Origin of the sequence: Chelatococcus sp. HY11 (genome assembly GCF_018398335.1) — a bacterium.
Taxonomy (GTDB): domain Bacteria; phylum Pseudomonadota; class Alphaproteobacteria; order Rhizobiales; family Beijerinckiaceae; genus Chelatococcus.
Map to the genome: position 1 here is coordinate 3100851 of NZ_JAHBRX010000001.1, position 56926 is coordinate 3157776.

General features: G+C 64.4%; 55 protein-coding genes (2 of these 55 only partly in view). 42 read left to right on the forward strand and 13 right to left on the reverse strand.

Annotated features, from left to right (window positions below):
- The 7 genes in view from KIO74_RS14205 to KIO74_RS32230 are tightly spaced (at most 13 nt apart) and all read right to left on the reverse strand, a layout consistent with a single transcriptional unit that may run on beyond the window.
- A protein-coding gene (locus KIO74_RS14205) for a molybdopterin molybdotransferase MoeA (RefSeq protein WP_029075240.1) crosses the window boundary here: on the reverse strand, positions 1-332 show its 5' portion. The gene continues 952 nt to the left of window position 1, outside the view; 332 of the gene's 1284 nt are visible here — the first part of the coding sequence; its start codon is at positions 330-332; its stop codon lies beyond the left edge, outside the window.
- Positions 329-1165 (reverse strand): peptidylprolyl isomerase, encoded by an 837-nt coding sequence (locus KIO74_RS14210; RefSeq protein WP_051231289.1) that lies wholly within the window; start codon positions 1163-1165, stop codon positions 329-331. The genes KIO74_RS14205 and KIO74_RS14210 overlap by 4 nt, the downstream gene beginning before the upstream one ends.
- A complete protein-coding gene (gene narI / locus KIO74_RS14215; protein WP_029075239.1) occupies positions 1162-1899 on the reverse strand; it encodes a respiratory nitrate reductase subunit gamma in 738 nt (245 codons plus the stop codon). Before narI ends, KIO74_RS14210 begins: the two co-directional genes overlap by 4 nt.
- A gap of 13 nt (positions 1900-1912) precedes the next feature.
- Positions 1913-2599 carry a nitrate reductase molybdenum cofactor assembly chaperone gene (narJ, locus tag KIO74_RS14220; protein WP_029075238.1) on the reverse strand — a complete coding sequence of 229 codons (687 nt, stop codon included), beginning with the start codon at positions 2597-2599 and terminating at the stop codon, positions 1913-1915.
- The gene (gene narH, locus KIO74_RS14225) at positions 2596-4116 is read right to left on the reverse strand and encodes a nitrate reductase subunit beta (protein WP_029075237.1); all 1521 of its coding nucleotides are present in this window, start codon (positions 4114-4116) and stop codon (positions 2596-2598) included. Before narH ends, narJ begins: the two co-directional genes overlap by 4 nt.
- Positions 4113-7862 (reverse strand): nitrate reductase subunit alpha, encoded by a 3750-nt coding sequence (locus tag KIO74_RS14230; protein ID WP_213332550.1) that lies wholly within the window; start codon positions 7860-7862, stop codon positions 4113-4115. The genes narH and KIO74_RS14230 overlap by 4 nt, the downstream gene beginning before the upstream one ends.
- Positions 7863-7872: 10 nt before the next feature.
- Entirely contained in the window at positions 7873-10596 is a 2724-nt protein-coding gene (locus KIO74_RS32230; protein WP_213332551.1) for a nitrate/nitrite transporter, read from the reverse strand.
- A 236-nt stretch (positions 10597-10832) separates the two neighbouring features.
- Between KIO74_RS32230 and KIO74_RS14240 the strand changes: the two genes are divergently transcribed.
- Positions 10833-11567 carry a helix-turn-helix domain-containing protein gene (locus KIO74_RS14240; RefSeq protein WP_213332552.1) on the forward strand — a complete coding sequence of 245 codons (735 nt, stop codon included), beginning with the start codon at positions 10833-10835 and terminating at the stop codon, positions 11565-11567.
- Between the two features lie 731 nt (positions 11568-12298).
- On the opposite strand, the gene KIO74_RS14245 is transcribed toward KIO74_RS14240, so the two are convergent.
- A complete protein-coding gene (locus KIO74_RS14245) occupies positions 12299-12616 on the reverse strand; it encodes a PepSY domain-containing protein (RefSeq protein ID WP_084639934.1) in 318 nt (105 codons plus the stop codon).
- Between the two features lie 354 nt (positions 12617-12970).
- Between KIO74_RS14245 and KIO74_RS14250 the strand changes: the two genes are divergently transcribed.
- The 14 genes from KIO74_RS14250 to KIO74_RS14310 all read left to right on the forward strand — a co-directional run bounded on the left by KIO74_RS14250 (position 12971) and on the right by KIO74_RS14310 (position 26701).
- The gene (locus tag KIO74_RS14250; protein ID WP_029075234.1) at positions 12971-13576 is read left to right on the forward strand and encodes a TetR/AcrR family transcriptional regulator; all 606 of its coding nucleotides are present in this window, start codon (positions 12971-12973) and stop codon (positions 13574-13576) included.
- 25 nt (positions 13577-13601) lie between these two features.
- The gene (locus KIO74_RS14255; protein ID WP_029075233.1) at positions 13602-14054 is read left to right on the forward strand and encodes a cupin domain-containing protein; all 453 of its coding nucleotides are present in this window, start codon (positions 13602-13604) and stop codon (positions 14052-14054) included.
- Between the two features lie 184 nt (positions 14055-14238).
- A complete protein-coding gene (locus tag KIO74_RS14260; RefSeq protein WP_029075232.1) occupies positions 14239-18585 on the forward strand; it encodes a strawberry notch-like NTP hydrolase domain-containing protein in 4347 nt (1448 codons plus the stop codon).
- Entirely contained in the window at positions 18586-19647 is a 1062-nt protein-coding gene (locus KIO74_RS14265) for a DUF7146 domain-containing protein (protein ID WP_213332553.1), read from the forward strand.
- Between the two features lie 328 nt (positions 19648-19975).
- Positions 19976-20905 carry a DUF2493 domain-containing protein gene (locus KIO74_RS14270; protein WP_213335272.1) on the forward strand — a complete coding sequence of 310 codons (930 nt, stop codon included), beginning with the start codon at positions 19976-19978 and terminating at the stop codon, positions 20903-20905.
- A gap of 165 nt (positions 20906-21070) precedes the next feature.
- Positions 21071-21487, forward strand: a complete 417-nt coding sequence (locus KIO74_RS14275; RefSeq protein ID WP_029075229.1) for a hypothetical protein — start codon at positions 21071-21073, stop codon at positions 21485-21487.
- Positions 21488-22313: 826 nt separating this feature from the next.
- Positions 22314-22718, forward strand: a complete 405-nt coding sequence (locus KIO74_RS14280; RefSeq protein ID WP_029075228.1) for a single-stranded DNA-binding protein — start codon at positions 22314-22316, stop codon at positions 22716-22718.
- A 455-nt stretch (positions 22719-23173) separates the two neighbouring features.
- Positions 23174-23338 (forward strand): hypothetical protein, encoded by a 165-nt coding sequence (locus KIO74_RS14285; protein ID WP_169516635.1) that lies wholly within the window; start codon positions 23174-23176, stop codon positions 23336-23338.
- Positions 23339-23585: 247 nt separating this feature from the next.
- Complete coding sequence (locus tag KIO74_RS14290) at positions 23586-23852, forward strand: helix-turn-helix domain-containing protein (RefSeq protein WP_029075227.1); 267 nt, start codon at positions 23586-23588, stop codon at positions 23850-23852.
- A 93-nt stretch (positions 23853-23945) separates the two neighbouring features.
- Positions 23946-24206, forward strand: coding sequence for a DUF2285 domain-containing protein (locus KIO74_RS14295; RefSeq protein WP_029075226.1), 261 nt, complete (start codon positions 23946-23948; stop codon positions 24204-24206).
- 125 nt (positions 24207-24331) lie between these two features.
- Positions 24332-24673 carry a transcriptional regulator domain-containing protein gene (locus KIO74_RS31790; protein WP_245576856.1) on the forward strand — a complete coding sequence of 114 codons (342 nt, stop codon included), beginning with the start codon at positions 24332-24334 and terminating at the stop codon, positions 24671-24673.
- Positions 24600-25094, forward strand: a complete 495-nt coding sequence (locus tag KIO74_RS14300) for a DUF2285 domain-containing protein (RefSeq protein ID WP_245576855.1) — start codon at positions 24600-24602, stop codon at positions 25092-25094. Before KIO74_RS31790 ends, KIO74_RS14300 begins: the two co-directional genes overlap by 74 nt.
- Before the next feature lie 143 nt (positions 25095-25237).
- The gene (locus KIO74_RS14305) at positions 25238-25519 is read left to right on the forward strand and encodes a helix-turn-helix transcriptional regulator (protein ID WP_029075224.1); all 282 of its coding nucleotides are present in this window, start codon (positions 25238-25240) and stop codon (positions 25517-25519) included.
- Positions 25520-25537: 18 nt separating this feature from the next.
- Positions 25538-26701: a replication initiator protein A gene (locus KIO74_RS14310; RefSeq protein WP_249730990.1), complete on the forward strand. Its 1164-nt coding sequence runs from the start codon at positions 25538-25540 to the stop codon at positions 26699-26701.
- A gap of 244 nt (positions 26702-26945) precedes the next feature.
- On the opposite strand, the gene KIO74_RS14315 is transcribed toward KIO74_RS14310, so the two are convergent.
- A complete protein-coding gene (locus KIO74_RS14315; protein WP_029075223.1) occupies positions 26946-27992 on the reverse strand; it encodes an IS110 family RNA-guided transposase in 1047 nt (348 codons plus the stop codon).
- 281 nt (positions 27993-28273) lie between these two features.
- Here KIO74_RS14315 and parA point away from each other — a divergent pair, with 281 nt between their 5' ends.
- The 20 genes from parA to KIO74_RS14415 all read left to right on the forward strand — a co-directional run bounded on the left by parA (position 28274) and on the right by KIO74_RS14415 (position 45581).
- Positions 28274-28930, forward strand: a complete 657-nt coding sequence (parA, locus tag KIO74_RS14320) for a ParA family partition ATPase (protein WP_213332554.1) — start codon at positions 28274-28276, stop codon at positions 28928-28930.
- The gene (locus KIO74_RS14325; protein ID WP_029075221.1) at positions 28927-29178 is read left to right on the forward strand and encodes a ribbon-helix-helix protein; all 252 of its coding nucleotides are present in this window, start codon (positions 28927-28929) and stop codon (positions 29176-29178) included. The genes parA and KIO74_RS14325 overlap by 4 nt, the downstream gene beginning before the upstream one ends.
- Entirely contained in the window at positions 29175-29696 is a 522-nt protein-coding gene (locus tag KIO74_RS14330) for a DUF2840 domain-containing protein (RefSeq protein WP_029075220.1), read from the forward strand. Before KIO74_RS14325 ends, KIO74_RS14330 begins: the two co-directional genes overlap by 4 nt.
- Positions 29693-30238 carry a S26 family signal peptidase gene (locus KIO74_RS14335; protein ID WP_029075219.1) on the forward strand — a complete coding sequence of 182 codons (546 nt, stop codon included), beginning with the start codon at positions 29693-29695 and terminating at the stop codon, positions 30236-30238. The genes KIO74_RS14330 and KIO74_RS14335 overlap by 4 nt, the downstream gene beginning before the upstream one ends.
- Before the next feature lie 69 nt (positions 30239-30307).
- Positions 30308-30655 (forward strand): DUF736 domain-containing protein, encoded by a 348-nt coding sequence (locus KIO74_RS14340; protein WP_029075218.1) that lies wholly within the window; start codon positions 30308-30310, stop codon positions 30653-30655.
- Between the two features lie 3 nt (positions 30656-30658).
- A complete protein-coding gene (locus KIO74_RS14345) occupies positions 30659-31438 on the forward strand; it encodes a lytic transglycosylase domain-containing protein (RefSeq protein WP_051231286.1) in 780 nt (259 codons plus the stop codon).
- A 243-nt stretch (positions 31439-31681) separates the two neighbouring features.
- A complete protein-coding gene (locus KIO74_RS14350; RefSeq protein WP_029075216.1) occupies positions 31682-33421 on the forward strand; it encodes a relaxase/mobilization nuclease domain-containing protein in 1740 nt (579 codons plus the stop codon).
- 24 nt (positions 33422-33445) lie between these two features.
- The gene (locus KIO74_RS14355; protein WP_029075215.1) at positions 33446-35431 is read left to right on the forward strand and encodes a conjugal transfer protein TraG; all 1986 of its coding nucleotides are present in this window, start codon (positions 33446-33448) and stop codon (positions 35429-35431) included.
- 5 nt (positions 35432-35436) lie between these two features.
- Positions 35437-35865, forward strand: coding sequence for a CopG family transcriptional regulator (locus KIO74_RS14360; protein WP_029075214.1), 429 nt, complete (start codon positions 35437-35439; stop codon positions 35863-35865).
- Between the two features lie 187 nt (positions 35866-36052).
- Positions 36053-37048: a P-type conjugative transfer ATPase TrbB gene (trbB, locus tag KIO74_RS14365; RefSeq protein ID WP_029075213.1), complete on the forward strand. Its 996-nt coding sequence runs from the start codon at positions 36053-36055 to the stop codon at positions 37046-37048.
- A 98-nt stretch (positions 37049-37146) separates the two neighbouring features.
- A complete protein-coding gene (locus KIO74_RS14370) occupies positions 37147-37413 on the forward strand; it encodes a TrbC/VirB2 family type IV secretion system protein (RefSeq protein WP_245576868.1) in 267 nt (88 codons plus the stop codon).
- The gene (locus KIO74_RS14375; RefSeq protein ID WP_029075211.1) at positions 37413-37691 is read left to right on the forward strand and encodes a VirB3 family type IV secretion system protein; all 279 of its coding nucleotides are present in this window, start codon (positions 37413-37415) and stop codon (positions 37689-37691) included. The genes KIO74_RS14370 and KIO74_RS14375 overlap by 1 nt, the downstream gene beginning before the upstream one ends.
- 13 nt (positions 37692-37704) lie before the next feature.
- On the forward strand, positions 37705-40149 hold the full coding sequence (trbE, locus tag KIO74_RS14380; protein WP_029075210.1) for a conjugal transfer protein TrbE: 2445 nt from the start codon (positions 37705-37707) through the stop codon (positions 40147-40149).
- The gene (gene trbJ, locus KIO74_RS14385) at positions 40146-40913 is read left to right on the forward strand and encodes a P-type conjugative transfer protein TrbJ (RefSeq protein WP_029075209.1); all 768 of its coding nucleotides are present in this window, start codon (positions 40146-40148) and stop codon (positions 40911-40913) included. Before trbE ends, trbJ begins: the two co-directional genes overlap by 4 nt.
- 19 nt (positions 40914-40932) lie before the next feature.
- On the forward strand, positions 40933-41211 hold the full coding sequence (trbK-alt, locus tag KIO74_RS14390) for a putative entry exclusion protein TrbK-alt (protein WP_213332555.1): 279 nt from the start codon (positions 40933-40935) through the stop codon (positions 41209-41211).
- Positions 41212-41214: 3 nt separating this feature from the next.
- On the forward strand, positions 41215-42570 hold the full coding sequence (gene trbL / locus KIO74_RS14395) for a P-type conjugative transfer protein TrbL (protein ID WP_213332556.1): 1356 nt from the start codon (positions 41215-41217) through the stop codon (positions 42568-42570).
- On the forward strand, positions 42567-43256 hold the full coding sequence (gene trbF / locus KIO74_RS14400; RefSeq protein ID WP_029075206.1) for a conjugal transfer protein TrbF: 690 nt from the start codon (positions 42567-42569) through the stop codon (positions 43254-43256). Before trbL ends, trbF begins: the two co-directional genes overlap by 4 nt.
- Entirely contained in the window at positions 43253-44212 is a 960-nt protein-coding gene (gene trbG / locus KIO74_RS14405; RefSeq protein WP_029075205.1) for a P-type conjugative transfer protein TrbG, read from the forward strand. Before trbF ends, trbG begins: the two co-directional genes overlap by 4 nt.
- Positions 44209-45351, forward strand: a complete 1143-nt coding sequence (locus KIO74_RS14410) for a TraB/TrbI/VirB10 family type IV secretion system protein (protein ID WP_029075204.1) — start codon at positions 44209-44211, stop codon at positions 45349-45351. The genes trbG and KIO74_RS14410 overlap by 4 nt, the downstream gene beginning before the upstream one ends.
- 2 nt (positions 45352-45353) lie before the next feature.
- Positions 45354-45581, forward strand: a complete 228-nt coding sequence (locus KIO74_RS14415; RefSeq protein WP_029075203.1) for a DUF2274 domain-containing protein — start codon at positions 45354-45356, stop codon at positions 45579-45581.
- On the opposite strand, the gene KIO74_RS14420 is transcribed toward KIO74_RS14415, so the two are convergent.
- Positions 45526-46473 (reverse strand): LysR family transcriptional regulator, encoded by a 948-nt coding sequence (locus KIO74_RS14420; protein ID WP_084639933.1) that lies wholly within the window; start codon positions 46471-46473, stop codon positions 45526-45528. The genes KIO74_RS14415 and KIO74_RS14420 overlap by 56 nt on opposite strands.
- A 211-nt stretch (positions 46474-46684) precedes the next feature.
- Between KIO74_RS14420 and KIO74_RS14425 the strand changes: the two genes are divergently transcribed.
- From KIO74_RS14425 to KIO74_RS14450, 6 genes are all read left to right on the forward strand, one after another.
- Entirely contained in the window at positions 46685-47293 is a 609-nt protein-coding gene (locus KIO74_RS14425) for a TetR/AcrR family transcriptional regulator (protein ID WP_029075201.1), read from the forward strand.
- Positions 47290-48321, forward strand: a complete 1032-nt coding sequence (hlyD, locus tag KIO74_RS14430) for a secretion protein HlyD (RefSeq protein ID WP_029075200.1) — start codon at positions 47290-47292, stop codon at positions 48319-48321. The genes KIO74_RS14425 and hlyD overlap by 4 nt, the downstream gene beginning before the upstream one ends.
- Positions 48281-50104 carry an ATP-binding cassette domain-containing protein gene (locus KIO74_RS14435; RefSeq protein WP_213332557.1) on the forward strand — a complete coding sequence of 608 codons (1824 nt, stop codon included), beginning with the start codon at positions 48281-48283 and terminating at the stop codon, positions 50102-50104. The genes hlyD and KIO74_RS14435 overlap by 41 nt, the downstream gene beginning before the upstream one ends.
- A gap of 47 nt (positions 50105-50151) precedes the next feature.
- The gene (locus tag KIO74_RS14440; protein ID WP_245407713.1) at positions 50152-51270 is read left to right on the forward strand and encodes an ABC transporter permease; all 1119 of its coding nucleotides are present in this window, start codon (positions 50152-50154) and stop codon (positions 51268-51270) included.
- Between the two features lie 99 nt (positions 51271-51369).
- Positions 51370-52401, forward strand: coding sequence for an ABC transporter permease (locus tag KIO74_RS14445; RefSeq protein WP_502762063.1), 1032 nt, complete (start codon positions 51370-51372; stop codon positions 52399-52401).
- A gap of 98 nt (positions 52402-52499) precedes the next feature.
- On the forward strand, positions 52500-53897 hold the full coding sequence (locus KIO74_RS14450) for an efflux transporter outer membrane subunit (protein ID WP_035831100.1): 1398 nt from the start codon (positions 52500-52502) through the stop codon (positions 53895-53897).
- Positions 53898-53946: 49 nt separating this feature from the next.
- Here KIO74_RS14450 and KIO74_RS14455 read toward each other — a convergent pair whose 3' ends face one another.
- From KIO74_RS14455 to KIO74_RS14465, 3 genes are all read right to left on the reverse strand, one after another.
- The gene (locus tag KIO74_RS14455; RefSeq protein WP_210162806.1) at positions 53947-54435 is read right to left on the reverse strand and encodes a hypothetical protein; all 489 of its coding nucleotides are present in this window, start codon (positions 54433-54435) and stop codon (positions 53947-53949) included.
- A gap of 34 nt (positions 54436-54469) precedes the next feature.
- Complete coding sequence (locus KIO74_RS14460) at positions 54470-54859, reverse strand: hypothetical protein (RefSeq protein ID WP_029075196.1); 390 nt, start codon at positions 54857-54859, stop codon at positions 54470-54472.
- 442 nt (positions 54860-55301) lie between these two features.
- Positions 55302-55910: a TetR/AcrR family transcriptional regulator gene (locus tag KIO74_RS14465; protein WP_029075195.1), complete on the reverse strand. Its 609-nt coding sequence runs from the start codon at positions 55908-55910 to the stop codon at positions 55302-55304.
- Between the two features lie 311 nt (positions 55911-56221).
- Between KIO74_RS14465 and KIO74_RS14470 the strand changes: the two genes are divergently transcribed.
- Positions 56222-56926 carry the 5' end (the start) of a PHA/PHB synthase family protein gene (locus KIO74_RS14470; RefSeq protein ID WP_029075194.1) on the forward strand. It continues 1056 nt past the right edge of the window, so 705 of the gene's 1761 nt are visible here — the first part of the coding sequence; the start codon lies at positions 56222-56224; its stop codon lies beyond the right edge, outside the window.

The window sequence follows — 56926 nt, forward strand, 5'->3', positions numbered from 1 at the left end:
GCCGGAAGCGGCCCGCTGTCGGTATCGCCGGCCGCCACTCGCCCTGACACCCGCAGCCGCCACGGCCCCTCGCCAGCAAGGTCGGCAAGCCGGACGGCGTAACCATCCATGGCGGAACTGTCGAACAGTGGGAGCGAGACGCCCGACCGCACAGCCTCGCCCAGTACCCTGCCATGCGCCCTTTCCAGCGGCAGCCGTTCCACCTGCGCGACTGGCTTGACCAGCGCCAAAGCCCGGCGAAGAGCTGCGTCGACGGAAATCAGCGCGCCCATCTCAGGCTTGATTTCGCAGCCGCAAAGGAAGGGATCGGACAGGGCGGGGGCGTCGTTCATTTCGAAAATTTCACCTCCCCGGCGGGGTGGCCTGCAAAATCGACGCCCGCCACCTGGTACCGTGCCGCGAGCTCCTCGACATAGGCGCGGCTCGCCCGCACCCAATCTGCCTTTTCCTGCGCTTGGCGCAGATGTGGCAGAACGGTCGTGAACGGCAAGACCTCGCCACGCACACGCGCGTCAAGCCGGATCAGGTGGAACCCATAGCGGCTTTCTACTGGCGCGTCGGAGATGCTTTGTTCCTCCATGGAACACAGCGCTGCTTCGAATTCCGGCACCGTATCGCCTGAGGCGAGTTGGCCCAGCATCCCGCCATTGGCGCGGGAAGAGCAGGCGCTGAACTCGCCCGCCAGCTCAGCGAAGCGGCGGGGGTCGCGCTGCAGGTTCGCCAGCACGGCTTCCGCTTGCTGGCGCGCCGACGCCCTGCCGGCGGCGTCGCCGGGCGCAGCGGCGAAGAGGATATGCGCGGCCTCGAACAGCGATGGCCCGCGGAACCGGTCGGGCGCCGCATCGTAGAGCGCGCGCAGCGGCGCCTCGTTGACCGGAGCCGGGGCAATCGTGCGCTCGAACAGCTGGCGGATTAGTGCTTCCTCTTCGGTCTCCCACTTCCCTTCTTCCAGCTCGATCGGCTCGGGCGCGATGTCGTGCGCGCGCGCCTCCTGCAGGAGCGTCTCGCGTAGCGCCAGCGCCCGCGCCGCCGCCCGCCAGGCAAAGCCGGGCTGACCTTTGGGCGCCGGATGGTTCTGCGCCTCGGCGGCAATGGCTTCGGGGGCGATGGTCACGCCGTTGACCGTGACCGGCTCCGGCCGGGCGGTGCGATCCAGGATAATCATTCGCCCGGCTCCATGCGCGGCCCCGGCAGTGGCGTAAGCCCGGTCGGCGCGGGTTTGGCGCCGCGCCGCGAGCGCACGATCTGGTAGCCCGGCCGCCACAAATAGCGCACCGGCGCCGAGAACATGTGAACGAGCCGGGTGAAGGGGAACAGCAGGAAGATGGTCAGCCCGAGGGCGATATGCGCCTTGAACAGCGGATTGACGTCGACGATAAAGTTCGCAGCGCCAGCGCGCATATAGATGATCGCCTGCGCCCAGTTCATGAACTTCACCATCTCCGTGCCATCGAGATGGCCGAGCGAAACGATGATGGTGGCAAGCCCAAGCAGGAGTTGGGCCATCAAAAGCACCATGATGCCGGTATCGGCGAGCGTGGAATTGGCGCGGATGCGCGGATCGAACAGCCTGCGATGTAACAGCAGCGTGCCGCCGACAAGGGTCATGATTCCAGCGATGCCGCCGGCGGAGATGGCGAGAATCTGCTTGGCCTCGTGGCTGACGCCGAGAAAATCGAACACCTGGATCGGCGTGAGCAGCCCAACGAGATGGCCTCCGAAGATCGTCAGGATGCCGACATGGAACAGCACCGAACCGGCGATGAACTGGCGCTTGCGCAGCAGCTGGCTCGACTTGGACTTCCAGGTGAAGGGGTCGCGCTCATAGCGGGCGATGCTGGCCATCACCATCACCGTGATGGCGATATAGGGATAGATGCCGAAGACGAAATTATGCATGGCGGTCTCCTGTTCACCGAGCGGCCCGCGCCGGTGCGGGCTCCATGCGGGCAAGAATGTCGCGGCTGACCGGGCAGCCGGCGTTCGGGTCCGGGCCGAAGGTCACCTGCGCTTCTTCCCAGACCGCGTCGAGGGCGGCGAGATCCTCCGGGTTGTCGTCCTGTTGCGCCAGCAGGGCCTGTGCCTCCTCGGCCGCTGGATCGGCGGAGGAAAGCTTGACCAGCCCCTCGAAAACGGCGGCATAGACGCTCTCCCGCCGCGCCAGCCGCTCGGCGAGCGCGATCAGGATATGACCCGCATCGGCCAAGATTTCGCGCGCCTCGGCCAGCGGCCGCATCGAGAGAAACTCCAGCAACACCGGCAGGTGGTCGGGCAGCTCCGGTCCCGCCAGATCGAAGCCGCCGGCGCGGTAGGTTTCCAGCAGGTCGACCATCGCCCCGCCCCGGTCGCGGCTTTCGCCATGGATATGCTCGAACAGGTTGAGCGACAGGGTGCGGGAACGGTCGAACAGCAGTACGTAGCGCTCCTGCAGATCGTAGAGATCGCCGTTTTCCAGTGAAGCGAGCAGCGGCTCCAGGGCGGTGGCAGCGGCTGGCGTCACGACACCTTCGGCGAGGATCGCCCGGATCACCGGAATCGCCTCCTGAAGATCGTGACTCGGATAGCTGAGCAGGGCCGACAGCGCCTTGAAGGTCTTCATGCGATGAACTCCTGCGGGCTGCGAAACTTCTTGGCCCCGAACAGCGACTGACCCGAATGGCCCGCCGAGCAGCCGTTGCCGTCGGTGAAACCGCAGCCGCTCCTGAGGTCGTAGGCATCCTCGACCAGCTCGCGATGCGTGGTCGGGATGACGAAGCGGTCCTCGTAATTGGCGATCGCCAGCAACTGGTACATCTCGTCAATCTGCTGCGGCACCATGCCGACCCGCTTGGCGACACCGAGATTGACGACGCCGTCCACGGTCTTGGAGCGCATGTAGGAGCGCATGGCCAGCATTCGCTCCAGTGCCGAGACGATCGGCGCCTCGTCTCCGGCCGTCAGCATATTGGCGAGATAGCGCACCGGAATGCGCAAGGAGCGCACGTCCGGCATGTCGTCCTGCGCGGCGATCCGTCCCGCCTCGGCCGCATTCTGGATCGGCGACAGCGGTGGCACGTACCAGACCATCGGCAGGGTGCGGTATTCGGGATGCAGCGGGAAGGCGATCTTCCACTCCATCGCCATTTTCCAGATCGGCGAGTTCTGCGCGCTCTTGATCCAATCCTCGGGGATGCCCTCGGCGCGCGCTGCCGCGATCACTTGGGGGTCGTTCGGATCGAGGAAGACGCCGAGCTGCGCGTCGTAGAGGTCCTTCTCATTCTCCACGCTCGCGGCATCGGCGATGCGGTCTGCATCGTAGAGCATGACACCCAGATAGCGGATGCGGCCGACGCAGGTTTCCGAGCAGACGGTTGGCAGACCGCTTTCCAGCCGCGGATAGCACAGCGTGCATTTCTCGGATTTGCCGGTCGACCAGTTGTAGTAGATTTTCTTGTAGGGGCAGCCCGACACGCACATGCGCCAGCCCCGGCATTTCTCCTGGTCGATCAGCACGACGCCGTCATCCTCGCGCTTGTAGATCGCGCCGGACGGGCAGGAGGCGACGCAGGCCGGGTTGAGGCAATGCTCGCACAGCCTGGGCAGATACATCATGAAGGTGTTCTCGTACTGGCCGTAGATCTCCTTCTGGATGCCTTCGAAATTATAGTCCTTCGAGCGCTTCTCGAACTCGCCGCCGAGGATTTCCTCCCAGTTCGGCCCCCACTCGATCTTTTCCATGCGCTCGCCGGAAATCTTCGAGCGCGGGCGTGCGGTCGGGAACGCCTTCATTTCCGGCGCGGATTTCAAGTGGTCGTAGTCGAAATCGAACGGCTCGTAGAAATCGTCGATCTCGGGCAGGTCGGGATTGGCAAAGATATTGGCAAGAATGCGCCATTTTCCGCCCTGCTTCGGTTGCAGAGCGCCGCTTTTTGTTCGCCTCCAGCCACCGTTCCAGCGCTTCTGGTTCTCCCAGTCCTTGGGATAGCCGATACCCGGCTTGGTTTCGACATTGTTGAACCAGGCGTATTCCACGCCTTCACGGCTGGTCCAGACGTTCTTGCAGGTGACGGAGCAGGTGTGACAGCCGATGCATTTATCGAGGTTCAGCACCATTCCGATTTGAGCACGTACCTTCATTCCGCGGCCTCCGTCGTCTGGATTGCGGGCTGGTCGAGCCAATCGACCTTGGACAATTTGCGCACGATCACGAACTCGTCGCGGTTGGAGCCGACCGTGCCGTAATAGTTGAAGCCATACGCAAGCTGGGCATAGCCGCCGATCATGTGGGTGGGCTTCAGTACGATGCGGGTAACGGAGTTGTGGATGCCACCACGCTTACCCGTGATCTGGCTGCCGGGCGTGTTCACGATCTTTTCCTGTGCGTGATACATGAACATCGAGCCTTCCTTCATCCGCTGGCTGACCACCGCACGCGCGGTGATGGCGCCGTTGAGATTGAAGACTTCGACCCAGTCATTGTCGACCAGACCGGCCTTCCTGGCGTCGACTTCGGAAATCCACACCACCGGGCCGCCGCGGTTGAGCGTCAGCATCAGGAGGTTGTCGGTGTAGGTGGAGTGGATACCCCATTTCTGGTGCGGCGTGAGAAAGTTCAGCACCACATGCGGCTCGCCCGCCGCCAACGGCCGTCTCGCCGCCTCGCCCACCGTCTTCAGGTCCAAGGGCGGTCGCCATGTGACGAAGCCCTCGCCGAAGGCCCGCATCCATTCATGGTCCTGATAGAGCTGCTGGCGACCGGTGACTGTGCGCCACGGGATCAATTCATGCACATTGGTCCAGCCGGCATTGTAACAGACCTGTTCGCTTTCGATGCCCGACCATGTCGGCGAGGAGATGATCTTCCTCGGCTGGGCGGCGATGTCGCGAAAACGGATTTTTTCATCCTCCTTGACCTCGGCCAGATGGCGGTGGCTGCGGCCGGTGGCCTTGGCGAGGGCGTCCCACGCCTTCACCGCCACCTCGCCGTTGGTCTCGGGGGCCAGCATCAGGATCATCTCGGCGGCGTCGATGGCCGTGTCGAGGCGCGCCATGCCCTTGGTCGCGCCCTCCTCGGTCACGGTGCCGTTCAGCGCCTTGAGATGGTGAACCTCCTCCTTCGTGTCCCAGGCGATGCCCTTGCCGCCATTGCCGATCTTCTCCATCAGCGGCCCGATGGCAGTGAAGCGCTTGTGGAGGTTGGGATAGTCGCGCTCGATCGCGATATAGGCAGGCGCCGTATGGCCGGGGATGAGGTCGCATTGGCCCTGCTTCCAGTCGCGCACCACGCCCTGCGCCAGCTCGCCGGGACTGTCGTGCTGCAGCGGCAATTGCACCACATCCGTCTCAACCCCGAGGATTTCGGGCGCGACTTCCGAGAATTTCTTCGCGATCGCCTTGAAGATTTCCCAGTCGGTCTTCGATTCGTAGGCGGGGTCCACCGCCGCCTGCAGGGGGTGGATGAACGGGTGCATGTCGGACGTGTTCATGTCGTCCTTCTCGTACCAGCTCGCCGTTGGCAGCACGATGTCGGCATAGACGGCGGTGGTCGACATGCGGAAGTCGATCGTCACCAGGAGGTCGAGCTTTCCTTCAGGCGCCTGCTCGCGCCAGACGGCTTCGACCGGCTTCGTGCCGCCCTGGGCGCCCAGGTCCTTGCCCTGCACGCCGTGATCGGTGCCGAGCAGGTGCTTCAGGAAATACTCATGACCCTTGCCGGACGAGCCGAGCAGGTTCGAGCGCCAGACGAACAGGTTGCGCGGCCAGTTTTCTGGCGCGTCCGGGTCCTCGCAGGACATCTGCAATGCGCCCGATTTCAGACGTTCGGCGACATAATCCTTCGCCTCGACACCGGCGGCCTTGGCCGCGCGGCCGACTTCCAGCGGATTGGTCTTCAACTGCGGCGCCGACGGCAGCCAGCCCATGCGCTCGGCGCGGATATTGTAGTCGATCAGGCTGAGCTTGTGCCAATCGCCGGCCGGCGCCGTCGGCGACAGGATTTCGGCCGCGCCCACCGTTTCGTAGCGCCACTGATCGGTGTGGGCGTACCAGGCCGAGGTCGCGTTCATGTGGCGCGGCGGCCGCGCCCAGTCGAGCGCGAAGGCGAGCGCCGTCCAGCCGGTCTGGGGGCGCAGCTTCTCCTGGCCGACATAATGCGACCAGCCGCCACCCGACTGGCCGACGCAGCCGCACATCACCAGCATGTTAATGGCGGCGCGGTAATTCATGTCCATGTTGAACCAGTGGTTCATGCCGGCGCCGATGATGATCATGGAGCGGCCATTGGTCTTTTCGGCATTGGCGGCGAATTCGCGGGCGACCTGGATGATCTTGTCGCGGCGCACGCCGGTGATGCGCTCGGCCCAGGCCGGCGTGAACGGCACGTCGTCATCGTAATCCGCCGCGACATGCGCGCCGCCGAGGCCCCGGTCGAGGCTGTAATTGGCGCAGAGGAGATCGAAGACCGTGGCGACCAGCACCTCCTCGCCGTCGGCCAGCTTGAGGCGCTTCGCCGGCACGTTGCGGGTCAGCACCTCGCCGCGGCTGTCGACCTCGAAGCCGTTGCTGGCCGCGCCGCCGAAGAAAGGGAAATCGACGCCGGCGACCTCGTCGTGATCCGCTTCGCCGATCAGGCTGAGCGTGAGACGGATGTCGTCCTTGCCGGCCTTCTGCTCGAGGTTCCATTTCCCCGTCTCGCCCCAGCGGAAGCCGATGGAGCCGTTTGGGGCGACGATCCTGCCGGAAATTCCATCGATCCCGACGGTTTTCCAGTCCGGATTGTTGGTCTCGCCGAGCCCATCGATGAAATCGGCGGCCCGCAACTGCCGGCCCGGAACCAGCCGGTCGCCCTGGCGGTCGAGGCGCACTAGCATCGGCATGTCGGAATATTTGCGGCAGTAATCCTCGAAATAGGCAACCTGCCGGTCGAGGTGGAACTCGCGCAGGATGACGTGGCCAAAGGCCATGCCGAGGGCCGAATCCGTGCCCTGCTTGGCGTTCAGCCAGATGTCGGAGAATTTGGCGGCCTCGGAATAATCCGGGCAGACGACCGCGCTCTTGGTGCCCTTATAACGCACCTCGGTGTAGAAATGGGCGTCCGGCGTGCGCGTCTGCGGCACGTTCGAGCCCCACAGGATCAGGTAGCCGGCATTGTACCAGTCGGCCGATTCCGGCACGTCGGTCTGCTCGCCCCAGGTCTGGGGGCTGGCGGGCGGCAGGTCGCAATACCAGTCGTAGAACGACATGCAGGTGCCGCCCAAGAGCGACAGATAGCGAGTGCCGGCCGCATAGGACACCATCGACATGGCCGGGATCGGGGAGAAGCCGAACACCCGGTCGGGGCCGTATTTCTTCGTCGTATAGGCATTGGCGGCGGCGACGATCTCGACCGCCTCGTCCCAGCTCGCACGCACGAAGCCGCCCTTGCCACGAATACGGGTGTAGCTTTCGCGCGCTTTCGGGTCGTTCTGGATCGCTGTCCATGCCGCGATCGGGCTCAGGGTCCTGCGCTTCCCGCGCCACAGCCGCATCAGCCGGCCGCGAACGAGCGGCGTCTTCACCCGGTTGGCGCTGTAGAGGTACCAGCTATAGGACGCCCCGCGCGCGCAGCCGCGCGGCTCGTGGTTGGGCAGGTCGGGGCGCGTGCGCGGATAGTCAGTCTGCTGTGTTTCCCAGGTGACAATGCCGGATTTGACATAGATCTTCCATGAGCAGGAGCCGGTGCAGTTCACGCCGTGGGTGGAGCGCACGATCTTGTCGTGCTGCCAGCGCCGGCGATAGACGTCTTCCCAATCGCGGTTCTCAATCGTCGTCTGGCCATGGCCGTTGGCGAAGGTATCCTTGCGCAGCGAGGTCAGGAAGTTCAATCGATCCATCAGCTGGCTCATGGCTGTCTCCTCAATTTATCTCGGCTGGAAGGGCGGCTGGCATGGCGCGGCCGCGCTCGATGTCGTGCAGGAGGCCGCCGCGGCGGGTGTAGACGGCCCAGGTGACGACGAGGCACAGCACGTAGAAGGCGAGGAAGGCCCAGAGCGCAGCCAGCGGTGTCCCCGTCAGCCCGATCGAGGTGCCGTAGGCTTTCGGGATGAAGAAGCCGCCATAGCCGCCGATGGCGCTGGTAAACGCGACGATGGCGGCCGCCTCGCGCTCGGAGCGCCGCCGCTGCTCGGCCGCGCCCTCGTCTGGATAGAGGCGCGCAATCTCCTTGCGCATGATGACCGGGATCATCTGGAACGTGGAGGAATTGCCGATCCCGGTGAAGAAGAACAGTGCCATGAACCCGGCAAAGAACATGGCGAAAGATGCGCTTTCGAGACCCTCGATCACCACAAGTCCCGAAGCGATCATGCCGGCAAAGACCCAGAAGGTGACGCGGCCGCCGCCGACCCGGTCGGCGAGCCAACCACTGCCGGCGCGGCTGAGTGCGCCGATCAGCGGCCCGAGGAACACGAATTGCAGCGCGTTCACCTGCGGGAATACCAAGCCGGACAATAGCGGGAAACCGGCAGAATAGCCGATGAAGGACCCGAAAGTGCCGACATAAAGCAGGCACATCACCCAGTTCTGGGTACGGGTGAAGATCACCGCCTGCTCGCGTAAGCTCGCCCGCGCGTCGGCCAGATCGTTCATTCCCAGCCAGGCCGCCGCCGTCGAGGCCAGAATGAAGGGCACCCAGACGAAACCGGCATTCTGCATCCAGACGCGACCGCCATTCGATAGTTCCTGCGGCGCCCCGCCCATGGCGCCGAACACACCCGCGGTGATGACCAGCGGCACCAGGAACTGCATGACCGAGACGCCAAGATTGCCGAGCCCCGCGTTCAACCCCATTGCCTGGCCCTTCTCGGCGCGGGGGAAGAAGAAGCTGATATTGGCCATGGAGGAGGCGAAGTTGCCGCCGCCGAATCCGCACAGTAACGCCAGCACCGCAAAGATCAGATAGGGCGTGGCCGGATTTTGCACCGCATAGCCGATGCCCATGGCGGGGATCAGCAGCGAGGCGGTGGACAACGTCGTCCACAGCCTTCCGCCGAAAATCGGCACCATGAAGCTGTAGAAGATGCGCAGCGTAGCCCCCGACAGCGCCGGCAACGCCGCCAGCCAGAACAGCTGGTCCTGGGTGAAGCCGAAGCCGATGGCCGGAAGCCGCGAAACGACGACAGACCAGACCATCCAGACCGCGAAGGCCAACAGCAGTGCCGGGATTGATATCCAGAGATTGCGCCTTGCGATGCGCTTTCCCTTGTCATTCCAGAATTGCGGATCTTCCGGTCGCCAGTCCTCGATCACATGCGGCATGACCGTGCGTTCGGGATCGTGGAGCTCGGCCAACTCCGGGAAATTCGGCAGCCGATCAAGGGCTGCGCCTTGCGCCTGCCGTTCCATGGCCCGGATCGAAAGATGCATCCAGCCGAGCGATACGGCGACGATCAGCAGCAGCAGCACGAAGGCCGAGGTCCAGATGCCGGTGACGTCGAGCAGCGCGCCGAAGACGATGGGCAGGACGAAGCCGCCCAGACCACCGATCATGCCGACGAGGCCGCCGACCGAGCCAACATGCTTGGGGTAATAAATCGGGATGTGTCGAAAGACGGCCGCCTTGCCTAGGCTCATGAAGAAGCCCAGTCCGAACAGCGTTGCCACGAACGGCCACAGGCCCATCTCGGTCGAAAAGGCGATCGGGCCGTTCTTGCCGCGGATGACATACTCCGTCGGCGGGTAGGACAGCATGAACAGAAACAGCAGCGAGAAACCCAGCGTCCAGTACATGACAGCGCGGGCGCCGAAACGGTCGGACAGCACCCCACCATAGGCGCGGAAGATACTGGCGGCCAGGCTGAAGATGGCTGCGGCGACACCGGCCGTGCGCACATCCACGCCATAGACCTGTACGAGATAATACGGCAGCCAGAGCGCCAGTGCGACGAACCCGCCGAACACGAAGAAGTAATAGAGCGAGAAGCGCCAGACCTGAAGCTTCTTCAGCGGCGCGAACTGCTCAGCAAGGCTCGGCGCAGCGACGCCTTGGGCTCGCCGTGCGGTAAAATCAGGATCGTCCTTGGCCAATAGATAGAAGACGACGCCCATACCAGCGATGACCGTCGCCCACAGCTCCGCTACGCCTTGCCAGCCCCAGGCAATCAGCACGAATGGGGCAAGGAACGTCGTCACCGCCGCGCCGATATTGCCCATGCCGAATACGCCGAGCGCGGTGCCCTGTCGCGCCTGCGGATACCATTTGGTGACATAGGCGACACCAATGATGAAGGAGCCCCCCGCCAAGCCAACGCCCAGCGCTGCCAGCAGGAAAGTAAGGTAGCTGTCGGCAAAGGTCAGCGCGAAGGTCGCTGCACCGGTCAAGATCATCTGGGCCGAAAATACCAGCCGTCCGCCGTAGCGTTCCGTCCAGACTCCGAGTATCAGCCTTATAATCGAGCCGGTCAGCACCGGCGTGGCGATCAGGACGCCATATTCGAATTCGGAAAGACCAAGCTCATCCTTGATGGACAACCCGATGATGGAAAAGATTGTCCACACCGCAAAGCATAGCGTGAAAGCGATAGTGCTGAGCCAAAGGGCTCTTTGCTGATCGCGACGGCTCGGCAGGATATAGTCTGTCATGGCTCGGCTCCCGGTCGATTCCGGTGGCGGGATTGACTATTTCATTTCGAAACAAGCATCCGCGACGGCGCACGTCTTTGATCCTGATCAACCAAATTGGATCTGGACTCTGTGAGTCGTTTTTGTCGCAGGGAACACCTTGGATCTTCGTGCATATTCGGCCAAATAGTCAGCCGTATTCCCTTCGCTGATTGACAATCAGCGGCTTATCACTTGATAAATATCAAGTGCTCTGCGTGGAAGGAAATTTCATGCATGAAGATGAGAAGTCGCGCCTACGTCGTCTGCCTCTGTTTCGCGAGATGATGACGCCGACCTTCGACAGCTTGATGGAGATCGCCTACGCGCAGACATTTCCGGCACAGTTGGAATTGATCCGGCAGGGCGACTATGCCGACTTCCTTCACGTCATAGTCGAAGGGTCTGTCGAGTTGTACGCGACATGGAACGGACGGAGCACCGTGATGGGTGTCGTTCATCCGGTTTCGACGTTTATCCTGGCGGCTTGCGTATGCGACGAGGCCTATCTGATGTCAGCGCGCACTCTTGAACGATCGCAGATCATCATGATTCCCGTCGCTGACGTCCGGGTAGCGCTGCGGCGCGATCCGGATTTCGCAATGGCCGGCATGCGGGAATTAGCCAATGGATATCGCACCTTCGTGCGCCATGCCAAGAACCTGAAATTGCGCAATTCACAAGAACGGCTCGCTGCCTATATCCTTTACCAATCACAGAGCAACGGCGATACAGACACGATCATTCTGCCGGTAGAGAAACGTCATCTCGCCTCCCATCTGGGCATGACGCCCGAAAATCTCTCCCGGTCTATGAAGGCCCTGAAAGGTCATGGCGTAGCAATCAAGGGCACGCGCGTGACCATCACCGACCGGACGCGCCTAGCCGCGGTTGCAGCACCTGATCCGCTGATCGACGGACCACAGATCAAGACCACAATTGCCGCGACTTAGCCATTCCCCAAGGGATAAGGCGTCGGTCCAAGGCAAGTTCGGAGGAGGTCATCAGCCAGAAGCGCGCAGTCGCGAGTGCGGAAAGCTGATTTGGAACCGGCTGAAGAAGCTCAAGAACCCCGACACCGGGCGCGATACCTGCCGTTTGAACCCGTAAAGCGAATGGGTTCACGAAGACGCGCCGGAATTGCGCATCCTGCCGCAAGAGCTATGGGACGCCGCCAAGGTCCGGCAGGATGAGTTGACCACGCTCTACAATGGGTCGTTTGCCGGACGCGGCGAAATCCTTCGCTCCCATGAACGATTTAGGTTTTCCGGGCACGTTTGGGCTACCCCACTGACGCGAGGTTGGTCATTTCTCCCTCTACCTGAACCCCTCTGAAAGGGCTCGCTCCAACGCGGCGCATGCAAGCAATCTGGTTGTGTCGATCAGCGGTATTGCGCAGTTATCGTCGCCCAAGGCCATCGGAAGTTCTGTACATGCCAGTATGATGGCATCGACGCTGCAAGATCATCCCGATCTCCGCAGCACAAAATCCTCGCACTGCATGGCTCATCAGGATGAAGCCGCGAGCCATGCGTGGAGGGCGCGATTGTGCAGCTAGTGCGATCGAACCTGGCATCGCGAGAGATTGAGATCGCCCGATCAACGACGGCGATAGTTGCCGCCGCACGCACGTAAAAACCGAGACGCGGCCCTGAACCCGAGCTCATCTCCGCCGTCTCCCCGGCTAGTCCACTTCGGTTTCCTGTGCTGCAGTGCCATTGCTGCCATCGCCGAACCGCTTGACGCTGCCGTCGACCACTTCCAGCGTTGCGGGATCGATCTTCACCTTGAGGACGTTTCCGCTGGCGTCGGTGACACGTAGCTCGTAGCAGCCGTCGTCGATCTTCATCCTGTCGATGGTCCATCCGAAGTCGCCCGCAAGCCGCCCCAAGGCCTCGAAGGATTGTCTCTGCTGGGGTGGGACATTGCATGTCTCACCGGCAAATGCCGCCGTTGCCGGCAATGCCGCGAGCAGCGCTAGCATTGCGAATGTCGTTCTCATGTTTCCAACTCCTGCGTTGCGGTTGTTCACGAAGGAGATCACGCGTCGATGAACTGACGGGCCACTGAAGCACAACACGAAGTGTCGTCAGCGTTTCGTCAGCGCGACCGGGGCAGCTTCCGTTTCTCTGATACATGTCGGTATGGGTTGGCATGGGCGCCTCGGGCCGACTGCTTGGGGGCTCTGCCCCTTGGCGCGGCGCAACGGATCGCTGGGACGGGTTTAAGCCCTTCCGGTCCGAGCGCGCGCCGGGCACTCTTGATGTTGCATATTTGATGTCACTATCAATGCCATCAATTGACTCACGGCGATATTAGTGTCATTTGAAGTGACATTAATTCAATGGAGGCAGCCATGGCCGAGACGCGCAGCTACAACAGCCCGCTGCGAGAGGAGAAAGTCCGCGAAACGCGCGAGGCTATCCTTCATGCTCTTTATCGTCTGATGAGCACATCGGCCGTTCCGGACGAGATCAGCATGGACGCCATCGCCGCGGAGGCTGGCATCCAGAGACGCACCGTCTTCCGCCATTTTCCGACGAAGGACGACTTGCTGACCGCTTTCTGGCCCTGGCTCAACGCGCTGATCGGCACGTCCATCGCCCCGGACAACGCCAAGGATATCGTCACCGGTCCCCAGGACGCCTTTCCCCGCTTCGATGCGCATGAGGCGGCGATCCGGGCCTCGCTTCACTCGCCAACAGGGCGTGCCATGCGGGCGAGCATGATCCCGGCCCGGCGCCTGCGCTTTGCAGGGGCGCTTGCCACCATTCTCGAAAACCTTCCGCCGGCCGAAGCCCGAAAGGTCGAGGCGCTGGCACACCTTCTCTATTCGGCCTCCGCCTGGGAGGTCCTCAAGGACTACGGCGGTCTCGACGGCGCCCAAGCCGGTGAGACCGCCTCTTGGGCGCTCGAAACGATCCTGTCCGCGGTCGCCTCGGGCTCGTCACCGCGGACATGACATCAAAAGCCAGGAGATATTGGCAATGAGCATACAGGTAACATCTGCGCAGGATGGCGAGACCCGCTGGGTTGTCGCCGACCGCATCCGCTTTCTCGGCGGACCTGCGGGCGCGAACCTCGAACTGGTCGAGGTCGAGATTCCGCCGGGTTCCGGCACGCCGCCACACAGTCACGCCTCGCCGGAACTGTTCTACATACTCGACGGCGAGATCACCATTCGGCACTTCGCCGCCGGCAAGCCGCCCGAGGTCGTTGCGGCGAGAGCCGGAACCTCGGTTCGCATCGACGGTTATGCGCCGCACAACTATGTCAATGAGAGCGATCGATCCGCTCGCATGCTGGTACTGGTCGAGCCCTCGATGACGGCGTTCTTCCGGGAGATCGGCACGACGGAGCCACAGGCCGCACCGGACTTCGCCCGTATTGGCGCTGCCATGCAGCGTCACGGTATCGAAGCTTTGCAGATGGCGTCCTGACCGGTGCCTGACACGAGCGCTCCTTCCATCGAATGGGGCGCTCGTTCAATTGTGGCGGGCATGGACGAAACGGATGCGCCTGATCCGTAAGAGATAGAGAGGGGCCGGGACGGGTTTGAGCCCGTCCGGTCCGAGAGAGAGCGCTGGCGGGCTTGCCCGTTTCCGCTCTCCCGAGGATGCCCCGATGAACGCTCCGTTCCCTCTTGCCGATACGCTGTCGGCAGCACCGCTTGCCGCGCCTTCCGATTCCGCCGCCTCCGTCCGTGCGGCCGCCACGGCGCTTCTGCCTCACCTCGAACGCGGTCAGCGCGTCGATACTGCGATCCTGCGTGACGCCATGGAGACCGCGTTCGGCGCGTCCGACGCCACGGGCCTCTGGAACTGGAAGACAGCCTATGAGGCGTGCGAGGTCGCAACCGTCCTCTTCCTGCGCAAATACGGAAAGGCGCTTTTCCGCAAAGCCGGTTCTCCGGTCGCCGCGCTTCCGCTGCTCGGCAAGATCGCCGGTCTTCTGCCGACCCATACCCGTCGTTCGCAGGAGAGCCAGGCGCTCCAGCAATTCTCGACGCCGATCCCGCTCGGTTTGGTCGCCGCGACCGCGGCGGCCATCACGTCCGCCGACCGCGTGCTGGAGCCCTCGGCTGGGACCGGGCTCTTGGCGATCCTGGCCGAGCTCGCGGGCGGCTCGCTCGTGCTCAACGAGCTGGCCGACACGCGCGCCGCGCTCCTGTCCTCTCTCTTTCCAGCGATTCCCGTCACCCGTTTCGACGCGGCGCAGATCGACGATCATCTCGATGCGACCGCCGTGCCCTCCGTCGTGCTCATGAACCCGCCGTTCTCGGCGATGGTCCATGTCGATGGCCGCATGGCCGACGCCGCGTTCCGCCATGTCGCCTCCGCGCTGGCGCGGCTCGCGCCCGGCGGCCGTCTCGTGACGATCACCGGAGCGAACTTCGGCCCGGAAGCGCCGGCCTGGACCGCCGCATTCACCCGCCTGCAGGAGCGCGGCCGGGTCGTGTTCTCGGCCGGAATCGACGGCGCGGTCTATGCCAAGCACGGCACGGCCTTCGCCACGCGGCTCACCGTCATCGACAAGTTGCCCGCCGACGATCCCACGGTTTTCCCGGCGTCACCGGGCACCGCGCCGGACGCCGCGACGCTCATGGACTGGATCGGCGCGCATCTTCCGCCGCGCCTGCCGGTCGATCCGTCCGTCATCGTGCAGGCCGCGGCGCCCGCCGCCGCGCGCAGCGTGCGCGGCTATCTCAACCGCGCCGCCAGGACCGCGCCCGCCACGCTGATGGCCGAGCCTGATGGCGTCGCGCTCGACTATGAGATTATCGACGCCGAGGTCGGGGCCGACGACGACAGCCGCATCTCGGACGCGATCTACGAAGAATACGGATTGCAGGCGATCCGTATTTCCGGGTCTCAGGCCCACCCGACCAAGCTCGTGCAATCGGCGGCGATGGCGAGCGTCGCGCCGCCGAAGCCGAGCTACCGCCCGCAACTCCCCACCAACATCCGCGAGCTTCTGTCCGATGCCCAGCTCGAAACGCTCGTCTATGCGGGCGAAGCGCACTCCGACTATCTCGCCGGCGCATGGACGGTGGACGAGACCTTCGATCTCGTCTCCGCCGCGCGTGACGATGCCGAGAAGGCCGTGCGCTTCCGGCGCGGCTTCTTCATCGGCGACGGCACCGGCGTCGGCAAGGGCCGCCAGTCCGCCGCGATCATCCTCGACAACTGGCTTCAAGGCCGGCGCAAGGCGGTCTGGATCTCCAAATCCGACAAGCTGCTGGAGGATGCCCAACGCGACTGGTCCGCGCTCGGCATGGAGCGCCTGCTTGTCACGCCGCTGTCACGCTTCCCGCAAGGGCGGCCGATCACGCTCGGCGAAGGCGTCCTATTTACAACCTACGCCACGCTGCGCTCCGACGACCGCGGCGAGAAGCTATCGCGCGTCAAGCAGATCGTCGAATGGTTGGGCTCCGATTTCGATGGAGCGATCATTTTCGACGAGGCGCACGCGATGGCCAATGCGGCAGGAGGCAAGGGAGAACGCGGCGATGTCGCCGCCTCGCAGCAGGGCCGCGCCGGGCTTCGCCTCCAGCACGCGCTCCCGAATGCCCGCGTCACCTATGTCTCGGCGACTGGCGCCACCTCCGTCCACAATCTCGCCTATGCCCAGCGGCTCGGCTTCTGGGGCGGTGAGGATTTCCCATTCGCGACTAGGGCCGAGTTTGTCGAGGCCATCGAAGCCGGTGGCGTCGCGGCGATGGAGGTGCTGGCGCGCGACCTGCGGGCGCTCGGCCTCTACACCGCCCGCTCGCTCTCCTTCGACGGCGTGGAATATGAGCTGGTCGAGCACGCTCTGACGCCGGAGCAGACCCGCATCTACGATGCCTATGCCGGGGCCTTCGCGATCATCCATAACAACCTCGACGCGGCGATGGAGGCCGCCAACATCACCGGATCGTCCGGCACGCTGAACAAGCAGGCGAAGTCCGCCGCGCGCTCGGCCTTCGAGTCCGCCAAGCAGCGGTTCTTCGGCCACCTGTTGACCAGCATGAAAACCCCGACCCTGATCCGGTCGATCACCGTCGATCTGGAAGCCGGCCATTCGGCCGTGATCCAGATCGTCTCGACCGGCGAGGCGCTGACCGAACGGCGGCTGGCCGACATCCCGACCGAGGAATGGAACGATATCCGGGCGGACATCACGCCGCGCGAATATGTCCTGTCCTACCTCGAAACCAGCTTTCCGGTGCAGCTCTACGAGCCCTTCACCGACAGTGACGGCAAGGTCTCGTCGCGTCCCGTCTTCCGTGACGGCCAGCCCGTCGAGAGCCGGGAGGCCGTCGCCCGCCGCACCGCGCTGATCGAGAAGCTGGCGAGCTTGCCGGCCGTCCCCGGCGCGCTCGACCAGATCGTCCAGCATTTCGGGACCGAGATGGTGGCCGAGGTGACGGGCCGCTCGCGCCGGATCGTCCGCAAGCCGGGTGCCGGCTCCATGGGCGACCGTCTCGTGGTCGAGAACCGCGCCGCGTCCGCCAATCTCGCCGAGACGCAGGCGTTCATGGATGACGTCAAGCGCGTGCTGATCTTCTCGGACGCCGGCGGCACCGGGCGCAGCTACCATGCCGAGCTATCGGCGCGGAATACGCGGCTGCGCGTCCATTACCTCCTCGAACCCGGATGGAAGGCCGATGCCGCCATCCAGGGCCTCGGCCGCACGCATCGCACCAATCAGGCGCAGCCGCCGCTGTTCCGCCCGATCGCGACCGACGTGAAGGCCGAAAAACGCTTTCTCTCGACGATCGCGCGCCGTCTCGACACGCTGGGCGCGATCACGCGCGGCCAGCGCCAGACCGGCGGTCAGGGCCTGTTCCGGCCCGAGGACAATCTGGAAAGCCCCTATGCGCGCGATGCACTGCGCCAGCTCTATCTCCTGCTCGTGCGCGGCAAGGTCGAGGGCTGCTCGCTCGACCGCTTCGAGTCCGCCACCGGCCTGAAGCTGATGGATTCGACCGGCATCAAGGACGATCTGCCGCCGATCACCACCTTCCTCAATCGGCTGCTGGCGCTGACCATCGAGCTTCAGGGCATCCTGTTCACCGCCTTCGAGCAATTGCTGACGGCGCGCATCGAGGGGGCCATCACCAGTGGCACCTATGACGCCGGGCTGGAGACGCTGACCGCCGAGCGGTTCATCGTCACCGATCGCAAGACCATCTATGTCCATCCGGGCACAGGCGCCGAGACGCGGTTGCTTACAATTACCCAGCGCGAGCGCAATCGTCCGCTCTCGCTGGACGCCGCGCTCGGCCACCTCGATGACTGGCGCGCGAAACTCCTCGTCAACGAGCGTTCCGGCCGCGCCGCCGTGCAGGTGCCGACCACCAGCACCATGCTCGACGACGGTGAGATCGAGCGCCGCGTGCGTCTCCTGCGCCCGATGGAGGGGCACAACATCCCGCTGAAGACGATGGGCGAGACGCACTGGATCGAAGCGGATCAGGATGCGTTCGCCGCCGCCTGGACGGCCGAGATCGCCGAGGTGCCGGAGTTTGCCGACAACACGATCCATGTCGTCACCGGTTTGCTGCTGCCGATCTGGAAACGCCTGCCGAACGAGTCGACGCGGGTGTATCGCCTCCAGACCGATGACGGCGAGCGCATCATCGGCCGCAAGGTCTCTCCGGCCTGGGCCGCGAATGCGACCACGACCGGCGCGACCGCGCTCACGCCGGATGACGCCTTCATGGCGCTGATGGACGGTCGGACCATCCTCGATCTCGCCGAGGGCCTTCAGCTTCGCCGCGCTCGCGTCATGGGTGCGAACCGGATCGAACTCTCAGGCTTCACCGACACCATGCGCGAGCGGCTCTCGGCCGATGGCCTGTTCCACGAAATCATCTCGTGGAAGCTCAGGATGTTCGTGCCGGTCGACGCCAACGGGCCGGTCGTACTCGCAAAGCTGCTCGAACGCTGGCCGGTCGAGCGCATCGGCGAAAAGGAGGCAGCGTAAATGGCTCGCCTCGATGCCGGCGAGCTCGCAATCCGTCTCGGCCGGAAGGCCGAGGCGGTTTGCCGTCACTATCTGTCGTCCGGCCATCGCGCCGGGCGATACTGGCAGGTCGGCGACGTGCGCAACACGCCGGGCCGGTCCATGTTCGTCCGACTGACCGGGCCGGAAACCGGCAAGGGCGCAGCCGGCAAATGGACCGATTCCGCCACCGGCGAGCATGGCGATCTTCTCGACGTCATCCGCGAGAGCTGCGGGCTGATCGACTTCAAGGACGTTGCCGATGAGGCCCGGTCCTTCCTGGCGCTGCCGCATCCTGAACCCGGACCGGGGAACCGTGACTGGCGACCGGCATCGGCGCCGACAGGATCGCCCGAAGCCTCTCGGCGGCTCTTTGCCATGGCAAAGCCCATCGGGCGGACGCTCGTGGAAACCTATTTGCGGGGTCGCGCCATTACGGCTTTGCACGAAACCGCAAGCCTGCGCTTCCACCCCCGCTGCTATTATCGGGCCGACGAGAACGCACCGACCGAGACATGGCCCGCGATGATCGCTGCCGTCACCGACCTCGCCGGCGTCATCACGGGGGCGCACCGCACCTGGCTCGATCCCGACGGCTTCAGCGAGGCGCGTCTTGGCCGTGCGCCGATCGAGACGCCCCGGCGTGCGATGGGTGATCTCCTGGGAAACGCCGTCAGGTTCGGCATGGGCTGCGACGTGATGACGGCCGGCGAAGGCATCGAAACGGTGATGTCCGTCCGTTCGGTTCTGCCCAGGATGCCGGCACAGGCGGCGCTCTCGGCGGCCCATCTCAGCGCCATCCTGTTCCCGACGACGCTGCGGCGGCTCTACATCGCCCGCGACAACGATCCGGCTGGCGACGGTGCGATGGCGACCCTGACAGAGCGTGCGAGCGCGGTCGGGATCGAGACGGTCGTGCTCACACCACGCCTCGGCGACTTCAACGAAGATCTCAGGCTGCTCGGCCACGACGCATTGGCGGCACGGCTGCGGGACCAGATTGTCTCGCAGGACATTGCCCGCTTCATGCTGCTGGCGGCCTGATCTATCACGGTCAGGTGGCGGCGGCAACGCGCGATCGCGGGCCGGTTCAGCTATGGCGATCTACCTCCGGCGCGGAGAGGCCACACCCACGGCCTTCTGAGAGGGCGATCGGGGCGTCAGCCGTGCCGGACAGGCAATGCCGGTTGCCGACGATTTTCCGCCGCGTCCTGCGGACGCTTTGCATCGCGAGGCAAAATCGCCGGCCCCCGTCATCCTCCTCTGCGTTCCGGCCTTCCGCTTCGCGTCAGGTGCAGGTCCGTCCCGCCCGCCGCCTTTCGTCGCCACGAAGGCCGCGATGGGCGCGGCCACGAGCCGGAGGCAGACCACCATGACCGAACACCACGACACCGACTACGAGCCGCACCACGCTTCCTCCCCGACCGATCACGTCCTTCAGGAACTGGCGCTCTACGGCTACCGTCCCTTCGAGGACGAACCCGACCCGCGGCCGCTCCCCGAGGGCAATGTCGTGGCCGGCAGCATCGCCGACATCTTCGACGCCCTCGTGGTGGCGCTCTCGGACACCCGCCTCGAACCTGACCTCGAAGAACTGCTCTGGGGCACGGTCAACCTCTTCCAGCGCGCAGGCGACCGGATCGAACGCGAGCTGGACGACAACGAAGTCGCGCAGCGCCGCCTTCAGCGGGAACAGGACGGCTCCGAGGTGAAGTCCGTCGAGCTGGAGCGCCTGACGGCAGAGGGGCAGACCCTTCTCGAACGGCGCGACGCCTTCGAGTTGATGCGCGACCAGGCCGCCGATCACTTCGAGCGCCACACCCACTCGGTCTGGCGGCCGCGCACAGGCTCCATGGTCAACCATCGCAACCTGACCGCCGCGATGATCGACAGCCGCGACTTCCTCTCCGCGAAAAAGCACGCCGAGAACGAGGTGCTCCTTCCGCCCGGCCCGAAAGTGGCCTTCACCGGCGGTCTCGACTACAACGACCATCGCTTGATCTGGGCCAAGCTCGATCAGGTTCACGCCAAGCACCCCGACATGGTGCTGCTGCACGGTGGAAGCCCGAAGGGCGCCGAACTCATCGCCGCGAAATGGGCCAGCAACCGCAAGGTCACTCAGGTCGCCTTCAAGCCCGACTGGGCGAAGCACGCCAAGGCCGCGCCCTTCAAGCGCAACGACGCGATGCTCGACACCATGCCGATCGGGGTCATCCACTTCCCCGGAACCGGGATTCAGGACAACCTCGCCGATAAGGCCCGCAAGCTTGGCATCCCGGTCATGAAGCACGGCGGCGCGTAAAGCGCCGCCGCAAGGCGGTTGTTTCAACCGCCAATACTTGACGGCACAGCAGACAAATGGCTTTGATGACGCTTCCTTGCAGAACCGGCGAAGCAGCATAGTCGCAGGCGGAGCGTATCTCCCGGCAGCCTGTCGTGATCCTCAACCGATCATCTGGAGGTTTCCATGACGCTGATCCTTCTCGCCATCTCGCTCACCATCACCTTCTGCGTGATCGCTTGGCATCTCGCCATCTATGCGTTGCCGGTGATGACCGGCATCACCGCCTTCCAATACGTCTATGCGACCGGCTCGGGCTTCATGATGTCCGCCCTTGTTGCCGTCGGTGCGGCCATCGGGTCCATCGTGCTGGTGATCGCCGTGCTCGGCTTTGCCAGGAATCCCGCGCTACGGCTGATCGCGCTCGCCATCTTCGCCATTCCGGCCGTCATCGCCGGCTTCGCGCTGGTCCATGGCGTGACCAAGCACATGATCGACTCGGCCATCGCCATCAACATCCTCGGCGGGATCGGCGGCATCGTCATCGGCATCGCGGCGGTGCTGAACCTCAATGCGGTCGGAACGGTTGCGCTTTCACGCTGACATCGCTGCTGCGGTGATGTTGGCGGCATGGGCCTGAAAGGAAGGGTGTCGCCCTTCGGGCCGCGCTTTCGGCTGCGCCGGAACCACGCCTGCGGCGCGTTTCCGCCATTCGGCTTCAATCGCTGACACGGGGCGGCGGCGATCCATCGCTCCCATGACCATCCCGGCAGCTTTCGCCGCCGGGCCTCCCGCCGTCCGATCAGAACAGAGTGTCATCGCCGTCGTTGAACCGCCATCGCAGTGTCGGCCGCTCCGTTCGGCCAGGTGCGTCGGGATCGGTCGGGATCTGCGATCGCGGCGGGCGATGCGGTGCCGGTCAGCCCATGGCGTTGCGCTACGGACTGCACTGCGAAGACCTTCATGCCTTTCCTGCAATGAATTGGCTCGAGCTTCATCCCGCGGCACAATGATCCGGCTATCGGTGCGGGCAATCCGGCAGGCGTCATTCTGGCGGAAATTCTCGCTTGCCTGCGAAGCCACGGCGCGGGTCGGCAGGCGAAGGAGAACGTGGCCGGTGCGCTATCAGGGCGGTGCGTCTGGCCCTGTCGTCATCTGCCGCCAGCAAGGATGCTGTTCTGGCTCCGGTCTCCATCGGGCTTACGGAAGCACCAATCCCTCCGACTGACTGATCCCCTAAGTCCGTTCTGTTTCCTTCCGGCAACCCCCGCGGTTTCCGGCCGTGTTGCCGCGCCGGGCGCGGCTGCCCGCTCCACCCGGAACTTGGGGGTCAAGCCGCCGCCGAAGGCGGCGATGCAGGAGTCTCCCGACGGCCTTGGTCGGGTCTCGTCGGAGGGAATGGTCCCTCCGGACGCAACGGAGACCTACAATGCAGAACATCGTCATCCTCGCCGGCAACATCGGCCAGACCCCGGAAACCCGCACCACCCAGGGCGGCACCAGGATCACCCACTTCACCCTCGCGACCTCGCGCCCCCGCTACTCGGACGGCAAAGTCGTCCGCGACAGCGAAGGCCGCCGGGTGCAGGACACCGAATGGCACCGGATCACCGCCTTCAACGGCCTCGGCAAGACGATCCAGCAATATTGCGATACGGGCATGAAGGTTCTGGTTCGCGGCCGCATCCACTACACCAAATGGACCGATCAGCAGGGCAACGACCGCTACGGCTGCGAGATCATCGCCGAGACCGTCGATTTCCTCAGCCGGGCGAAGCAGACCGAGAACGGCGGCGACGACCAGGGCGACATGGATGACGACATCCCGTTCTAACCGGACGGCGGCAGACCCGGCGGCGAAAGCCGCCGGGATTTCTCATGTTCGCGCCGGAGCGCCGCCCCACTCGCATCGCCCCACAACGCCGGGGCTACGCACAGTCTCACGCGCGGGATCGGAACAACCGGGCGTGCGTCAGGCACATATCCGGCGGCGGGCATCACGCAGGTCACGAACGGCGGTGGCCGGATCGCGATCGTCAGGCGGCGAGCCAGAGCAGCACCGGCAATGGCATTGCAGGGACAACCGGCTCCGGCAGCCGGAAACCACCCCGCTCTTATGGCTTAACCTTGGTTCCGGCCCCGGCCTTCCAGGGTCAACCCTCATGGGGTCCGCTACGCAAAGCGTGCGGTCGCTTCGTCTTCGCCTGCGCGATGACCCCGGCCGAGCCCAGAACACTTCGGGTGCCCGTCGAGCGGGGAATGGTCCCCGCCAAAATCGGGAGCCGGACAATGACCCTCGCAACTGCCAACGCCTACGCCGCCAGCCTCGCCTCCACCCTGATGGTCGCCATCATCATCTTTCGCGCCGGCGACGGCACCATGAGCGTGATGCCCGCCACCGAATATGACGGCGACGACGACACCATCGTCTCCGAGATCGATCCCTTCGCATGAGACGGGGCGGATCATCCGCCCCTCCATCTATTTCAGACGCCGCCCGCCCAATGCGGTCGTCGGTGTGGGACGGGGCTGGGGCCGCCTCATAGGCTTCCCGACGCCACCCGGCCTCGCGAATCGCTGCGCCGGCAGCAAGTCATCGCGGGTTCCGCGCAGCGCCTTTGGGCTGGCAAAAAGAAGCCAGAACGACTAAAATAGCCGTAGTTCTGGAGTACGCGTAGGTCTGAATGGGAGGTGATCATGTATGATCACCGCCCGACAATCACGGGCCGCACGCGCGTTGCTGGGTTGGACACAGGAGACGCTCGCTGACAAGGCCCGCATATCGCTGACCGCGCTCAAACGCCTCGAATCCGAAAGCGGACTCGATGTGTACGAGACGACGCGCGATCAGGTGCGCAGGGCCTTGGAAGCTGCCGGCATCGTCCTCCTGTCCACCGATAAAGGGCAAGGAGTGTTGCTGGTCGATGAGCGCGGAAGTAAACCCAATCCATCCAACGGCGCGCGTTGATCGGCGTGCAAATCCCGTCGACGCTTGCCATCGCTCCATTTTGGATCAAACTTGGTCTAGATGCAGCAGCCGCTTAGTAATCGAGCCTGCACGATGATCGAGACATTCGAAGATACCGCACCGGCAGGGCAGGAACTGACCGCCTACGACAAGGCGCACGTCAAGCTCTACGCGCGCTTGCTTGACGCGGATGCCGATGGCGCCGATTGGACAGAGGCGGTGCAGATCCTGTTCGGTCTCGATCCCGCACACGAGCCCGAACGCTGTCGACGCATCCACGACAGTCATCTCGCGCGCGCCCGCTGGATGACGCACACCGGTTATCGGCACCTTCTGCGCCAGTCCCAGCGCTGATCGCCGATGCTCGCGCGATGCTCTTTCGACATCGCGCAATGTCGTCTCCCGACCTTCCGCCACCTAAGATGAAATAGGAAAACTGGCCGTTCGACTTGTGCGCGTAATATGCGAGGAGTTGAACGATGAGGCCAGATACAAGCGACTGGCGGGACGACAGCCGATATGACTATTTCGATAGCTTGCCGGTCGAAGGTCTCGCTTGGGAATGCCTTCGCCGATACGTTCCTTATCAGGAACTCTACAGCGGTCTAGCGAATACGGCCGCCGAGGCCGTACCGCTTCCGAAAGATGCAGAACAGCTTTGGGGGCTGCGATTTCGCTGCCAGGCCGGGCCTGTCCGCGCTGGACCAGAATGTCGTGTGGTCGCCCTCATGCGATGGCGCCGTTCTCATGCTGACGCGCCGACCCGAGTTTCTGCCGCCTGCCTCCGCTGCATCCGCCGACGCGTTCGCCGTAGGGCGTAATGCTCCCGAAGGCGCCTATGCGTCTGTCTCCGAGCACGACATCCCGGTGCTTCTCCTTTCCGGCACGGTTCCAGACGACCAGCTCGCGGCTCTGGTTCCGTTCGATGCCGACGTCCTCGACCGGATCGACGCCCTGACGCGAATGGCGCGCATCTGGCTCGGCCGCCCGCCACCGCGCGACACGCGCATGACCGCCGAGCAGCGGCGGCGCTTTCGCCTGAAGCTGCGCGCCGCCGACGGCCATATGAACGGCGCCACCTATCGCGAGATCGCCATCGCAATCTACGGCGCGGCGCGCGTCGACACCGAGCCCTGGAAGACTTCGCCGCTACGTGATGCCGTCATTGCCTTCGTCGAAGGTGGCCTTGCCCTCATCAACGGGGGCTATCTGCAACTCCTTCGCCAGCGCCGCCGCTCCTAGTCGCCGCGCCGCCATGGCCTCCGGGGTGGAGATTTAGGCCACCTCAAGTCCCCCATCCATCCCGCCGACGGTTCTCCGCCACCGTGGTCGTTGTCAGCCGCTGATCGCCAGCGGCCCCCAGCAACCCCACGGAGGCCCGCCCCATGCGACCCGATACCGCCGCGCTCCCGCCACGCTACCTGCGGACCAAGGAAGCCGCTGAGTTTCTCAGCCTGTCCGCCCGCACCCTCGAAAAGCATCGGACCTACGGCACCGGCCCGGCCTACCGCAAACTCGGCGGGCGCGTCGTCTATGCCGTCGACGATCTCGAAACCTGGGCCGAGCGCGGCGCCGTCACCTCGACCTCCGATCCGCGCGGCTCCGTGCTGCCCGCCAAGCGCCAGACGCTGCCGACCGGCCAGAGCGCCGGCCGATACGCGCGCTGATCGTGGCCGGACCCTTTCATGGTGGTGCGGCGTCGTGACTCTTCGGAGCGTGGGCAGCTCGATCTGTTTCGCGCGCTCCCCGGCGACTTCGCGCCACGAGATGCGCAGGATCTCATGGCCTATCCCTTCTTCTCCCTCTCCAAATCCCATCGCGTGGCCCCGATCGACTTTTCGGCCGGCGACATCACGATCCGCGTCGAGGCCGTTCCCGATCATGGCATGGCCACGATCTGGGACGCCGACATCCTGATCTGGGCCGCCAGCCAGATCGTCGAAGCCCGCGACAACGGGCTTCGCACGTCCAGGCTGATGGCCGCGACGCCCTATGAAATCCTCACCTATGTCGGACGCGGCACCAGCTTGCGCGACTATCAGCGCCTCAAGGCGGCGCTGGACCGGCTGCAATCGACCACCATCTCGACATCGATCCGCCAGCCGGCCGAAGGCCGCCGCCATCGCTTTTCATGGATCAACGAATGGCAGGAGCGCACCGACCGCCATGGGCGGCCGGACGGCATCGAACTGATCGTCCCCGACTGGTTCTACAAAGCCGTCCTCGATGACGCGCTCATCCTCACCATCGACCCGGCCTATTTCCATCTCACCGGCGGTCTCGACCGCTGGCTCTACCGCATCGTGCGCAAGCACGGCGGCCGCCAGCGCGATGGCTGGCGCTTCGACCTTCGCCATCTCCATCTCAAATCCGGGAGCCTGTCGCCGTTCAAACGCTTTGCGTTCGAACTGCGCGACGTCGTCCGACGTCAGCCGCTGCCAGGATACGTCCTGTCGCTCGAGGTCGAGATCGGCGGGCGCGCGCTGCTCGCATTCGAGCCTCTGGCAGCCTGTGGAAAAGCTGTGGAAGCGATCGTGCTATCGGGAACCCGCACTATCGTGCCATCGGGAACCCGAGGCTCGTGCTATCAGGAACCCAAATCACGGCTAAGTTCAGGAAATCACGCGCGGATTCGCACCCTTAACTTAGAGTCTAACGTACTGACTCTAACTTGTTGTTGTGAGTCAGTGGGCTGTGGAGACAACGCCTCTCCACTTCAATCTGTCACCGACAGACTGATCCGTAAAGCCGCTTTTACCGAACACGACATCGGCGAGCGCCCTCCAGGACGCGCGAACGCCGCCGTCTGCCGCCGCTGCGGCCGTTCCCTTCCATCATCGTCACGCTGAGGTGCGGCTCATGTCTCTCCGAGGAGCACTCGCTAACGTCCGTGGTCGGCATGGTGTCCGCCACATTCCGGGATCTGGAGACCAGGCGGTCAGGCTAACAAGCGCCGTGCGGTTTCGCCCGAAGGTTGCCGGCAACTCAAGTTTCGATCTCGCCCGTGTCCCCGTCTCCCCGGGAGACGCCGCTCCGCCGTGGCGGAACCTGGTGACGCGCCGGAAGGGCGCGGCCGGATCGCTTACGCTGCCATCATGCGCGAGCGATCCGGCCGCCCTTCAGGCCGACGCCATATCGGAAGGTCGAACCATCGACCCAGATCTTGTGCAGGAGCACGGCCAACGCCCGCGCCACGGCGGTCGCAGCCTTCTTCAGCCCCTTCTTCTTCATGAGCTTCAGCCCCCAGAGCCTGAGCTTGAAGGTCTTCGGGATGCGCGTGAGGATCGCGATCGCCGCCTCGTAGAGCATGGCCCGCGTCATCGCGTCCCCGCATTTGGAGATGCGCCCCGACCAGTCGGTCTCGCCGGACTGGTAGCGTCGAGGCGTCAGCCCGAAGTGGGCGCCGATGGTCACGGATTTCCTGAACCGGGCCGGATCGTCGACGGTGGCGCGAAAGGTCAGCGCCACGATGGCGCCGACGCCGGGCACCGTCATCATCCGGCGCACCGCCTTGTCTTGGCGCGCAGCCGCCAGCGCCAATCGGTGCATGCGAGCGAACTGCAAGCGCATCGCCGCGCGCGCGGCCAGCAGCGGCTCGACGATCTGCTCCAGCTCGGCAAGGCCGGCGACCAGTTCGCGCACGCGCCCGTCGAACTTGCCGATGGAGACCGGACCGACCTTCAGGCCGAACGGCCGGATCAGGCCGCGGATCATGTTCTCCATGTCGAGCACCTTGCCGAGCAGCGCCTTGCGGCCGGCAAGCAGCATCCGCAGCGCCTGCGCCTCGCGCGACTTGACGTGGACGGGCCGGAACCAGCCGGTGCGCATCAACTGCGCGATGCCTCGCGCATCGTTCCTGTCGGTCTTGTTCAGCATGGCGTTGAGCGCCGCCTTGGTGTGGCGGGTCTCGATGCAGACGATCGGCAGCCCCTTTTCATCGAGGGCGGCATACAGCCAGGCGCTGAACGAGAAGGCTTCCAGCCCGACCCGCTTGAGATGGATGCCCCATTCGGCCAGGAACAGCTCGATCGCATCCGGGTCGGACGGCAGTTTTCCTTCCCGGACGACCTTGCCCTCGCCATTCACCACGCAAACACTCGTCGCTTCCAGCGACACGTCCAGTCCCGCATAGAACTCCATGGTTCACCTCCGTCGCCGATCCCGACGGAGCACCGCGCACCGTCTTCCACGATCGCTTCACGAAGGCATCATCGCCACAGCCGAAACGCTGACCAGCGGGCACCAGTCAGTACCCCGGCTAACCAAGAATCTAACTTTGAAGAGCGCGCGCGCGATGTGGAAAACCTCATCCGCGACGCCGCCAGAAGCCTCAGCGTAGCCGCGAAAAAGCGCCTCCCGACCGCACAGGCCGGCGATCCCGACGCGCCCCGGCTTCCCCTCGATCCGCCGGGGGGACGCCGATGATCGTCGCGCTTCTCAATCAGAAAGGCGGCGTCGGGAAGACGACGCTCGCGCTCCATCTCGCCGGTGAACTCGCCGGGCCTGGCCGCCGTGTCACGCTGATCGACGCGGACCCACAGGGTTCGGCACTCGACTGGTCCGAGCAGCGCAGCCGGGAGGGCCTGCCGCGCGCATTCGGCGTCGTCGGCCTGGCGCGCGATACGCTCCACCGCGAAGCGCCCGAGCTGGCGCGCGATGTCGATCACATCGTCATCGACGGCCCGCCGCGCGTCGCCGGCCTCATGCGGTCGGCATTGCTCGCCGCCGACCTCGTGCTGATCCCGGTGCAGCCTTCGCCGCTCGACGGCTGGGCTTCAGCCGAAATGCTTTCGCTCCTGTCGGAAGCGCGCATCTACCGGCCGCAGCTCGTCGCCCGCTTCGTTCTCAATCGCTGCGCCGCGCGCACCGTCATCGCGCGCGAGACCGCCGAGACGCTGGCCGATCACGATCCGCCGGTGCTCGCCGCGACCATCGGTCAGCGCATCGTCTTCGCCGACGCCGCGCAGTCCGGGCGGCTCGCCTCGGAAATCGACAGCCGTTCGCCCGCCGCCCGCGAGATCGCTGCACTCGCATCTGAGATCGGGCGGCTGCGCATCGGCAACGGAGCCGCGTCATGACGGCCCGCGTCGAGAAGCGCGGCTTCGCCAAGCGCCCCGCCGATCCCGAGCAATGGATCAAGACGGCCGAGAGCTCGCCGCGCGCATCCGAGGCGACCGCCTACACGGCGCGGCTCACCATCGACGTGACGCCGGAGCTGCGCGGCCGGATCAAGATCGCGGCTTTCGGGCGCGGCGTCACCGTCGCCGACATGCTGCGCGAGCTGCTCACGCGCGAATTTCCCCCGAACCCAGGAGACCCCGAATGACCGGCACCGCGGCCCCGCGCGCGCGCGGCGGCCCAATGCCGTCCGCGCTCTCCCATGATCGCATGACCCGCGTCGAGCTGACGTGGATCGAGAAGAAGATCGAATACTGGATCAGGTTCGGCCAGGCGGCCAACGAACAGATCGTCGACCGTCGCCAGCGCATTCTCTCTTTCCGGCCGAACACCGTCTTCGCCTTCGTGCGATGGGCAGCGAACGACTTCGGCACGATCATCTCGCGCATCGACATCGTGCGGGCGGTCGAGCCGGGCGAAGCGTATCAGACGCTGCCTTTCGTGCGGCCGGGCGGCGAAATCCTGCTCAAGATCGAGGGCTGGCCGAAGGTCGAGGACGTGCTGCGCCATGTCGATGCGATCGAGGCGATCGGCATCGATGCGGACGCCGTTTCGCCGGAGCACTGGCGGCACGTCCACAACCGGATGGCCGCCGCCCATCAGCCGCGCGCCTACACGCTCGAACAGCATCGCGCCTTCCTCCTGCGCAGGAAGGTCCAGCCATGACGCGCGCCAGCCTCGTCCTCGTCATGGCGCTCGCCACGATGGGCATCGCCTATCCGGCGCTCACGCCGATGCCGGTCAAGCTGATGTGGAACGCCTCGGCCAGCGCGCCTGTCGGCTTCTACACGATCGACTTTGACGGGCCGTTCGACGTCACCGATCTTGTCGCGGTCGATGCCCCCGAACCGCTCGCCGCCTTCATGGCCGAGCGCGGCTATCTGCCCAGGGGCGTGCCGCTCATCAAGCGCGTTCTCGGCGTTTCCGGCCAGACCGTTTGCCGCACCGGCCGCACGATCACCGTGGACGGGATCGAAATGGGCGCGGCGCTGGAGCGCGACCGGATCGGACGGGAACTGCCGGTCTGGCACGGCTGCCGCCGCATCCAGACCGGCGAAGTCTTCCTCATGAACTGGCAGGTCCGCGACAGCCTCGACGGTCGCTACTTCGGCCTGACTTCCACCGACCAGATCATCGGCCATGCGATCCCGCTGTGGACCGACGAAGACGGCAACGGCCGGTTCGAGTGGCGCGCGCCGACGCGCTGACAGCTTCCCCCATCGGCGGGAGCGGTGCTCGCCGATGGCTTTTTCAACGCCACCGCAAAGGAAGCAATCATGCCTCAGATTGGTGAATTCAGACGCGAAGAGACCGGCTTCATCGGCAATCTTCTGACGCTGCTGCTCGTCCAGGACATCATCATCGTTCCGGCCGAGCCGTCCGACACCGAAAACGCGCCCGATTATCGCGTTCACGTCTTCGATGCCATGAGCAACGAGACCACCGCCGAGATCGGCGCGGGCTGGAAGCGCACCGGCGAGAAGGCAGGCGAATATGTCGCGTTGCTGATCGACGATCCGACATTTCCGCAGCCGATCCGCGCCAACCTGTTCCGCGACGACGATGCCGGAAATGACTGGTCACTGCATTGGTCGCGTCCGCGCGACCGCGCCGAGAAGGACTGACCGATGCCCGCTCGCCGTCCATCGACGAGCCATCGGAGTGCGCACGGGCGGCATCACGCCGCCCGGCGCATGGCTCTCTTTCTCCTTTCCGGCCTGATCCTCGCCACGAGCGCGACCGGCGCTGCTCTTGCACAGTCGGCCCCGGTGTCCCGTCCGGCCGCCGTCGATCCCTATGCCGCCCACATCACCGAGGCGGCGCAGCGGTTCGGCATCCCCGAACGCTGGATTCGCGCCGTGCTGCGCGCCGAGAGCGCGGGCGACGTGCGCGCGATCTCGTCGGCGGGCGCGTTGGGGCTGATGCAGATCATGCCCGACACATGGGCCGCCTTGCGCGTCCGATACCGTCTCGGCCGCGACCCCTATGACCCGCACGACAACATCCTGGCGGGCGCGGCCTATCTGCGCGAAATGTGGGACCGCTATGGCGATGTCGGCGCGATGCTCGCGGCCTACAATGCAGGCCCCGGCCGCTATGACGATCATCGTTCCACCGGCCGCGCGTTGCCTGCCGAAACGCGGGCCTATGTCGCCGCGCTCGTGCCGGTTCTCGGCGGTGCGGCCGCATCAGAAGCGTCAGTCCGGCGGGGCGATCCGCCGCCCGACTGGCGCGATGCGGCGATCTTCGTCGTGCGTTCCGCCGACGCTCGCCCCGCCGCGTCACGGTCGGCCAGTGAGCGTTCGGACGATAGCCGATCCTCCGTCACGGCGAGGCCGACCGACCCGGCCGCAACATCGGATTCGCCCCTTGTCGTCGCACGCTCCGCCCAAGGAGAGCGCCCATGAGCGTGCGAGCCGCCATTCGCGCGCAATCGTGGTCCGGCGTGCCATGGAGGGCGTCAGGGGCAGAGGCAGGCACAACAACCGGACGATGGCGAGATAAAAAGGCGCACGGTGCGCTTCGGTCGGTCGGTTGTTTTTGCTTGGGTTTTCGGCGCGTTCCGCACCGTGCCGCGCTTTCGCGCACTGTGCGCCGCGCGCCCATCTTACTGATTTCCCTGTGCCTTTTGCACCGCGCGGGGCTGCGTCATGGCCGATGACAGCGATATTCGCGTCCGGCCTGGGCGTATCCGATCGACCCGCGCACAGCAGGCGCGGCCTTTCATTGCGCAGGCGCTCGCCGCCGCGCAGAAGGCCGGGGGCCGCGTCTCCCGTTCCGGCAAGATCACGACGGGCAACCGCTCGCGCTTCGGGCGCGGCCAGCGCGCCAGCATTCAGGCCAATCGGCTGCTCACCGGCCGCTCGCGCATCGTGGTCATCAAGACCCGCGTGGTGCGCCATGGCGCGCGCGCCGCGCCGCTCGGCGCACACCTGTCATATCTGCGCCGCGACGGCGTGACCCGAGACGGGGAGAAGGCGCGGCTGTTCGGTCCTGAAAGCGACAACGTGGATGCCCGCGATTTCGCGGCGCGCTGCGAGGACGACCGGCATCACTTCCGCTTCATCGTCTCGCCGGAGGACGCCGTGGATATGGCCGACCTCAAGGACCACGCCCGCGAGCTGATGGGCCAGGTGGAAAAGGATCTCGGCACGAAGCTCGATTGGGTCGGCGTCGATCACTGGAACACCGACAATCCCCATATCCATATCATCCTGCGTGGCCGTACCGACGACGGCCAGGATCTCGTGATCTCCCGCGACTACATCAAGGAGGGAATGCGCGCCCGCGCGCAGGATCTCGTCACCCAGGAGCTCGGTCAGCGCAGCGATCTGGAGATCAACCGCAATCTGGAGCGGCAGGTCGAGGCCGAACGCTGGACGCAGCTCGACCGGCAGCTTGTCCGCGACGCCGGCAGGTCGGGCATCATCGACCTCGCGCCGCAGCCCGGCCAGCAGCCGGACGAGTTTCATGCGCTGAAGGTCGGCAGGCTGCGCACCCTCGAAATCCGTGGGCTCGCCGGACAGGTCGGACACCAGCAATGGTTCATCAAGGCCGAGGCCGAAGCCACGCTTCGCAAACTCGGCGAGCGCGGCGACATCATCAAGCGGATGCACCGGGCGCTCACCGAACGCGGGATCGAGCGCGGCTCGGCCAGCTATGTCCTCGCCGGCGAGAGCCTCGATGTCCCCGTCATCGGCCGCCTGGTCGAGCGCGGCCTTGACGACGAGCTGAAGGGAACGGCCTACGCCGTGGTCGACGGCGTGGACGGCCGCACCCATCACATCCGGCTGCCGCATCTCGACGCCACAGGCGACAGCCCACCGGGATCGATCGTCGAGCTGCGCGCATACGAGGACGCGAAAGGCGATCGCCGTGTCGCGCTCGCCGTCCGCTCCGATCTCGATCTCCAGCATCAGGTGAGCGCCACCGGCGCGACCTGGCTCGACCGGCAATCCATCGCCCGAGAACCCGTCGCCATGTCGGACGGCGGCTTCGGCGCCGAAGTGCGGGACGCGATGCGGCAACGCGCGGAGCATCTCGTCGGTGAAGGATTGGCCGAGCAGCAAGGCCGCCGCATCATCTTCAACCGCAACCTGATCGACACGCTCCGCCGCCGTGAAGTCGATGCCGTGGCCGGAAGGCTCGCGAAGGAGACCGGCCAGCCGTTCAAACCGGCCGAGAGCGGGGAATATGTCGCCGGCACCTACCGCCAGCGCCTGACGCTCGCCTCCGGCCGCTTCGCCATGATCGACGACGGCCTCGGCTTCCAGCTCGTGCCCTGGTCGCCATCCCTCGACAAGCAGCTCGGCCGCCATGTCTCGGGCGTCGCCCGCGACGGCGGCGGCGTCGATTGGGATTTCGGCCGCAAGCGCGGGCTCGGCCTCTAGCTCCAACAGACAAGGAACATCGCAATGTCCGCGACCAAAATCCTCTGGGGACAGATTCTGATCGTCTTCCTCATCGTTTTCTCCACCACCTGGGGCGCGACCGAGTATGTCGCCTGGAAGCTCGGGTTTCAGGCGCAGCTCGGGCCGCCATGGTTCGTCCTGTTCGGCTGGCCGTTCTACCATCCGCCCGCCTTCTTCTGGTGGTGGTTCTCCTACGATGCCTATGCGCCGGAGATATTCACCCAGGGCGCGTTCATCGCCGCGTCCGGCGGTTTCATCGCCATCGCCGTCGCCATCGGCATGTCGGTCTGGCGGGCGCGCGAAGCCAAGGACGTCGCCACCTATGGGTCGGCGCGCTGGGCCGAGAAGGAAGAGGTGAAGGCCGCCGGGCTGCTCGATCCCGATGGTGTCGTTCTTGGCCGCTACGACCGCGACTATCTGCGCCATGACGGACCGGAGCATGTGCTGTGCTTCGCGCCGACGCGATCGGGCAAGGGCGTTGGCCTTGTCGTGCCATCATTGTTGACCTGGCCGGGCTCGGCCATCGTCCACGACATCAAGGGCGAGAACTGGACGCTGACCGCCGGCTTCCGCGCCCACCACGGCCGCGTGCTGCTCTTCGATCCGACCAATCCGAAATCCTCGGCCTATAATCCCTTGCTCGAGGTGCGCCGCGGCGAGTGGGAAGTGCGCGACGTGCAGAACATCGCCGACATATTGGTCGACCCCGAAGGGAGCCTGGACAAAAGAAACCACTGGGAGAAGACGAGCCATTCCCTTCTTGTCGGCGCGATCCTGCATGTCCTCTATGCCGGGAACGACAAGACACTCGCCGGCGTCGCTGCTTTCCTCTCCGATCCGAAGCGCCCGATCGAGTCGACGCTTGCCGCGATGATGACGACCAGCCATCTCGGTGAAGCGGGACCGCACCCCGTCATCGCCAGCGCCGCGCGCGAGTTGCTCAACAAATCCGACAATGAACGCTCCGGCGTGCTCTCCACCGCCATGTCGTTTCTCGGCCTCTATCGCGATCCCGTCGTGGCCGAGGTGACGCGGCGCTGCGACTGGCGGATCGCCGACATAGTGGGCGACAAGCTCCCGACCACGCTCTACCTCGTCGTGCCCCCATCCGACATCAATCGCACCAAGCCGCTGATCCGTCTCATCCTCAACCAGATCGGCCGCCGCCTGACCGAAGACCTGCAGGCGAAGGGCGATCGTCACCGGCTGCTCCTCATGCTCGACGAGTTTCCGGCGCTGGGGCGGCTCGACTTCTTCGAGAGCGCGCTGGCCTTCATGGCGGGCTACGGCCTCAAAGCCTTCCTGATCGCGCAATCGCTGAACCAGATCGAAAAGGCATACGGCCCGAACAACTCCATCCTCGACAACTGCCATGTCAGGGTCAGCTTCGCCACGAACGACGAGCGCACCGCCAAGCGCGTGTCCGATGCGCTCGGCACCGCCACCGAAATGAAGGCGATGAAGAACTATGCCGGGCATCGGCTCTCGCCCTGGCTCGGCCATCTGATGGTCTCGCGCTCGGAAACCGCCCGCCAGTTGCTGACGCCCGGCGAGATCATGCAACTCCCGCCGAGCGACGAAATCGTCATGGTCGCCGGCACGCCGCCGATCCGCGCGAAGAAGGCGCGCTACTACGAGGATGCCCGTTTCCGCGAGCGCCTGCTGTCGCCGCCTCAACTGAAACGCCCCGACAAGCCTCGGCCCGACGACTGGAGCAGCCTGCCGATCCCGGCGAGGCCGGAGGCGCTGGACGCGCGGCCCGCGGACGGATCGGAAGAGGAAGACACCACCGATTCCGAACGCCGGCTGCAACCCGAACTCAGCCGCGCGAAGCCGACGGAAAAGAAGGAACCCATCGCCAACGAGTTCGAGATCGAGCTTCCAGACGAGAGCGACGAAGATGCCATGCGCAATCGGCGGATGATCAGTCAGATGCAGGGTGTCGCGCGCCAGGTGTCGCTCGACCCCGATGACGGCATGGAACTGTAAGCGCCATGGCCAGGTATCGGAAAAAGTCGAAGTTCACGGTCTATCTGGACCCCGACGTGACGCGGGCGCTGGCGGATTTCGCCGCTCGCCGGGATCAATCGCAGTCCATGATCGCCGAGGCCGCCATCGCATCCTTCCTGTCGCCGGACGATGCCGAGCGGCGCGAGGCCGTCGTCGCCAAGCGCCTCGACCAGATCGATCGCCGCATGAGCCGCCTGGAGCGGGACGTCGGCATCGCCGTCGAGACCCTGGCGGTGTTCATCCGCTTCTGGATCACGACCACGCCGGCCTTGCCGGAGCCTGCTGCGCAGGCAGCGCGCGCCAAGTCGGCCGAGCGGTATGAGGCGTTCATCACCGCGCTCGGCCGGCGCCTCGTCAAAGGGCCGAAGCTGCGACAGGAGATCCCTGAAGACGTCTCCGACACCGAGGCGTGACGATCTCGCGCGTCATCTGGTGAGGCCGTAACGACATCAAGATCAGGGCTCCACCGCCGTTCTCCTGTATTTGCACGCCACGCTACTACTACGACCGATACTTGTTGAACCGGCCCGATTTCAGGCTCTTTTAATCGACCCCGATCCGGGGATCGTCTGTCGCGCCTCGTGAACAAACGGGGCCGATATGACTGCCAGCCATCAAAAACCGGAAGCCATCGCACGCGGCGCGCGGATGCTGCGCACGGCGCTGGGTCCGGCGATTTCGCGGTTTCTGGAGGAGCCGTCCGTCGTCGAAGTGATGCTCAACCCGGATGGCCGCATCTGGATTGACCGACTTTCCGAGGGACTGTCCGACACGGGCGAAATCCTGTCGCCTGCCGATGGCGAGCGCATCGTGCGCCTGGTTGCCCACCATGTCGGCGCGGAGGTTCACGCCCGATCCCCGCGCGTCTCGGCCGAATTGCCCGAGTCGGGTGAACGGTTCGAGGGTTTGCTACCGCCTGTCGTCGCCGCACCCGCCTTCGCCATCCGGAAGCCGGCCGTGGCGGTGTTCAGCCTCGATGACTATGTGGCCGCCGGGATCATGAGCGTTGAGCAGGCCGCGACCCTGCGCGAAGCCGTGGCGGCGCGCGCCAACATCCTCGTCGCGGGCGGCACCAGCACCGGCAAGACCACGCTGACCAATGCGCTGCTGGCCGAGGTGGCGAAGATGCAGGATCGCGTCGTCATCATCGAGGACACCCGCGAGCTGCAATGTGCGGCGCCCAACCTCGTCTCCATGCGGACAAAGGAGGGTGTCGTCACGCTCTCCGATCTCGTCCGCTCATCCCTGCGCCTGCGTCCCGACCGCATCCCCATCGGCGAGGTTCGCGGCGCGGAAGCGCTCGACCTCCTCAAAGCATGGGGCACGGGCCATCCCGGCGGCATCGGCACGATCCACGCCGGAACAAGCATCGGCGCGCTGCGCCGCCTCGAACAGCTCATTCAGGAAGCCGTCGTCACGGTCCCGCGCGCCCTGATCGCCGAGACCATCGACCTTGTTGCCGTCCTCTCCGGCCGAGGCTCCGCGCGCCGGCTCGCCGAGCTCGCCCGCGTCGAAGGGCTCGGCCCGGACGGGGACTACCGCGTCACCCAAACCATCCCTTTGGCCATCCCCACCAGCACAGGAGACCCCGCATGAAGCCACCGATCAACTTGTCCAAGCCGTCGAAACCCTCGGTCCTGCGCGGTGCCTATGATCGCCTCGCAGCCTCGACCGCGCTTGTCACCATCATTGTGATGGCGGCCACGCCGCCCGCCTATGCCTCCGGCTCCTCCATGCCGTGGGAAGAACCGCTCCAGAAAATCCTCCAGTCGATCGAAGGCCCGGTCGCCAAGATCGTCGCGGTCATCATCATCATCGCCACCGGCCTGGCGCTCGCCTTCGGTGACACGTCGGGCGGCTTCCGCCGCCTGATCCAGATCGTGTTCGGCCTGTCGATCGCCTTCGCGGCGTCGAGCTTCTTCCTGTCGTTCTTCTCGTTCGGCGGCGGGGCGCTGGTCTGATGGCGGGCGCGTTCGAGCAACTGGACGTGCCGGGCTTCACCGTGCCGGTCCACCGGGCGCTGACCGAGCACATCCTGCTCGGCGGCGCACCGCGTTCCATCGCGATCCTCAACGGGACGCTGGCCGGGGCCGTGGGCCTCGGCCTGCGTCTCTGGCTGGTCGGCCTACTCATCTGGGCCGTCGGGCATTTCGCGGCGGTCTGGGCCGCCAAGCGTGATCCGCTCTTCGTCGAGGTCGGGCGCAGGCATCTGCGCATTCCGGCTTTCCTCGCGGTCTGAGGGAGGCGCAACCATGATGAACCTCGCCGAATATCGCCGCTCGGCTTCGCGCCTTGCCGACTATCTGCCCTGGGTCGCGCTGGTCGCGCCGGGCGTCGTGCTCAACAAGGATGGCTCATTCCAGCGCACCGCATCGTTTCGTGGTCCCGATCTCGATTCTGCTGTCGCCGCCGAGCTGGTCGCCGTCGCCAGCCGCATCAACAACGCCTTCCGCCGGCTCGGCTCAGGCTGGTCGATCTTCGTGGAAGCACAGCGCTCCGAAGCCGCGACCTATCCCGACAACCACTTCCCCGATCCGGCCTCCGGTCTGGTCGATGCCGAGAGGAAAGCGGATTTCGAGGAAGCCGGCGCGCATTTCGTGTCGGGCTATTATCTGACCTTCCTCTATCTGCCACCGGCCGAGGAAGCCGCCCGCGCCGAGACCTGGCTCTACGAGGGCCGCGAGCGCAGCGGCGTCGATCCGCATGAGATCCTGCGCGCCTTCACCGATCGCACCGACCGCGTGCTGGCGCTGCTCGACGGCTTCATGCCCGAATGCGACTGGCTCGATGACGGCGAGACGCTGACCTATCTGCATTCGACCGTCTCGACCAACCGGCATCGCGTTCGTGTGCCGGAAACGCCGGTCTATCTCGATGCGCTGCTCGCCGGCCAGCCGCTGACCGGCGGGCTGGAGCCGCGCCTTGGCGACCAGCATCTGCGCGTCCTCACCATCATCGGCTTTCCGACCGCGACGACGCCCGGCCTGCTCGACGATCTCAACCGCTTGGCGTTCCCGTATCGGTGGTCCACCCGCGCGATCCTGCTCGACAAGACCGACGCGACCAAGCTGTTGACCAAAATCCGCCGCCAGTGGTTCGCCAAGCGCAAGTCGATCGCCGCCATTTTGAAGGAGGTGATGACCAACGAGGCGTCCGCCCTCGTGGATACGGACGCGGCCAACAAGGCGGCCGATGCCGATCTTGCCTTGCAGGAACTCGGTCAGGACGTCGCGGGCATGGCCTATGTCACGGCCACGATCGTGGTGTGGGACGCCGATCCGCGTCTTGCCGACGAGAAGCTGCGCCTCGTCGAGAAGGTCGTTCAGGGCCGCGATTTCACGGCCATGATCGAAACCGTCAATGCCGTCGATGCCTGGCTCGGCTCGCTCCCCGGACATGCCTACGCCAATGTCCGTCAGCCGCCGGTCTCGACGCTCAATCTCGCCCACATGATCCCCCTCTCTGCCGTGTGGGCGGGGCCGGAACGGGATGAGCATTTCGGTGCGCCCCCCTTGCTGTATGGCAAGACCGAAGGCTCGACCCCGTTCCGGTTGTCTCTTCATGTCGGCGACGTCGGCCATACGCTGGTCGTCGGCCCGACCGGCGCGGGCAAATCCGTGCTGCTCGCGCTGATGGCCTTGCAGTTCCAACGCTACGAGCAAGCCCAGGTCTTCGCCTTCGACTTTGGCGGATCGATCCGGGCCGCCGCGCTCGCCATGGGCGGCGACTGGCACGATCTCGGCGGCGGGTTGACCGAGGGCGACGAGTTCTCCGTCGCGCTCCAGCCGCTCGCGCGCATTCACGACACCTACGAGCGGGCCTGGGCGGCCGACTGGATCGTGGCGATCCTGATGCGCGAAGGCATCACGATCACGCCTGAGGCCAAGGAGCATATCTGGACGGCGCTGACCTCACTCGCTTCCGCGCCGGTCGAAGAGCGGACCATCACCGGCCTCAGTGTCCTTCTCCAGTCCAACGACTTGAAGCAGGCGCTCCGCCCGTATTGCGTTGGTGGGGCCTATGGCCGGCTGCTCGATGCCGAAGCTGAACAGCTCGGCCGCGCTGCCGTGCAGGCGTTCGAGATCGAGGGGCTTGTCGGAACGGGCGCGGCTCCGGCCGTCCTGTCCTACCTGTTCCACCGCATCGGCGACAGGTTGGACGGGCGGCCGACGCTGCTCATCATCGACGAAGGTTGGCTTGCGCTGGACGACGAAGGGTTCGCCGGCCAGCTTCGCGAATGGCTGAAGACGCTGCGCAAGAAAAACGCATCGGTCATCTTCGCCACGCAAAGCCTGTCCGACATCGACAATTCGAGCATCGCGCCGGCCATCATCGAAAGCTGCCCGACGCGGCTCCTCCTGCCGAACGAGCGCGCGATCGAGCCGCAGATCACAGCGATCTATCGCCGCTTCGGCCTCAACGATCGTCAGATCGAGATCCTGGCGCGGGCGACGCCCAAGCGGGATTACTACTGCCAGTCCCGGCGCGGCAACCGCCTGTTCGAGCTAGGCCTGTCCGAAGTCGGCCTCGCGCTCTGCGCCGCCTCCTCGAAATCCGACCAGACCCTGATCGCCAACCTCGTCGCCGAGCACGGCCGCGACGGTTTCCTCGCCGCGTGGCTCACCGCCCGCGACGTGACCTGGGCCGTCGATCTCATCCCGAACTTCCCCCAAGCCGAAAAGGAGTCCCGACCATGACCATTCGCCGTTTCCGCTCGCGCGCCGTGGCGCTCGCCGCAACCATGCTTGCCGCCGCGCCGCTCGTGCTCACGCCGATCATGACCACGCCCGCCCATGCGTGGAAGATCGTCTATGACCCCTCCAACTATGCGCAAAACGTGCTGACCGCCGCGCGCACGCTGGAGCAGATCAATCACCAGATCACCTCGCTTCAGAACGAAGCACAGATGCTCATCAACCAGGCGAAGAACCTCGCCAGCCTGCCGTATTCGGCGCTTCAGACCTTGCAGCAGAACGCCCAGAAGACCCAACAGCTTCTCGGCCAAGCACAGAACATCGCCTTCGACGTCCAGCAGATCGATCAGAGCTTCCAGCAGCAATACGGCAATGTCTCGCTGTCGACGACCGATCAGCAGCTCGTCGCCAATGCCCGCGACCGCTGGCAGAACACGGTCGGAGGCTTGCAGGACGCTATGCGCGTGCAGGCCGGCGTCGTCGGCAATATCGACGCGAACCGTGGCCAGATGTCGGCGCTAGTCGGCCAGAGCCAGTCCGCGACCGGCGCATTGCAGGCGACGCAGGCCGGCAACCAGCTTCTCGCTCTGCAATCGCAGCAGCTTTCCGATCTCGTCGCGGTCATCTCGGCCAATGGCCGGGCAAGCGCGCTGACCGATGCGGAACGCGCCGCCGCCGCCGAACAGGGCCGCGAGCAGCGTCGCCGGTTCCTGACGCCAGGCTCGGGCTACCAGCCCGGCAACGCGCAGATGTTCAACCGCAACTAAGCTGGAAGGGAGCATCGTCATGGACGGCAAGATGCTGGCACGCCTCGGCGCAATCGCCTTCGTCGCCGTCGCCATCACGGCGACGGTGATCGAGCTGAACCGCAAGGAGGATGCGCCAGCATCTTCGCCGGTGCGGATTCTAAAAACCGACACCGACCCGCTGCGCGAAGGCCAACGCCGCTGCCAACAGCTCGGACAAAAGGCATTGGACGACACCGATTGCCTGCGCGTCTGGGCCGAGACACGCGACCGCTTCCTCGGTCGTCAGCCGGCTCCGGCCGCTCCGGAAGGACGGTAAACCATGGGCGGCGCGAGCGTCATCGACTCGTTTCTTGGGGTCTTCACCCGCTACATCGACTCCGGTTTCGGGTTCCTGTCCGGCGAGGTCGCGTTCATCGCCACCACGCTGATCGTGATCGACGTGACGTTAGCCGCACTCTTCTGGAGCTGGGGCGCGGATGACGACATCATCGCTCGCCTCGTGAAAAAGACGCTGTTCGTAGGCGTCTTCGCCTATCTCATCGGCAATTGGAACAATCTCGCAAAAATCGTCTTCGAGAGTTTTGCGGGTCTCGGCCTCAAGGGCTCCGGCACAGGCTTTTCGGCCGCAGACCTGATGCGCCCCGGCAAAGTCGCACAGACCGGCCTCGATGCCGGACGGCCGCTGCTCGAATCCATTTCCGATCTGATGGGCTGGGTCGCCTTCTTCGAGAACTTCATCCAGATCGCGTGCCTGCTCTTCGCCTGGGCGCTGGTGATCCTCGCCTTCTTCATTCTGGCCATCCAGCTCTTCGTCACCCTGATCGAATTCAAGCTGACGACGCTCGCCGGCTTTGTCCTGATCCCGTTTGGCCTCTTCGGAAAAACCGCCTTCATGGCCGAACGGGTGCTCGGCAATGTGATTTCCAGCGGCATCAAGGTTCTGGTGCTTGCCGTCATCATCGGCATCGGCTCGACCCTGTTCAGCCAGTTCACGCAGGGGTTCGGAGGCGTAACCCCGAGCATCGACGACGCCATGGCCGTCGTGCTCGCTGCCCTGTCTCTCCTTGGCCTCGGCATCTTCGGCCCCGGTATCGCTTCCGGCCTGGTCAGCGGCGGCCCGCAGCTCGGCGCTGGCGCTGCCGTCGGCACGGGTCTCGCTGCCGCCGGCGCAACCATGGCCGCGGGCGGTGGCGCGATGCTCGCTGCGCGCGGTGGAGCCGCAATGCTGTCGGGCGGAGCCGCCGCCGTGCGCGGCGGGGCAACGGCCGCTGGCGCGGCATCCGCCGCCTTCAGCCTTGGTTCGCTCGGCCAGTCCGGCGCAGCGGGTGCCGCTTCCGGCATCGGCGGCATCGCACGCGCGGCAGGCTCCGCCGCCATGTCGCCGCTGCGCCGCGCCTCGGCCAGCGTCAAATCCAGCTTCTCCGATGGCGTGAAGAGCGGCTTCGGCGCGACCGGCGGGTCTTCGACCATGGGTACGGTCGGCGGTTCCGCCGATGCAGCAGCCGCCGCCGCTTCCGCCACCCACACCGCCAAGGGCCAGCCCGATTGGGCGAAGCGAATGCAGCGTTCGCAGCGCGTGACCCACGGCGTTCAGGCGACCGCCCACGCCGTCCGCTCCGGCGACAGCCACGCCTCCGGCTCCTCCGTCAACCTCTCAGAAAGTGACCGCTCATGAACCTCTTCAGACGACCCGCCGCGCATTACGGCAAGACGCCGCAGCCCGGGACGCCCTATCAGCGCGCCGCGCAGGTCTGGGACGAGCGGATCGGCTCGGCCCGCGTGCAGGCGAAGAACTGGCGCTATATGGCCTTCGGCTCGCTGTTCCTCTCCGCCGGCTTCGCCGGCGCGCTGGTCATCCAGTCGGCGCGCGGGACCGTGGTGCCCTGGGTGGTGCAGGTCGACAATCTCGGCCACTCGCAGGCGGTGGCTCCGGCGACAGCCGACTATCGGCCGACCGATCCGCAGATCGCATGGCACCTGGCCCGCTTCATCGAGCAGGTCCGCTCCATTCCAGCCGATCCGGTTATCGTGCGGCAGAACTGGCTTCGCGCCTACGAGTGGACGACCGATCGCGGCGCTGGCGCGCTCAACGACTATGCCCGCGCCAACGATCCCTTCGCCAAGGTCGGCAGGCAGCAGATCGCCGTCGAGGTCTCCAGCGTCATCCGTGCCTCGCCGGATTCGTTCCGCGTGGCCTGGACCGAACGGCGCTACGAGGACGGTAAGCTCGCCACGACCGAGCGCTGGACCGCCATCCTGACCATCGCGCTTCAGCCGCCCCGCGACGCCGAACGCCTCAAGGCCAATCCGCTCGGCATCTATGTCAACGCCATCAACTGGTCGCGGGAGATGGGCCAATGAGCAGCGCTATCCGCAAGCCCGCAATGGCGGCCGTTCTCCTTTCGGCGACCATGCTCGCCGGGTGCGCTACCAACCGCCCGCCGGAAATCAGCTACGACAACAGCGTCCCGCCGCTTCCGGCCATTCCTGCCGCCGTGACGGATGAGCGGCTGAAGCCGATCCATGTCCCGCCGGCCTGGACTGTTGCGCGCGGCGGCACGGCAGGGGCGACACCGACGGCGCGCGTGGAAAATGCCAATGCGGCAGCCCGCGTGCAGCCGCGTCGCGAGGGCTATTACAACGCCATCCAGGTCTATCCGTGGTCGGAAGGCGCGCTCTATCAGGTCTATGCCGCGCCCGGCCAGATCACCAACATCGCGCTCGAACCGGGCGAGAGCCTGACCGGCGCCGGACCGATCGCGGCCGGCGACACCGCCCGCTGGATCATCGGCGACACGGAATCCGGCTCCGGCGTCGCCCGCCGGGTCCATGTGCTGGTAAAGCCGACGCGCGCCGACATCACCACCAATCTCGTCATCACCACCGACCGGCGCACCTACATGGTCGAGCTGCGCTCCGGCGAGAAGCCCTATATGCCGGTCGTCGCCTGGGCCTATCCGCAGCCGGCAGGCGGCGGCCGTCAGGCCACCCCGGCAACGCCGGTCATCCCGGCCGTCGCCGCGCGTAATTATCGCTACAGCCTGACCGGCAGCAGCAATCCGCCATGGAAGCCCGCCGCAGTCTATGACGACGGCCGCCGCGTCTATGTCGAGTTCCCCCGCGGCATCGTGCAGGGCGAAATGCCGCCGATCTTCGTCATCGGCCCCGAGGGCGAGGCGCAGATCGCTAATACACGCATCTATCAACACATCCTAATCGTCGATCGCCTGTTCGGCGCGGCCGAGCTACGCCTTGGCAGCGGCGACCGCCAGCAGACCGTCAGGATCGTCCGCACCGACGGGAGACCGCAATCATGACCGAAGCCGAATCCAATGCAGCTCCCATGCGCCTGCGCGCCGAAGCCCCCCGCGTCACGCGTCTGTCACGCAAGATGCTCGCCGGAGTCACGGCTGTCGCCCTGGTCGGGATCGGTGGCGCGCTGATCTATGCGCTCCAAACACGCACCGGCGGCGATGGCGGGGAAGAACTCTATTCCACCGCCAACCGTCAGCCCGCCGATGGTCTTGCCGGTCTGCCGCGCGACTATACCGGCCCCGTTCTCGGGCCAGCGCTGCCCGGCGATCTCGGCGGCCCGATCCTTAGCGCGCAGAATGCCGGCCAGCCCATAATGCCGCCCGTTGTTCCGACACCCGGTGTCGACGAGGCCGAGCAGCGCCGTCGCGCCGAGGAAGAGGCCGCCCGCCTCAGCACCGTCTTCTTCCAGTCCCGGCAGGGGTCGACGACTGCCGCTTCGCCGAGTGCCATGCCCGGCTTTACCGGCTTCGACCCCGCCAGCGCGGCGGGACAGCCGACCGCGCAGGACAAGCAGCTCGCCTTCCTCAATGCGGCGGCCGACCGGCGCACGGTGACGCCGGATCGCGTCACGCCACCGGCATCGCCCTTCGTGCTTCAGGCCGGCGCGGTCATCTCGGCCGCGCTCATCACCGGCATCCGTTCCGATCTACCGGGCCAGATCACCGCGCAGGTCACGGAGAACATCTATGACAGCCCGACCGGCAGCATCCTGCTCGTGCCGCAGGGGACGCGCCTTATCGGTCAGTACGACAACGCCGTGCAGTTCGGCCAGCGCCGCGTTTTGCTCGTCTGGAACCGCCTCATCATGCCGAACGGCCGCTCGATCGTTCTCGAGCGCCAGCCGGGCGCGGATACGCAGGGCTATGCCGGCCTGGAGGATGGCGTCGATTACCATTGGTGGGATCTCGCCAAGGCGGCCGCGCTCTCGACCCTGCTCGGCGTCGGAGCGGAACTCGCCACCGATGACAATGACCGCCTGATCCGAGCCATCCGCGACGGCGCGCAGGACACGATCAACCAGGCCGGTCAGCAGATCGTCCAGCGTCAGTTGCAGGTCGCGCCGACCCTGACCATCCGGCCCGGTTTCCCGATCCGCGTCATCGTCACCAAGGATTTGGTGCTCGAACCTTACAGGAGCTGACCATGACCAAGCTGAAACTCGGCCCCATTGCGGACGATAAACCCGTCAAGGTCGCGCTGGAGCTGCCTGCCGCGCTCCATCGCGACCTCATGGCCTATGCCGAGATCCTCGGCCGCGAGTCGGGACAGGCATCGGCCGATCCGGTCCGTCTCATTGTTCCTATGCTGGAGCGATTCATAGCCACGGATCGGGGATTTGTGAAAGCGAGGAAGTCAAAAGCATCGCAGTAATGATTGTTGCTCTTGTTGATCGGGATAATGTACGCGCGAGACTGAGCAATCGACGGCAGGCCGGATTATCGTTCCGGGGCGACCACACTGCGCTGAAGGGCAGAACTTCGTTCGCGATCGGTCGATATGTGATTCCTGGGAACTGTGCGACCGTAGTTGCTTCGCTTGTCAGCGTTAGACCTCGGCCGACCGCTACGAGCGAGAGAAGATTGTCTCGACCGACATATTGTGTGTCAACTTCCGGATGCCGTCCAAGATCAGCGAGGCGCTGCACCAAGTAGTCGTGAATCTCCGGCCCCGGCGCCCCGTCGCTTACAATGAACCGCTCGCCGACGAGGTCGCGCCAGTTGAGTTCCGCCTTGCCGCAGAGCGAGTGGTTAGCGGGAAGGACAACAAATACCCGCTCCCACCAAAGCTGATCGACTTCGCAATCGGGCCACTGCGACGTACCGGTGATGAACGCAACATCAAGTCGCAACTGACGAATCGCCGAAACATGATCCGCCGGATCGCCGTCTATCAGCTCGATTCGAACCTGCGCGTGACCCTTATCATAAGCACGCAGCAACTCCGACAGGAAGCCCGAGGCGAGCGAGGAGAATATCCCGATCTTGATCCTACCGTCTTCGGAGCGTCCGATCGTCGCGACGTCCTTTGCACCATACTCGATCTGCCGAAGTGCCTTTCGCGCGTGCCGCACGAAGCGCTGCCCGGCCAGCGTCAGAATGACACCGCCATTGTGCCGCTGAAAGAGCGAGGCGCCCAAGTCATCCTCAAGATCGCGGATTCGACGGCTGACCGCTGACTCTCGGATGCCAAGCGCCGACGCAGCCTTGCGAAAACTGCCATGTTCCGCCGCGGCAACGAAATATCGGAGGTGGCGTAGCTCCACTTATATCCCGCTGAGTTCATGACGTAACCGGCCCCTCCCACAGGGAGAAAGCAGGCGCCCTCGTTTCCATTCACATAGGATCGACCAGTACCGGGCGACCGGGATAACGGCCTTGCTGTCGATGACAATTACCCCCTCGCGGTTCCCTCTTGTGGTATGCACCCATAGCAGATAGATAGTAATAAATTACTTTCTTCTGCGAGTGCAAGCCATGAGTGGACATCCCAAGCATCTTCCCGCTGACGAGCGACGGGCGGCAACCGTGGAGGCTGTGGTCGATCTGGCTGCAGAACAGAATCCGAGCGACATCACAACGACGGCCATCGCGCAGCGAATGGGGCTGACCCAGGGGGCGCTGTTCCGCCACTTCCCGACCAAGGATGCCATCCTGGAGGCAGTCATGTCCTGGGTGGCCGAGCGCTTGCTCGCCCGTGTGGATGAGGCCGCAGAAGGAGCCACGTCTCCAATCGCAGCCCTTGAGGCGGTCTTCGTGACGCATATCGATTTCGTGTCTGAACACCCGGGGGTGCCAAGAATGCTCTTTGGGGAGTTGCAACGTCCGGGGGAGACTCTTCCGAAGCGGATGGCCCAGACGTTGATCCGCCACAACGGCGAGCGGCTTCGTGGCTTGCTCGAAGCAGGGAAGACACGGAGCGAACTGCATGCAGATCTCGATCCAGACGCCGCAGCTACCCTGTTCATCGGCACGGTCCAGGGACTCGTCATGCGATCTATGCTGGCGGGCGATGTCACACGCATCCGTGGCGATGCGCCCGGCGTATTTGCCATTTATCTGCGCGGTATCGGAACGGTGCAATGAAGAGTATCCGCCTATCCAGCGTCGCAAAGCGGGGCATCATTGTTGCCGCCGTCATCACGATAATTGGTGCTGGATGGCTGTGGATGCAGAGCGGCGACCGCGACGACAATGCACTGCGCCTGTATGGCAATGTCGACATTCGGGAAGTTCAATTGGCCTTCCGTCAGTCGGGCCGTGTAGTGCGGATGCACTTCGATGAAGGAGATCACGTCGAAGCGGGCGCGCGCTTGGCAAGCCTCGACGCACAGCCATTCGAGGAAGCACTCGCGGCTGCAGACGCGTCTGTGGATGTTTCACAGGCGGAACTCGACAAATTGCGCCGCGGCCTGCGACCGCAAGAGATCGCACAGACGCAAGAGGTCCTCAATCAGGCATTGGCCGTCGCCAGGGAGGCGGAGCGCAATTTCGATCGTCAGAGCCAGTTGCTCACGTCGGGGGCCACGAGTCAAAAAGCGGCCGATACTGCTCGCACCGCGCGCGATCAGGCCGTGGCCAGCGTCAATGCGGCCCGGGCAGCCCATTCGCAAGCTGCAGAGGGCTTCCGCAAAGAAGATATCGCAGCGGGGCAAGCCCGCCTGGCCGCCACACAAGCGGCACGAGCACAAGCTGCCACCGCCCTTGCAGACACCGTGCTGCTCGCGCCAAGCACTGGCACGATAATCGCCCGAGTGCGCGAACCCGGCAGCATGGTTGTCAGCCAGAGCCCGGTCTACAGTGTCAGTCTTGACGCACCGGTTTATGTGCGCGCTTACATCGGTGAACCGGATCTGGGGCGCATTGCGCCCGGGATGCGAGTGCGCGTTCGGAGCGACTCCTCCGACAAACTCTATCAAGGTCAGATCGGGTTCATTTCCCCGCGCGCCGAGTTCACGCCAAAAACGGTAGAGACCGCGGATCTGCGCACGGATCTCGTCTATCGCCTGCGGATCGTGGTGATCAATGCAGATGCAGCGCTGCGCCAGGGCATGCCGGTGACCATTGAGGTCGATGACGGGAAAGCCTCCAACGCGCGCACCACAGGCCATTAACGTGTCGGGTAGCGTAACATCGGACCCGCCTCGCGACCCTAATAGTGAGGTCGCGGTCGTCATCGACGGGGTGAACAAGCATTTTGGCAGCGTGCATGCATTGCAGGGCTTGAACGCACATATCCGATACGGCTGCCTTACCGGGCTGGTTGGACCGGACGGCGCAGGCAAGACCACCTTGATGCGCATCCTGACAGGTCTGCTGACACCGGACAGTGGCCACGCCACGGTGGCGGGTTTCGATGTGGTGGGCGACAATGACGCCATCCACGTCGCAACCGGCTACATGCCGCAGCGCTTTGGTCTCTACGAAGACTTGTCGGTCATGGAGAATATGCGGCTCTATGCGCAGTTGCGCGGCATGGATGCCGACAGGAACGCTGATCTTTTCGCGGAATTGCTCGACTTCACGCGCCTTGCCCCCTTTACCGAACGCCTGGCGGGCAAGCTCTCCGGCGGCATGAAGCAAAAGCTGGGTCTCGCCTGCGCCCTGATGGCCCGGCCTGCCGTACTGTTGCTTGATGAACCCGGCGTCGGCGTCGACCCGGTCAGCCGTCAGGACCTGTGGCGCATGGTGCAGGCGTTGACCGACGAAGGAATGGCTGTGGTCTGGTCGACCGCCTACCTCGACGAAGCCGAGCGCTGCGACAGCGTATTGCTGCTCAACGAAGGGCAACTCGCTTACGACGGACCGCCCGGAGAGTTGACGGCGCGCCTTACAGACCGAAGCTTTCGCCTGGAGCAGGTCGGCGATAGCCGCCGGGCCGTGCTTGCCGAAGCACTGAATCTGGAAAGCGTCAGCGATGGGGTAATCCAGGGTGCCGGCGTACGCATGGTGTTGCGTGCGCATTCGGGAACCGAACAGATAACCGCGCTTGCCGATCGGGTCGAGGCGCAGCTCAGGGCGGTGCCCGCCCGCTTCGAAGACGCCTTCATCGACCTTCTTGGCGGCGGCCCCGGCGGCACATCGGCGCTCGCCGAGGGGTTGCCTCCTGTCGAGCTTGCTTCGGACGTCGCCGTTTCCTGCCGCGATCTGACGAAGCGCTTTGGTGTTTTCACAGCCACCGACACTGTGAGCTTCGAGGTCCGCAAGGGAGAAATCTTTGGTCTGCTCGGGCCGAACGGCGCTGGCAAATCGACGACGTTCAAAATGCTGTGCGGCCTGCTCAAACCCACCAGCGGAGAGGCGCATGTGGTGGGCCTCGATCTGCGCCGGGCGACCGGCGCGGCCAAGGGCCAGCTTGGCTATATGGCGCAGAAGTTCTCGCTCTATGGTTTGCTATCCGTGCGGCAAAATCTGGAGTTCTCCGCAGGCGTATATGGCCTGGAAGGCGCCGCGCGGCAGGCGCGGATCGCGGAGATGGTCGAAATCTTCGGTCTGCAGACCTGGTTGTCGGCGGCGCCGGATTCGCTGCCGCTCGGATATAAGCAACGCCTAGCACTGGCCTGCGCGGTGATGCATCGCCCGCCCGTGCTGTTCCTGGATGAGCCGACTTCAGGCGTCGATCCCATCACTAGGCGCGAATTCTGGACCCATATCAACGGTCTTGCCCGCAAGGGCGTGACGGTGATGGTCACCACCCATTTCATGGACGAGGCAGAATATTGCGATCGGGTTGCGATGCTTTATCGCGCCCGGCTGATCGCGCTCGATACGCCGGACGCTCTCAAGCGCGGCGCTGTCAGTGATCTTCGGCCGGACCCGACCATGGAAGACGCGTTCATTCATCTGGTCGAAGCCGAAGATCTCGCTGACGACCCTCGCAGCGGGACGACCGCATGAACGGCGTGAACGAACCGCGCCCGCATCACCGGGTGCCTCTTGAGGCCATGCGCCGCTTCGACCCAAAGCGTCTTTGGGCTCTGGTGCTCAAGGAAAGCCTGCAAGCGATGCGCGATCCATCCACGCTGTTGATCGCCTTCGTCCTTCCGGTCGTACTGTTATTTCTGTTTGCCTATGCCGTGTCGCTGGACGTGCGTGCGGTGCGCATTGGCGTCGTGCAGGAATCCGAATCCGCGTCAGCTCAATCACTGGCCGCCGCATTCGCCGGCACACGCTATCTGGACGTCACCTTCGCCCATGACCGGCGCGAGGTCGCTGACCGGGTCGTCTCCGGCAGCCTGCGCGGCTTTGTCGTGATTCCGCAGGATTTTGAGCAACGGCTGGCCAATCGTGGAGCTCAGCCTCTCGTGCAGATCATCACCGATGGCTCGCAACCCAATACCGCCAACTATGTCACGAACTATGCGCAGGGCGTCGTGCAGACCTGGCGGAACGGCCTTGGTGTCGAGGCATCCCCGGCAGGCGTAACACTGGAACCCCGCTACTGGTTCAACGCAGAGCTGGAAAGCCGCCGTTCGCTCGTACCCGGCGCCATCGCCATCGTCATGACCATCATTGGCACCATGCTGACCGCCCTCGTGGTCGCACGCGAATGGGAACGGGGCACGATGGAAGCGGTGCTTTCAACGCCCGCTTCTGTCGTTGAAATCCTCATTGGAAAGCTCTTGCCCTATTTTGCGCTTGGTATGTTGTCCACGCTTGGCGCCACGGTGCTGGCGGTCTTCGTGTTCGACGTGCCACTGCGCGGATCGCTGGCTGCTCTTCTTTTGCTTTCGGCCACGTTCATGGTTCCTGCGCTCGGCCAAGGGTTGCTGATCTCCTCTGTTACGCGCAATCAGTTTCTGGCTGCACAGATTGCACTGTTCTCCGGCTTTCTTCCGGCATTCATGCTGTCGGGCTTTCTCTATGAGATCGACGCCATGCCAGCGCCGATCCGGGCCATCACCTGGCTGATCCCGGCACGTTATTTCGTGTCTTCGCTGAAGACCATCTTTCTGGCCGGAGACATCTGGGCGGTCTTTGTGCCGAACCTCTTGGCGATGGCCGGAATCGGAATCCTGTTTTTCCTCCTGGCGAAACGCGCCACGCGCAAGAATCTGGAGTGAGCGGCCGTGGCGCAACACAATAGCTATTTCGCTTTCACCCGACTGCGGGCGCAGTTCATCAAGGAAGTCCTGAGCATCCTGCGCGACCCGCGCAGCCGGATGGTCGTGTTCGTGCCGCCGCTGTTGCAATTGCTGGTGTTTGCTTTCGCCGCCACGCTTGAAGTGCGCAATGTCGATATCGCCGTGCACAATCAGGATGCGGGCCGCTGGTCGTATGAACTGATCACACGGCTGGACCGGGCCGAGTTCATTGCCAAAGTCCATCACGTGACCGACAGCCAGGCGTTGCGCCAGCTTATCGACCAGGGCAAGGTGATCGCGGCGCTCGATATCCAGCCAGACTTTTCGCGCTCCATTGCTGCCGGCGACAACGGTCGCATCCAGGTGCTGATCGATGGCCGGCGGAGCAATTCAGGGCAGATCACCACCGGTTATCTCTCTGCCATCGCTGCCGAGGTTGGAGCGGAGGCCAACGCCGACGCCGGTCCCGCAACGCCAGCGGCGGTGCGCAACTGGTTCAATCCCAATCTGACGTACCGCTGGTTCATCGTACCCGGTCTCTCCGGCATATTGGCCTTCTTCAGCGCGCTGCTTATTACCTCGCTGTCGATCGCCCGCGAACGCGAACTGGGTACATTCGACCAGTTGCTGGTGTCACCGACCTCCACGCCGGAAATCATCGTGTCCAAGTCGCTGCCGGCGCTGGTCATCGGCACCATGCTCGGACTTCTGATGATGGCGGCAGCGGCCGGGCCGTTCCAGATTCCGTTTAACGGCTCGTTTGGGTTGCTTTTTGTCAGCCTGGTCCTGTTCATCCTGTCGGTGGTGGGCATCGGCTTGATGATTTCCGCGATCAGCGCGACCCAGCAGCAGGCCATCCTTGGCGCCTTCGCCATCGGCGTGCCCGCCGTTCTGATGTCGGGCTTCGCCACGCCGGTCGAGAACATGCCCACAGTGCTGCAATGGCTGGCGCAGGCGATTCCACTCACCCATTTCCTGATCATCGTGGAAGGCAGCTTTCTCAAGGCAATGTCGCCCGGCGATATTCTTGCCAGCCTTTGGCCATTGGCGCTGATCGCCCTGGTGTCGCTGACCATGGCCATCATCTTCGTTCGAGGACGTCTGCAATGAGTTTGATCCACTATCGCCAGTCAGAATCTTTGGCGGATCCGGGCGGACCTTCCTCTCGATGGCCGAATTTCACAGTATTGATCTTCGGCTGCACCTCGTTGACCGTCTGCGTCGTCGGTCCCGACTATCGCGTGCCACCTTCCATTGATACGGGCATCGGCTGGATCCGGCCCGTTCCGAAGGCGCCTGCGCCAACGGACCTTACGCGCTGGTGGACAACACTTGGCGATCCTGAATTGGAGCGATTGGTCGACACCGCCCTCGCTGAAAACCTGGATATCCGCCAGGCGGCGGCGCGTATCGACGAAGCGCGCACGCTGCGGGATCGGGCCGCTGGTCAGCAACTGCCCGCTGTTTCCGCGGGCGCTAGCGTGAACCGGCGTCGGCAAAGTGAAAATGGCCCGCTGCCCATTGGCGTCATTCCCGGCCTCGAAGCGTCGCAGACAATCTACGATGCCGGTTTTGACGCGGCCTGGGAACTCGACCTGTTCGGCGCCAATCGGCGGGCGTTGGAAGGCGCAAGCGCCCGCTTGCAGGCAACGGAAGCCGAAGCGCTGGGCGTTCGCATGCGGATCGCGGCCGAAGTCGCCCGCACGTGGTTCGAGGCGACCGGCGCCAGAGAGGAATTGCGTACGCAGCAGGCGACGGTCGCAACCCTGCAACAGACCCTGGACCTCATGCGCAGCCGTGCCGCTCTCGGCGACGTTTCCGGTGCCGACGTGGATGCAGCCTATGAGCGATGGGCCGCGGCCAGTGCCATGCTACCAGGCATCGAGGCTCGACAGCGCGGGGCGGTGCTCGGTCTTGGCGCCCTGCTCGGCTCACCGCCGGAACGGGAACTAAAGCTGCTCGATACCGCCGCGTCGACCCTTACACTGCCGGCGCTGCCCGTGGGCGAACGTGCCGACATATTGCGTCGCCGCCCCGATATTCTGGCAGCCGAACGGCGGCTGGCCGCCAGCACCGCCGATATCGGCGTGACTACCGCGGAGCTGTTCCCCAAGCTGTCCATTGGCGCTGGGGGCGGATTCCAGGCGCTCAGTCCCGGCGACTGGTTCGACTCATCCAGCAGCCGCTTCTCCATCCTCCCACTCATTTCGTGGCGATTGTTCGATGGAGGCCGTGTGCGCGCAGAGATCCGTGCCCGGGAGGCTGCTCAGCGGCAGGCCGCGCTGGGCTATGAGCAGGCCGTACTGACAGCGCTGGGCGATGCGGAGCGCACTTTGGGCGACTATGAAGCGGGACTGGATGCGCTTGCACTTCGTCAAGCGGCGCTGGAGGCGTCACGCCGCAGCTTTCGTCATGCTGAAACGCGCTTTACTGCCGGCGACATCGCGCGAGTTGAATGGCTTGCGGCCCAGCGTCTCCTGCACGAGGCCGAAATTGCAAATGTGCGTGCGCAGACGACAGCTGCCGTTCAGTTGGTAGCATTGTACAAAGCGATCGGAGGCGGCTGGAGTGCGGCCGAAGTAACCTCATCCACCCCCATTTCGTAACAGGTTCGGTGGTCGACTTTTGGGCAGCGATGTATTGTCGGCTACCATTCTACAGTATATTGTCGTTGCCGTGACGCGGCATCTCCTTCCCAGGACAATCGGGATTATTTGATCTCGAACCAGTTTCCGTAATTGGCGAAGTTGAATAAGCACTGCGCGCGACCAATGCGACAATGCTCACGATACACCAAAATGTGGTCCGCAGGCTCATGGCAACGAGAGTTCGCATTTCGTAAGCGCCACCCTGGAAGATCCACACACCAAAGCCAGCAAAGACTATGACAGTAGCAACAGCTACAGAGACCGCGGATGCAGGCGCCCATCTGCTTCGCAACATCAAACCAATCCCGATGATGATGTATGTAAATCCAGCAAGAAAATTAAAATATAAGACGAATGGTACAATTTTCTCGCTAGATTCGATTATCCCATGAAGACCGAGAATAGCGTTTCCACCCGAAACGACCGTGGCTATTCCAAATAGAATTGCCGCTACACCGGAGGCTTTTATAGCCACATTTATTCTATGTTTAGACATCGACCTCGCCCCATTCGCTCTTGTGAAGCGTAGCCTATCGTTCCAACTTGAAGAGCTGCTCGCCAGCCCTCATGCCGATATATCCATTGTTGGATCGCACCAATTGCACGCACCGCTCGGGAAGCAGGGTGCCGGGTTTGAGGCATAGGCCATCTGGCGTCGCTCTCCATTTCGGAGACAATTCCACAGGCCCGCCGGTCATCTTGCCTTTGCCGTTTTCAAAAAGGACAAGGGTGGTAACGCGGCCATCGTCCATCGTCATCTTCCACGGACGCCCGTCCGTAATATTGTAGGCAGGCGACATCTGCTCTGCCATTACAGGGGCAACCGAAATCCCCATCACAAATGTTGTGAACACTGAAATTAGTAGCACGAAGCGATTTACTTGACCGCTTCGGCGATAATTAATCAGGGCGTCCTTCATTTATATCTACTCCAGAGGTTGCAGAGGCCCATCGTCAGCATGGCGCTCTACACTCACGCCAACCCACGATTCCTTGGGCGGTCGATCAAAGCGTCCTTGGATAACTCCCAACCGTTTGGCGACAGCTTCGGTCGTGAGATCCGTAGAATCTTGTTTGCGGGCAAGGTCAACGACGGTTTGGACCGTCGCTTCACGTCGGTCACCCGGGCGAAGACGAGCTTGCCGACGGACCATATATGCCGTCATTAGAAAGTAACTTATTACTATCTAATGACGGCGCGATTTGTCAAGTGTGCCCAGTCCGGAGCAGGAAAGCTCTCCTGCCCTAGCCTTCTATGGCAGTAGCAAAGAGAGGATCAGCGGCAGCCCGAGACCGGACGCAAAGGGCGTTGCCGAGTAAAGGTTGACGCTGGTGCGCCTTAACCCCGGAAGCAGAGAGCTTTCATTGCGCAGCTTCAATGCCACGGCGATAGATGGCATACACGGCTGGGGCGTCACGGCGAATCCGACTAACCTTGCCGGCCAACAATGACTGCATGACCAATCCCTGAATGGTGCCGATGAACAACACGGCCGCGGCATCCACATTCAGTTCCGCATTCAGTTCGCCTTGCGCCTTGCCTGCTTCCATCAGGCGACGCAGCCGCTGTTCGTACTGACGGATCAAGGTCTGGACCATTCGCTTCGGAAGGGTCTCGCCCGGTCGTTGCAACTCCCCGAACAGCATTCTTGGCACACCCGGGTGCCTTGCCACGAAATCGATGTGCGTCATGAACATGGCTTCGAGGGCCGCCGCTGGGGTCGCCGCGCCTTCGGCCGCCTTGTCCACGCGGGCCAGCAGGCGTTCACTGACCCAGGACATGGTTGCTTCCAGGATCGCGTCCTTGGTGGGGAAGTGGCGAAACAGCGCGCCCTGCGTCAAGCCCATTCGATCCGCAATTGCGGTGGTCGTAATCTCGGCCGGGTTTTGCTCGGCCGCCAGATCCACAACGGCCTGTACGGTGGCGGCTCGCCGTTCTTCGGCGCGCAGGTATTGAGGGCGTTCGTTCACTGTTCAGATCTCCACATAGTGAGTGATGTATTACTTCAATAATCGTCAAATGTCTTCCCGGAAGAAGGTCAATCTGACGATTCGGGACAGAACGAGCGAGGCTGTGATCATAGGTAACGGTGGTCTGGTTCGGCTTGGTTCGATGCGTTGCGACGTCACTTGCGTGGAAAGTCGCTGAGCGCGACTCGGCGGCGTCAGCCAGAAACCCGCGCGTGCCGATGCCCCAGAAGAACTGTCGTCGGCGACGTGGGTTGCACATTCGCGCAAAGACGATTAGATAGTAATATGTCACTTACTAAACGGGGCTGGTGATGACCACTGCTGCCATGATTGACAAGCCCGCGTCGGCATCGCTTGAAAGCGCGCCCCCCGATGCCTTGGATGCGGTTGCTAACGCCTTGCGGGCACGTGGCACTGGCGGGTTGTCGCCGGCGGCGGGCTTGTTGGCGTGGTATGACTGGGCGCTGCACCTGAGTCTTTCACCGGGCAAGCAGCGCAACCTGCTGGAAAAGGGGCTGCACAAGCAGCAGCGACTCGCGCGTTATGCAGTGCGCGCGGCAAGTGCGCACGACTGCCCGACTTGCATTGAGCCGCTGGAGCAGGATCGGCGCTTCGCCGATTCTGCTTGGCAGCAATGGCCCTTCAACGTGATTCACCAGGGCTTCTTGCTGCAGCAGCAGTGGTGGCACAATGCCACCACCGGCGTGCGCGGCGTGTCCCGCCATCACGAGAGATTGGTCACTTTCGCCGGGCGGCAGTGGCTGGACATGTGGTCGCCTGCGAATTTCATTTGGACCAACCCCGAGGTGCTGCGCGCCATCGCGGATAGCGGTGGCGCCAACCTGTGGCGCGGTGCGATGAACTTCCTCGATGATGCGCGGCGTCTCGCGCTGAACGATGCGCCAGCAGGGGTCGAAGGGTTCGAGGTTGGCAAGGACGTGGCGGTCACACCAGGAAAGGTGGTGTACCGCAACCACCTGATCGAACTGATCCAATACACACCCACGACACCTGAT

Bases quoted from the DNA above. Each gene is read 5' to 3' on its own strand.
- KIO74_RS14370 (WP_245576868.1), top strand. From the start codon at position 37,147: ATGGCGGCCACGCCGCCCGCCTATGCCTCCGGCTCCTCCATGCCGTGG.
- KIO74_RS14315 (WP_029075223.1), bottom strand. From the start codon at position 27,992: ATGGAGTTCTATGCGGGACTGGACGTGTCGCTGGAAGCGACGAGTGTT.
- KIO74_RS14285 (WP_169516635.1), top strand. From the start codon at position 23,174: ATGACCCTCGCAACTGCCAACGCCTACGCCGCCAGCCTCGCCTCCACC.
- trbK-alt (WP_213332555.1), top strand. From the start codon at position 40,933: ATGGACGGCAAGATGCTGGCACGCCTCGGCGCAATCGCCTTCGTCGCC.
- KIO74_RS14260 (WP_029075232.1), top strand. From the start codon at position 14,239: ATGAACGCTCCGTTCCCTCTTGCCGATACGCTGTCGGCAGCACCGCTT.
- KIO74_RS14210 (WP_051231289.1), bottom strand. From the start codon at position 1,165: ATGATTATCCTGGATCGCACCGCCCGGCCGGAGCCGGTCACGGTCAAC.
- KIO74_RS14270 (WP_213335272.1), top strand. From the start codon at position 19,976: ATGACCGAACACCACGACACCGACTACGAGCCGCACCACGCTTCCTCC.
- trbE (WP_029075210.1), top strand. From the start codon at position 37,705: ATGATGAACCTCGCCGAATATCGCCGCTCGGCTTCGCGCCTTGCCGAC.
- KIO74_RS14360 (WP_029075214.1), top strand. From the start codon at position 35,437: ATGGCCAGGTATCGGAAAAAGTCGAAGTTCACGGTCTATCTGGACCCC.
- KIO74_RS14445 (WP_502762063.1), top strand. From the start codon at position 51,370: ATGGTCGTGTTCGTGCCGCCGCTGTTGCAATTGCTGGTGTTTGCTTTC.
- KIO74_RS14335 (WP_029075219.1), top strand. From the start codon at position 29,693: ATGACGCGCGCCAGCCTCGTCCTCGTCATGGCGCTCGCCACGATGGGC.
- KIO74_RS14375 (WP_029075211.1), top strand. From the start codon at position 37,413: ATGGCGGGCGCGTTCGAGCAACTGGACGTGCCGGGCTTCACCGTGCCG.
- KIO74_RS14350 (WP_029075216.1), top strand. From the start codon at position 31,682: ATGGCCGATGACAGCGATATTCGCGTCCGGCCTGGGCGTATCCGATCG.
- KIO74_RS14345 (WP_051231286.1), top strand. From the start codon at position 30,659: ATGCCCGCTCGCCGTCCATCGACGAGCCATCGGAGTGCGCACGGGCGG.
- KIO74_RS14440 (WP_245407713.1), top strand. From the start codon at position 50,152: ATGCGCCGCTTCGACCCAAAGCGTCTTTGGGCTCTGGTGCTCAAGGAA.
- trbL (WP_213332556.1), top strand. From the start codon at position 41,215: ATGGGCGGCGCGAGCGTCATCGACTCGTTTCTTGGGGTCTTCACCCGC.
- KIO74_RS14310 (WP_249730990.1), top strand. From the start codon at position 25,538: ATGGTGGTGCGGCGTCGTGACTCTTCGGAGCGTGGGCAGCTCGATCTG.
- KIO74_RS14230 (WP_213332550.1), bottom strand. From the start codon at position 7,862: ATGAGCCAGCTGATGGATCGATTGAACTTCCTGACCTCGCTGCGCAAG.
- narH (WP_029075237.1), bottom strand. From the start codon at position 4,116: ATGAAGGTACGTGCTCAAATCGGAATGGTGCTGAACCTCGATAAATGC.
- KIO74_RS31790 (WP_245576856.1), top strand. From the start codon at position 24,332: ATGAGGCCAGATACAAGCGACTGGCGGGACGACAGCCGATATGACTAT.
- KIO74_RS14300 (WP_245576855.1), top strand. From the start codon at position 24,600: ATGCTGACGCGCCGACCCGAGTTTCTGCCGCCTGCCTCCGCTGCATCC.
- KIO74_RS14245 (WP_084639934.1), bottom strand. From the start codon at position 12,616: ATGAGAACGACATTCGCAATGCTAGCGCTGCTCGCGGCATTGCCGGCA.
- narJ (WP_029075238.1), bottom strand. From the start codon at position 2,599: ATGAAGACCTTCAAGGCGCTGTCGGCCCTGCTCAGCTATCCGAGTCAC.
- KIO74_RS32230 (WP_213332551.1), bottom strand. From the start codon at position 10,596: ATGACAGACTATATCCTGCCGAGCCGTCGCGATCAGCAAAGAGCCCTT.
- parA (WP_213332554.1), top strand. From the start codon at position 28,274: ATGATCGTCGCGCTTCTCAATCAGAAAGGCGGCGTCGGGAAGACGACG.
- KIO74_RS14425 (WP_029075201.1), top strand. From the start codon at position 46,685: ATGAGTGGACATCCCAAGCATCTTCCCGCTGACGAGCGACGGGCGGCA.
- trbG (WP_029075205.1), top strand. From the start codon at position 43,253: ATGAGCAGCGCTATCCGCAAGCCCGCAATGGCGGCCGTTCTCCTTTCG.
- KIO74_RS14255 (WP_029075233.1), top strand. From the start codon at position 13,602: ATGAGCATACAGGTAACATCTGCGCAGGATGGCGAGACCCGCTGGGTT.
- KIO74_RS14355 (WP_029075215.1), top strand. From the start codon at position 33,446: ATGTCCGCGACCAAAATCCTCTGGGGACAGATTCTGATCGTCTTCCTC.
- KIO74_RS14305 (WP_029075224.1), top strand. From the start codon at position 25,238: ATGCGACCCGATACCGCCGCGCTCCCGCCACGCTACCTGCGGACCAAG.
- KIO74_RS14250 (WP_029075234.1), top strand. From the start codon at position 12,971: ATGGCCGAGACGCGCAGCTACAACAGCCCGCTGCGAGAGGAGAAAGTC.
- KIO74_RS14265 (WP_213332553.1), top strand. From the start codon at position 18,586: ATGGCTCGCCTCGATGCCGGCGAGCTCGCAATCCGTCTCGGCCGGAAG.
- KIO74_RS14455 (WP_210162806.1), bottom strand. From the start codon at position 54,435: ATGTCTAAACATAGAATAAATGTGGCTATAAAAGCCTCCGGTGTAGCG.
- KIO74_RS14340 (WP_029075218.1), top strand. From the start codon at position 30,308: ATGCCTCAGATTGGTGAATTCAGACGCGAAGAGACCGGCTTCATCGGC.
- KIO74_RS14275 (WP_029075229.1), top strand. From the start codon at position 21,071: ATGACGCTGATCCTTCTCGCCATCTCGCTCACCATCACCTTCTGCGTG.
- KIO74_RS14325 (WP_029075221.1), top strand. From the start codon at position 28,927: ATGACGGCCCGCGTCGAGAAGCGCGGCTTCGCCAAGCGCCCCGCCGAT.
- hlyD (WP_029075200.1), top strand. From the start codon at position 47,290: ATGAAGAGTATCCGCCTATCCAGCGTCGCAAAGCGGGGCATCATTGTT.
- KIO74_RS14290 (WP_029075227.1), top strand. From the start codon at position 23,586: ATGATCACCGCCCGACAATCACGGGCCGCACGCGCGTTGCTGGGTTGG.
- KIO74_RS14330 (WP_029075220.1), top strand. From the start codon at position 29,175: ATGACCGGCACCGCGGCCCCGCGCGCGCGCGGCGGCCCAATGCCGTCC.
- KIO74_RS14410 (WP_029075204.1), top strand. From the start codon at position 44,209: ATGACCGAAGCCGAATCCAATGCAGCTCCCATGCGCCTGCGCGCCGAA.
- KIO74_RS14295 (WP_029075226.1), top strand. From the start codon at position 23,946: ATGATCGAGACATTCGAAGATACCGCACCGGCAGGGCAGGAACTGACC.
- KIO74_RS14415 (WP_029075203.1), top strand. From the start codon at position 45,354: ATGACCAAGCTGAAACTCGGCCCCATTGCGGACGATAAACCCGTCAAG.
- KIO74_RS14435 (WP_213332557.1), top strand. From the start codon at position 48,281: ATGACGGGAAAGCCTCCAACGCGCGCACCACAGGCCATTAACGTGTCG.
- KIO74_RS14280 (WP_029075228.1), top strand. From the start codon at position 22,314: ATGCAGAACATCGTCATCCTCGCCGGCAACATCGGCCAGACCCCGGAA.
- trbF (WP_029075206.1), top strand. From the start codon at position 42,567: ATGAACCTCTTCAGACGACCCGCCGCGCATTACGGCAAGACGCCGCAG.
- trbJ (WP_029075209.1), top strand. From the start codon at position 40,146: ATGACCATTCGCCGTTTCCGCTCGCGCGCCGTGGCGCTCGCCGCAACC.
- narI (WP_029075239.1), bottom strand. From the start codon at position 1,899: ATGCATAATTTCGTCTTCGGCATCTATCCCTATATCGCCATCACGGTG.
- KIO74_RS14460 (WP_029075196.1), bottom strand. From the start codon at position 54,859: ATGAAGGACGCCCTGATTAATTATCGCCGAAGCGGTCAAGTAAATCGC.
- trbB (WP_029075213.1), top strand. From the start codon at position 36,053: ATGACTGCCAGCCATCAAAAACCGGAAGCCATCGCACGCGGCGCGCGG.